Consider the following 47,969-nt stretch of genomic DNA (forward strand, 5'->3'; position numbering starts at 1 on the left):
ATGCGGAGCCCGGGCGTCGTTTTCCGGGTGTCGGTGATGCGCACGCCCATTCCTTCGACCTGCTGCACGGCGCGACTCGTCATCGTCGCCGTGCCGGAAAGGCGCTGCAGGAGGTTCAAGAGCACCCGCTCTCCCGCGAGAAGGTCGGCAGCCGTGCCGCTGATCCTGGCTGCGGCAGCACCTGCGTCCATGCCCGTTCCGTCGGCCAGCACGTGCTCCACAGTCCAGCCGAGCAGCAACGCGGTCTCTCTCACGATCGTTTCCCCGTAAAAGCAGCCCGCTTCTCCGGCAGTGATCACCGCCGCTGCTTTCTGCCCTTGCAGGGCGGCGGTTGAACGGTCGCCGCGCCCGATATCTTCATTCAAAAACTGGATCAACTGTTCCCGCAGTAAGAGTCGGTTCATCGGACTTCTCCTTCCAATGGGCGCCTAAAGACACCTCGTTTTGTCTTGCGGCTCGTGCAGCTTCCCGTGCGGTCGTGATCATGTTTGCGGCCGGGAGGGCGGTTGTCTGCTGCATGCCGTCCGGATACGCGTCGAGCTGTTCCAACAGCCGGTCCAGGCGGTCATTGGAGCGGACCACCCCAAGCCCTTCATGAATCTGCCTGCGCAGCAGGCCGAGGTCCGGCATCGCGTGCTCCGAAGGAAGGGGGAGAGGAACCACCCCGCTGCGGCCGGAGGCGCATGCCTTTTTCACCGTCGCCGCGCACTTGGTCCCTGTGACGAGGGCTTCGAGCAGCGAGTTGCTGGCGAGCCGATTGGCGCCGTGCACGCCGGTGCAGGCGGTTTCGCCGATGGCGTAGAGACCCGGGATGGAGGTGCGGCCGTCGAGCTCGGCGGCGATCCCGCCCATGTGAAAGTGGGCGCCGGCGGCAACGGGGATCCATGAATTGGACCGCCGCCGGGTCATCTCGGTGTGCAGGAACGGAAAGGACGAGGCGAGGGCCGGAACAGTGGAGACGTCGAGGAACACCGGGCGGCCGGCCTGGCTTTCCTGATCGACGGCTCTTGCGGTGATGTCGCGTCCGGCGAGGTCCCCGCCGGGCACGTCGGCCATGAGTGGGGTCCCGTCCCCGCGGCGGAGCACCCCGCCGGCGCCGCGGACGGCTTCGGAGACGAGCTGCACGGCGCCGTTCACGTTGTACCAGACGGTCGGGTGAAACTGGATGTACTCCATGTCCTGCAGTACTGCTCCGGCCCGCGCGGCCATAGCGGTCCCATCGCCGGTGGAACCGGATGCGTTGGAGGTGCACGGGAACAACGAGCCGATGCCGCCGGTGGCGAGCACGACGGCATCGGCATGGATCCGCCAGCGCCTCCCCTGCCAGCGGAACACGACGCCCTGACAGCGGCCGTCCTCTATGTAAAGGTCCTCTGCTTCAGCATGAGAAAAGAGACGGCCGTGGTGCAATAAAGAAGCAGAGGCGTGGCGCATCAGACGGCGGCCGGTCTGATCTCCGCCCGCATGGACGATCCGCGGCAGCCGGTGCGCGCCTTCCCGGCCGAGAGCCAGGCGTCCGTCCGCGTTACGGTCGAACAGCGCCTCCCGCTTTTCCACGAGGCGCACGCCTGCTTCCAGCAGCTGCCATACCCGTCCGCCATCGTTTTTCCACGCGCCGCAGGCCATCGTATCGTACCAGTGCTGATCGAGAGAGTCGTCCGGATGCAGCGGCGCCGCCACGCCGCCCTGGGCAAGCCAGGAATTGCCGTGCTCTTCGCCCCCCTTCCTCAGCACCGTACACGACACATCCGCTCCAAGTTCCTCTATGAATGTACAGGCAGCAAGTCCGCCGCCGACGACAACAATGTGCACAACCCTCACCTGTCTCTTCATGTGTCTTGACACATATCTTTACATAAATCTACACTGAACACAAGTCATGTGAAGGAGGAAGTGGATGATGTACTTAGACCATGCGGCCGGGGCCCCGATGCCCGCGTCCGTGATCGACACGTGGGTCCATGCCCAGCAGCACTTTGCCGCCAATCCATCAAGCCTGCACGAACCCGGGAATCAGGCCGCCCGTCTGCTCACCCTCGCTAGAAAAGAAATCGCCGCCGCCGTGGGTGGAACCCCGACTCATCTTTTTTTCACCGCCGGAGGGACCGAAGCAAACCATCTCGCCCTCGAAGCCCTGACCCGGAGCACCCCGCCCGTACACGCGGTGACGACGACAATCGAGCACCCGTCCGTCCGCTCCTTTTTTAAAAAATTGGAGGGAGCAGGGACCCGGGTGACCTGGCTTTCCCCAGCTTCCGATGGGGTAGTGACAGAGGAGCATCTGGCTGCAGTACTCGAGCCGGAGACGTCGCTCGTTTCGGTGCAGTTCGTCAACAGCGAGACCGGCATCATGCAGCCGGTCCGGGCTTTGAAGCGGACGGCGGGAGACATTCCGTTTCATACCGACGCGGTGCAGGCGCTCGGCAAAGTGCCGCTGGACTTGTTTCTCCTCGGAGTGGAAGCGCTGAGTGTGTCCGCGCATAAGATCGGCGGGCCCAAACACATGGGAGCAGTCTGCGTCAAAGACTGTTCGGTGTGGACGCCGGCCTGGCCGGAGACGTCACAGGAGCTGGGATTCCGTCCGGGAACGGTCGATGTGCCCGGTGCCGCCGCCTTTGCCGCCGCTGTGCAGGCGCTGCCGTCAATGGAGACGGCGCTGGAGGCTGCCTGGACGAAGCGGGAGCGGTTCATCCAGGCGCTTCCGCCGGAGACGAGGATCGATGAAGCAGCGGACCAGTCGCCCTATATCATCGGCCTTCGTATCGCCGGTATACAGGGCCAGTACCTGCTGGCGCTCCTGGACCGCCGGGGGATCTCGGTATCGACCGGCACCGCCTGTACGCAGGGAGTCGAAGACGTCTCCCCGGTCATGGAGGCGCTGCACCCGGGGTCTCCGACCGAGCAGGGACGCTTCCTCCGTGTGTCGTTCGGCCCCACAACCTCCTTAGAGGAGCTGGAGCGCGCAGCTGAGGCAATCTGTGCTATTGTAGAGTCAGTCAGGGGGGAGGAACATGGCAGAGAAAATGCAGGGCGAAGCGAGGCGGAAGGCGTTGATCCATGAACTGCAGCACGCGGAACGGGCCCGGAGCGGCCGTTCGCTCGGAGAGCAGTTCGGGGTGAGCCGGCAGGTGATCGTGCAGGACATGACGCTGTTAAAGGCGCAGCAGCATCCGATCACTGCAACAAGCCAGGGCTACGTCTGGAATGAAGCAACGAGTGGCAGGGCCGAGCGGATCCTCGCCTGTGTCCATCCACCGGAACGAACCGAAGAAGAGCTGCTGCTGCTCGTCGACCACGGCGTCACCGTCAAAGACGTGCGCGTCGAGCATCCCGTCTACGGCGACCTGCGCGCGAGCATCATGGTGAAAAACCGACGTCAGGTGCAGCAGTTTTTGGAGCAGGTCCGTCGCACCGAAGCAAGCTATCTGTCCGAACTAACCGATGGCATCCACCTTCACGCCGTCGAAGCAGACACCGAAGACGACCTGCAGGCCGCGGTCGATGCCCTCGCCGAAGCCGGGTTTTTGATTGAAGAGCGGACCGACTAACAGCAGACGAAGCCGAACCGGCGAAAAAATCGGTTCGGCTTTGTTGTCTTGGGAGGCCAGTGGGGAAGTGAGGCCAACTTTTCGGGAATTGTGACCAAGCGGCGGGAAAGTCCGGACAATTGGCGGCGATTGTGACAAAGTGCGGCAGATATTCGGCCAAAGCAGCAAATTCAAGGGAATCGGATACCTCTCCGCGCCTGCCGGCTTGGTTGTCGTCGAATCTGAGAGGCAGGTGGGAAGTGCGGCCAATTCCCGGCGATTGTGACCAAGCTGGAGCAAAGTCTGGACAATTGGCCACGATTGTGACCAAGCGCAGCCAAACTCTGGCCAAAGCAGCCCCATCACCGGAATCAGCTCATCTCCTGCGCCGGGTGGCTTGCTGCACTCTCCGGGAGGGGATTGACAGTATCGGTCTGCGGGCCGAACATCACGGCGAGCAGACCGAAGCTGCCGAACAACAGGAAGACCGCTGAATAGCCGAGCACCCCGATCAATCCGCCTGCCAGGACAGAGCCCGCGACTTGTCCGACGGCGAGCAGCAGAAACGGCGTGCCGATGCCGAGCGAGGCGTTGGCGATGAACACCCGGATGCCCCAGACGATCAGCACACCAGTAACGAACAAATACGCAGCCCCGAACAGCGCAGCAGCCGTGTACGCACCGAGTGGTTCTTCAGGAAAAGCCGCCAGCAGCAGCGAGGCGAGTCCGATCGCAGAAGCCGCGCCCATGTAGGAAGCCGGCAGGCCGATGCGCCGGATGACAGAGCCGGAAAAGCCCCCAAGTACGCCGAAAATACCGAGGACGATCCAGAACCCGGAGAGGCCCGCGCTGCTGAACTGGCCGGTACTATCAAGAAAGTCCACGGCAAACGTCCAGAAAACCGCCGTGGCCATCCCGAGGAGACCTGCGCTCAGGAGCAGACGGGGAGCACCCGGCACCCCTCGAATACCGAACGACCCTTGATCAAACTGGACGCGCGACACGCCCCGCTTCGGAAGCACCCGACGGTTCCAAAGCAGAATGAGGAGGGCCAGCGCCGCATACCCGGCGTAGGTCATCCGCCATTCACCCAGCAGAAAGACCGCGCCGGCTCCGGCAACGAGCAGGCCGAGACTCGTGCCGGTGTTGATCCACGTATTGGCCGTGCCCTGCTTCTCTTCCTGGATCCAGAGCGAAATCGCGGCGCCGTAGGGAGGGGAGACGAAGCCGGTGCTCGCGCCGGCGGCGAGCACGCCGAGGGCTAGCACCCACGCATTCGGGGCGATGCTCATCAGCAGCATGCCGAGTACCGCCGATATGCCTGCGGCGAGAATCATGCCGCGCGGGCCGTGCCGGCTCGTCCAGACGATCGAGAACACGATGGCCCCACAGTAGGACAAATACACGAGCGACGAAATCAAGCCGGCAACCGCGGGCGTCATGCCGAGGTCCTCGCTGATGCCCGGAAGCATGAGGCCGTAGCTGAAGCGGGCGAGGCCATAGGAAACGGCAATCATGGCGATGCCGGGAAGAACCAGCCTGGTGATGTTCATAAAAACTCCTCCCGAAAAGATAGAACGATTTATCTAAAATAATACTAAATTAGATAGAACGGTAATTCTATTTTTAGCATGAACCAGAAAGGAATGCAACAATCGCAGCGGAAATGATACGATAGGGGCAGAAGCACACTCGTGACGCACAAAGGAGCAGACCATGGCCAAATCGAAAAAGAAAGAAGCACTGCTGCACGCCTCGGAACGGCTTTTTTACGAGCACGGATTCCACGGCGTCGGCCTCAAACAGATCATCCACGAAGCCGACACGGCCCTGATGACGTTATACAACCATTTCTCCTCCAAAGAAGCCCTCGTCGAAGAAGTACTGCGGCGGCGCGAGGAGCGGTACTGGTCCTACCTCGATTCCCACGTGGAACAAGAAGGCGAGCACCCTTTTGTGACCGTCGTCAAGGCGCACGGCGACTGGCTCGCCACCGAATCCTATAAAGGAGACATGTTCCTGCGCGCCATCGAAGACTACGCCGGCACCGACAACGACATCGAACACATCGCCCGCTCCCATAAGGAAAAACTCCTTAGCTACCTCCGTCAGCTGGCGAAAAAGGTGGACGAGGAGAACCACGAGGATGCGGCACACTACTTGACCCTCCTTCTGGAAGGAACGACGTCGATGGCGACCTTGATCGGTGCGGAGCAGGCGACGGCGTACGCACGTGCTATCGTGGAAAAAATGAACACGGTACCGGACGAGCAGCGTGGATAACGGCCAGGTATCCGGGTTCCATCAGAGGGGGAAACCTGCTATACTGAGGACTGCTGAACCGACAACCGCGCGTGTTTCACGTGAAACATGCTGCAGATTATAGAGAAATTCGCGAGAGAAAGGAAGAACCAGATATGACGAACGAAAACTTCTGGGCGGAACTGCCAAAGCCGTTTTTCGTCTTGGCACCGATGGAAGAAGTAACGAATGTGGTTTTCCGTCACGTGGTCGCAGAAGCGGCCCGTCCGGACGTGTTTTTTACCGAGTTTACGAATACAGACAGCTGGTGCCACCCGGACGGCATCGAGAGTACGAAGGGACGGCTCCTGTTCACCGAGGATGAGCAGCCGATGGTCGCCCACATCTGGGGAGACAAGCCGGAGAATTTCCGGGAGATGAGCATCGGCATGAAAGAAGCCGGCTTCAAGGGCATCGACATCAACATGGGCTGCCCGGTAGCGAACGTTGCCGCGAAAGGGAAGGGGAGCGGCTTGATCCGCGAGCCGGAGAATGCCGCAGACATCATCCAGGCAGCGAAAGCCGGCGGCCTGCCCGTCAGCGTGAAGACGCGCCTCGGTTATACGTACGTAGATGAATGGAAAGAATGGCTCTCGCATCTGCTCCGCCAGGACATTGCGAACTTATCGATCCACCTGCGTACGAAAAAAGAAATGAGCAGTGTCGATGCACACTGGGAGCTCATTCCAGAGATCAAGGCGATGCGTGACGAGCTTGCGCCGGATACACTTTTGACCATTAACGGTGACATTGCGGACTATCAGACCGGCGTCGAGCTCGTCGACAAGTACGGCGTCGACGGCGTCATGATCGGGCGCGGCATCTTCACGAATCCGTATGCGTTTGAAACGGAGCCGCGGGAGCACACGACGAAGGAACTCTTCGACCTGCTGCGGCTCCACCTCGATCTGCACGACAAGTATTCCGAGGAGATGGGCCCGCTCTTGTTTAAACCGCTCCGCCGTTTCTTCAAAATTTACATCCGCGGCATCCGTGGCAGTGCCGAGCTGCGTCACCAGCTGATGCAGACCGAGACGACCGATCAGGTCCGCACGCTGCTCGACGACTTCGAGGCCGAGGCCGCCGAAAGAGAAAAAGAAAAGCAGCTCGTCGGAAAAGACTAGCTGCCGCTAAGGACCGGTTCTCCCACGTGGAAACCGGTCTTTTTTTCTTTGTTAAAAAGGATAGAAACCGACACGGCGGGGCTGATTGTTGATAGAAAGAACCTCCGGCATGTATTATATTTACAATGTAAGCGAATACTTGAAGGAGGGTGTTTCACGTGAAACTTGCTGGAAAAACAGCTGTCGTGACGGGAGCCGCATCAGGCATGGGACGCGCCATCGCCCTGCGTTTTGCCAAAGAAGGAGCCAAGGTACTGGTGACAGACATGAATCTGGCTGGCGCAGAGGAGACGGTCGCAGAAATAACCGGGAAGGGGCAGCAGGCTGAAGCGCTGCAGGTCAATGTAGCAGAAGCGGCGGACGTGGAGAAGATGATCGACACCGCGGTTGAGACCTTCGGCACGGTAGACATTCTCGTGAACAATGCCGGGATCATGGATGGATTTGAACCGGTAGGGGAGATCACGGACGAAAAATGGGACAAGATTTTCGCCGTGAATACGACGGGTGTGATGCGGGCGATGCGGAAAGTCATCCCGCTCTTCCAGGAAAAAGGCCGAGGCGTCATCGTCAACATCGCTTCGACCGGCGGGTTCAGCGGGGCTCATGCCGGTGTCGCCTACGGGGCGTCGAAACATGCGGTGGTCGGCATCACGAAAAACACCGGCTTTATGTATGCCAAAGAGGGGATCCGCTGCAATGCAATTGCCCCGGGCGCCATCGAGACGAACATCGGCGCCAGCATGTCCAACATCAGTGAATTCGGCATGGGGCGTGCCGGCATGACCCACGGGCTGTCTCCAAGAAACGGGCAGGCGGACGAGATTGCCGCGGCCGCCCTGTACCTGGCCTCTGACGACGCGTCTTTCGTCAACGGCACCGTGCTGACCGTGGACGGCGGGTGGACGGCAGCGTTTTAACCGGTGGATATGCATGAAGAACGAACAGGCTGTCCGTACACATACGGATGGCTTTTTTTTGATGAATAATAAAAGGACGCTGCTGTCTCCTTTTTCCACTATAGATGTAAGTGGTTTTTTTTTGTATGAAAGGGGTAATTATCCAGTGTGAATACCAAAAAATACAAAAAAGGATGATCTCCATGAAAAAACAGATGATCGCTGCAGGCGTTGCCATGGTCATGACGACCGCCTGCACCACGACGGAGGAAACAAATTCTCCGGACAATACGCCGGACAACGAAGCGGACGATCCGGAAGAACCGCAGAACGACGAGGAACAGGATTCGAACATGCTGGCATCGGAGACAGACGGGGACTTTCAATTGGATGTGTATCAAGCGGAAGAAGAGCCGGAAGTATTCCGTGCGGAGCTGCGTTACACAGGTTCGGAGGAAGAAATGGAGATTTTTCACTATCAGAACGTGATCAATTTTCACCTTGAGCAGGACGGAGAGGTAGTAGGAGGGGCACCGTTCGTCGATGACGGGAATGAGTATACGTCCACGACCCTGGAGGAAAACGAATCCATCGAGGACAGTGTCTCGAGAGACACCATTGATAATTACGAACCTGCCTCCGGAGAAGCCTATATGCTCGTAGCAGAACCTTTCTTCAATACAGAGGAAGATCTGGAAGAAGAGGAGGCCGTCACGACGCCTCGAGTCGAAGTGGAAGTAACCTTTTCCAACTAAGAGGCACGCCGGACGAAGGTTAAGGAGCAGAAGCGGATAAACAAAGCAGGGCCGTTCCGCAGGATGAGGGAACGGCCTTCAGCAGCTGGTTTTCTGCTTACGAAGAAAATCGGAACAAACGTACTCTATTGAACCACGTCTGTTGATTACCCATTTATTAGGAAAATGTGTATTGGGTGCAGCGGCTGCGGTTTTTCTATCTTCGCCTGCTGAGGAGAAAGAACACCTTGCACTGCGACAGGCTCTGATCACAAGGAAGAAAGGATGCAGCATCCTCCTTCCAACGAAAGGCTCGTTTTTCCTTAATGAGAAAAAGAGCGGCGCGCAGCCGGCGACTCCGGGAGGATCAGGACGATTCGAAGATCCGGCTGCCGGCGGCAGACTAGCTGAGAGAGTCCCCTCCGGAAAGCGTCCGGCGGAAGCAGAGCCTCCCTCCGTATTCCAACGAAGAAGCTCTTTCTGTTGTTTTGTAGAAAAAACAATAACTATGATTTGGAGGATATTGGTTAATCAACAGACGTGCTATTGAACATAAGAAAATGAAGGAGAATGTTGAACGAGAGAGCTGTTGAGATGATTCAACTCCTTCCACCATCCTATCCAGCAGAAACACACCGCTTACGGGATTATTTGATTGATGCTCTCGTGGCATCTGCTTCTACAGGAACCGTTCTTCAGGAAATTTCTGAACGAAAGCATAAAGAAGGAAGGCACGATGAATGACATCATATGAAGAACGGATTTCATTCCAAGCGTCGAAACGGACAATAAACGTATTGCTTCTTCAACGAACGAGGGGAAGCCTTGAATCAGGAGTGCCGTGCTTGAGTGAAGTCACAAGCATAGATTTGGAAAAAAAGGAAACTCTCCCTTTCCGATTACCGTCTTATAGTAAAAGAGGTGATTGAATGAGAAGACGAACATGCTGTTTTATCGTGGTAGTCCTATTATTATCGGCGTGTGACATTCAAACGAACAACGAGGTGGAAAGTGAAGAGGAACCCCCTGGAAATCCAACAGCCGAAGAGATACTATCAAGTTCTCCAGATGCTGATATTTTTAAGGCGGGAGGTATTATTTACTCCAATGCGGAGGACATCGATTGGGTAATGGAAGAAGAGTTAACTTTAGATGAGGAAGTATTGGAAATCACCGAGCAGTCTAATCATGGGGAGGATTTTGAAAACGGCACTGCGACAGAACTTCCCGTTGGAACAAAAATATACGACCATCATGAAGGGAGAGGTCCGATTTATACTGCAGTAGTAGATGACAAAGAAATTAGATATCTTGGATTGATAGAAGGTTAGTATATTCGGAAAAGGATGCTCCTATAACTGAGCATCCTTTTCCTGATAGTGAAAAAGAACATGCGGCTTTAACAGAGTTTTAGAGAGAGAAGCGTGGCTCGTATGATCAACAAGGTAGAAACAGCAGCGCTTCCGTTCCGAGGTTAAGGCTTTTTTTGATTTGGACGAGGGGAACCAGGCGTTTCACGTGAAACATGCTGCATGCGGCATCTCCTTAGTCTCGTACCTGATCTGATAAATCCTTCAGCTGTGTCGTCAGGCCTTTCAATTCCTGTGAGATGCCGCTCAGCTGCTCCATGCGGTCGTGCTGGGAGCTGGTGAAGGTGGAAGCCTGTTCCGAGGCCTGCTGCGTCCGGTTTATTCGGTCGGCTGTCGCCTGGATCTGATCCGTGATTTTCTCTGTTGCTTCCGCTGTCGTCGTCGCAAACCGGCGGATTTCTTCAGCAACGACTTGAAATCCTCTTCCGGCATCGCCGGCGCGGGCGGCTTCGATAGAGGCATTGAACCCGAGCACCGTGGTCTGTCGGGTAAGGCCCTGCAGCATAGACGTCATCGCCTTCATCTCCTCGAGCTGATTCACCGCTTCCCGGGCTGCCGCGGATGAGGCATCATTTGCCTCCGCGACGGACCGGGCATCTTTGTTCGCTTCCTCGGCATGGTTGGTCATCTGAGCAGCTGCTTCATCGAGGGTGCCCGCCATCTCGCGCATCTGTTCGAACCGGTCCGTCGAGACGCCCATCGTCAGGCAGCCGACAAGATGCCCCTCTTCAAACAGAGGAATGCCCACAGCAGCATACGGAATCCCGTATACTTGTTTATCGACTTCCATCACGAGCCGGCGCTGCTTTCGAATGACAGAGTCGTTCATCCCGCCTTCGCGGAAGGGCGTCCCGTTTTCAATATGAATATCGAGCGTCTTTCCGGGAAGATAGGAAACAAAGGTCGTTGTATCCGTGAGAGCCAGAAAACAGTCTTCCGTCTGCAGCGCCTGCATGTAAGGCAGGCTCTGCTTCAATGTATGTAAAATAGACATGATTGCTCCTCCTCTGAATATAAAAAGAGCCCGCAGCTTCAGAAAAGGCTGAAAAACTGCTGGCTCATGTAGGGACTCCGGCCGATGTATTAATTTAAGCTGATTATACCGGGAACAAAGACACATTGCAAGCGTTATCTTTTTCCGAGTGGAACCGCGGTTATCGTTCCACTTTCTCGATATCGTCTTTCTCGAGCGTGTCTTCCATGTCACCTTCCACGTCTGGAGTTTCCTCCTCGTCTTCCTCTGCTTCCCGCACTTCCGGCTTGTCAAAGATGCGCGTATCGTAGGTGCTGACCTGCTTCAGCTTATATACGAAGCCGTACTGGACATCTTCTTGAAAGGCGGAAGCGGAAATCACGTACTGCTGCTCTTCATGCAGCAGGCTGAATACGACGGGATCCTGCACCTGCACTTTGTAGACAGGGCCGTTTTCTCCGTCATCCACCGGACGGCACAGAAGCCAGCGGGCAGGGGAGTCTCCTTCCGTTTCTTCCTTTTTCTCCTCGATTACGACAGCGGTCGAATTCAGCCGTTTGAACGCATAAGACGGCGCTGGTTCGATCGAGCGGGCAAAGCGCAGCAGTTGACTGGAAGCGGCGTTCAATCCTTGAAGCACCAGTCCGACAGCAGCATATTTCATCAAAAAACCTCCTCGTCCAAGTTCCTACCACTATGTTTCCCTCTTTTTCTCTTTTTCATACCTGTATTCGTCTGTTTTCCTATAAGTTGAAACGAGGCGAAAAAAGTAGGGGTGGGGGTACGTGGGGTCCTCTCTTCTTAACGCAATCCACCGAAAGAAAAGAGAAAGACATCCTGTCGGCTGAACGGCAGCACAGAGCTTTTTCTCTCTTATATAACAAAAAGTTTATATAAGGGTGTTGACATACCCTATTGGGTATAATATGATATAGTCAAATACCCTAAGGGGTACAAAAACAAGGAGGCATTTATCATGAGTGACATGGTTCAAGAGCAAGTATCCTTTCACACAAACGTAAGAGAAAATAGGAGAGAGGAAGCCGTTTACGGTCGATCGGTTCCTGCTATTTTTGGCATCTTCACCGCAGTAGCAGCGATCGGCTGGGCCGTCAGTGTCTTCCTCACAGGCATCCACTTCTGGGTGCTGCCGCTGCCGGCCGGATTTGATGTCGCCGGCACGCCGTGGGCCGTCATGACGAGTGAGTGGGCCTACGTGATGGGCATTCCGCTTGCGATGATGGGCGCCTTCTATTACCTCACTGTTCTGTTGTTTTCCGGTCTCTGGTTTCACACGAGACACCCGCTCGTCCTGAAGGTGCTGACCCCGATCACCGTCATCGGTGTGCTGTCATCGGCCTTTTTCGTCTACTTGCAGCTGTTCGTGATCGGTGCGATCTGCCCGTTCTGCATGGTTTCCGCCGGTGCTACAACCATCCTGCTTCTGCTCGAGATCATTATGATCAAGAAGAGCAGCCTGCCGTCGATCAGCAGCATGCTCGGAGATATCCGCAGCATCTTTACCCGTCAGACGCTGACGTGGATGGTGCTGATGGGAGCCGCGTCGTCCGTTGTTATCCTCAGCTTCTGGCTTGCGACGGTCATCCCTGCACCAGGTACCTGATCTGCACAAAAGAAAAAAGGGAAGCCAGCTTTTACTGTGGCTTCCCTTTGTTGCGTTCGTTCTCCATGTTGATGCCTCTTGCCGCGAGCATCCGCTTCACCAGGGCGGCGAGTGCAGCGAACGCCACGAAGGCCGCCGCCACCCAGAATAGCACCTGCAGCGAATCGTTCGCGTGCGAGCCGAAGTACGTATACATCATCGTGCCCGGCGTCTGCCCGATCATAGTACCAACCATATAGGAAAGGAACGGGATCGACGTCAGTCCGGCAGCGTAGCTCGCCACGCCATACGACGTGATCGGCACGACCCGGCTCAAAATGACGGCATAAAACCCGTACCGGTCAAAGAAACGGTCCATCATCTGCAATGCATCGGCCGGCACGATTTTTCGAATGACGGGGTGCCCGAGCGCCTGAGCCAGGTAATAGTTGAGGGCCGCTCCAATCAGGCAGCTGGTCCAGGATAAAAGTGTTCCGAGCCAGAAGCCGTACAGCATGCCGTTCGCCATCGTGACAAGAAACGTCGGGATCGGCGCAATGACGACGGCAATCGTCATCAGCAGCGTGGAAATCACCGGCGTGGCCCAGCCGAAGCCGAGCAGATACGCCCGCACGGCTTCGGTGTCCCCACTCGAGAGCGCATGGAAAGCTTCCATCATCAAACTTCGCACCGCTGGAATCAAAAAAAGCAGCAGCACGAACAGCAGAAGGAGGAGGAGCCAGCCATAATAGCGTTTCTTCATCAACATTCTCCCCCCTCCAGCAGCAATTGCTGCTACCTTCATTGTCTCACACATAAGCAGGAAAACACGGCAGAAAGATTGCCCTCCCCCTCCTGAAGCACTTCCGTGTACATAGAGGGTGAAAGGAGGTGGGGTAATGAACAACATCCTGACAACCCGCCTGGTGCTGACATTCTCAGCTGGCACCGATGAAGATGGAGGCATGATCACCCGTACGCGCTCGTTCAGCAACGTAGACATGGAGTCGCAGGAAGCGCAGCTCAATGTCGTAGCAGAAGGACTGGTGTCCCTGCAGTCGCTGCCGCTTCACGCAGCGGAAGTCAACCGGACGTATGCTTTGAATTCAGAATGGGAGGTAGTGTAATATGGCGAAACGACTGGAACTGATGTTTGAGACAGAAGACGGCGGCTCCGCGACGATTGGACTCGATAATCCGATCGAGCCGGCAGACCCGGAGCAGATCACGCAGGTGATGCTGGATATCATTGAAGCCGATGTCTTTCTTGCCCGTGGCAGCGGTTATACTGGCATCCGCGGAGCGCGGTTGGTGGAACGGAACGTCGAAGAGATCGAACTCAACGAAGCATAAACAGCGAGAAAAGCAGAGGGCCGGGTCGGCTCTCTGCTTTTCGCTTCAGTCATTCTAAGGACGTTGTCCGGAAAAGAGGCCGTAATGGACATGTGGATGCAGGTACTCAGTGAATTCGGGTTTCCCGCCGCGATCACGTTCTACCTGCTGTACAGGATCGAGAAAAAGCTGGACGTGTTAAACGCCAGCCTGCTCCACCTGCACAGCGGCAGAACTGCCGCGCACCCGGCCGCTGCACCCCCGCGAATGCAGAAACAAACCGATATCATGTAAGCTAGAAGCCCGGGTCGGCGAAGACCCGGGCTGTTTCCTATGGAGGCAGAGGTGGCGCAATACCGTGGCCGAAGCGTCTCCTTTCGAAAAGAAAGAGGCGCAAAAGATATGCAGACCGGCTCAAAAAGTGCAAAGTGTCTCAAAAATCAGCCGAAGCGACGCGCCCGCACCGCCAGCCCGCCCGCTTCGCAGGACGAAGCGTCGAGAAAATCAGCCGGACAGACCTGCTTTTCCCCGCAGCGCCTCTACTGCCTCTTCCGCCCCCCTCAACCGATCACCACGCCGATAAAATCCAGGCTTCCACGACGATATCCGCCACGCCGAGCACGACAAACAGCGAGGAAAGAATAAAAAAGAACACGGTAGTACCTTTCGTCAAGTGCCCGCTGCTCCGGCGCTTTTTCAATAGAAAACACCCGTAAATGCCGATGACGAGCAGCGCGACACCGCTGACGAAAGGAATATGAAACGCCGGCAGCATGTTCAACAGCGTTAAGGCTGCCAGGATCATGATTACGATCAGCAGGCTTCGTTCTATTTGGCTCATGGGTATCGCTCCTTTCTGTTAAGGCAGGGAGCTTTCTCACGAAAATACGATGCGGAGCCCCTGGCTGGGTACGTTCAGTGTATCAGAGAGCGGGGCGGGTGTGGATGATTTTCAAGGTGTCGGCTGGCGTCTCGGTCCCTGGAAACGAGGTGGCGCAATACGTGAGCCGAAGCTGCCTCATTTGAAAGGAAAGAGGCGCAAAAGGAGAGAAGAGTGGCTCAAAAAGCACAAGGTGGCTCAAAAATAAGACGAAGCAACGCACCTGCACCGCCAGCCCGCCCGCTTCGCGGGACGAAGCGTCGAGAAAATCAGCCGAAGCGACCCGCTTTTCCCCTGGACCCGAACCCATCCACCTCCCAAGCCTATGCCGCACCTGCTATTCACGAAACATTCCGACTAATCCGGATACTATTGCAATCCAGAGCGCTTCTTGGCACGATAGACGCATATGAGAGAAACATTTGTCCATGACAAAAAGACGCAGCAGGGGAGAGAGTTCACATGAAGCTGATTATCAAACTACTGATTGGGATTGCGGCCGGGATTATCGCCGGCTTGTCGGGAGTGGACTGGCTGATCCGCTCGCTTCTGACGTTCACGGATATTTTTGGAGAGTGGATCAACTTTGTGATTCCACTGATCATTCTTTTCTTTATCGGATCGGGGATTGCAAGCATCGGACGGGGTTCGTCCAAGCTTGTCGGTGCGACGGTGGGAACAGCCTACTTATCCACGATCACGGCCGGCATCATGGCCTTTTTTATTGCCATCACGATCATGCCGATGGTGACAAGCGAGCAGCAGCCGCCGGAGGAAGGAGCGGCTCCGGAAGCCTACTTCGGTTTTGAGCTGGCGCCGCTCATGGATATTTTGACAGCGCTCGTCCTCGCGTTTATCTTCGGTATCACGATTGCCGCACTTAAACTGGACGGGCTGAAGCGCATCTTTGACGAAGGGAAAACAGTGATTGAAAAAGTGATTTACATCGCCGTCATTCCCGTGCTTCCGTTCTACATTGCCGGTATCTTCGCCGACATGGCGGCGGAAGGGACCGTGCTCGAGACGATGCAGGTGTTCGGCATCGTGCTCGCCGTTGCGATTGCCACGCACTGGGTGTGGATTACGATCCAGTATACAGCGGCAGGGCTGGCCACAGGACAGAATCCGTTTGCGTTGATAAAAACAATGCTGCCGGCGTATGTCACGGCGCTCGGGACGATGAGTTCCGCAGCGACCATTCCCGTGACGCTTCGTCAGACGAAGCAGAACCGCGTGCGCGAGTCTGTCGCGAACTTCAGCATCCCGCTCAGCGCGACGATTCATTTATCCGGAAGTGTCATCACGATCGTCAGCTGTGCGGTCGCGGTCATGGCCGTGCTGGATGGCTACACCGTACCCGGCTTCTTCACGATGCTGCCGGTCATTCTCGCCCTCGGGGTGATCATGGTCGCCGCTCCCGGCGTGCCGGGCGGCGCGATTTTCGCCGCACTCGGTGTGCTCACGACGATGCTCGGCTTCTCCGAGGCAGCGATGGGCATGATGATCGCCCTTTACTTCGCGCAGGACAGCTTCGGCACCGGCGCGAACGTCACCGGGGACGGCGCGATCGCCGTTCTTATGGACAAATTCGCCGACCGCGGCCTGCCGGATGACGCCGAAGCGGCGCTTGAAACCGACGAGAAACAGGCACAATAAAGAAACAGCCCTCCTGTCGACTATTTCGGCAGGGGGCTTCTTGTATGGTGAGAATCGGCGCTCTTTACCGAGTAGTAGAAGTGTCTTCTAGCGATTCTCCGACTCATCCGAACACGCAAGTATGCTAAAATGTGTCAATAACCGCAGTGCAGGAACAGGAGGGCGTAGGATGGAATCGATTATCGGGCAAATGAAGCATTCGTTAGAAAAAGGATTCATTGATCGGCACCATACGGAATCGAGCCGATTCAAGCCAGAACTGTTGATCAATGACAAACGAGCGAATCAGCACGTCTTGACGAGCCTAGTGGACGAACTCGTGGCTTCACGCTCGTTCTTGTTTTCCGTGGCGTTCATTACAGAAAGTGGACTGGCCACATTAAAGTCTCAGCTGCTTGACCTGCATCATCAAGGGGTTCACGGCAACATTTTGACCTCGACCTACCAGCAGTTCAACCAGCCGAAAGTGTTCCGTGAGCTGCAAAAGCTTAAAAACGTCGAGGTCCGCATTTCCGATATCGAGGCCTTCCACTCGAAAGGATACATCTTCGAACACGACGAATATCATTCGATGATCATTGGCAGCTCCAACTTGACGGCGAGCGCACTGAAAGTGAACTATGAGTGGAACGTGAAACTGAACTCGCACGAAAACGGAGAAATCGTCTACCACTTTCGGGAGCAGTTTCACGACATGTGGGAGAAAGCTACGCCGCTGACGGACGCATGGATTGCTGCCTACTCGGCGAATTACAAGCCGTTTTGGCAGGACCGTGTTGCGGAAATGCCGGCCCCCTATGATACGAATCCGCCAGAGAAAGCGGTGCAGATCGAGCCGAACAACATGCAGCTAGCCGCGCTTCAAGGCATTACCGGCGTGCGAGATCGGATGGAAGACCGTGCGCTCGTCATCTCTGCCACGGGCACAGGGAAGACGTACTTGGCTGCTTTTGACGTTCGTCGTTTTCGTCCCCGAAAAATGTTGTTCACGGCGCACCGCGAGCAGATTTTACATAAGGCGAAGGAGGCGTTCCAAGACGTGCTCGGCGGCGCGGACGACGACTTCGGTATCGTTGCCGGCTCGAGGCGGGAAACGGACGCTCGGTACGTCTTTGCGACGGTCCAAACGTTAACGCAGCCCGATACGCTGCAGCAGTTTCAGCCTGAGACGTTCGACTACATCTTGATTGATGAAAGCCACAGAGCGGGAGCGGCAACCTATCAGCGTCTGCTTGACCACTTTGATCCGCAGTTTTTGCTCGGCATGACCGCCACCCCGGAGAGAACGGATGGCTACGATTTGTTTCAATTGTTTCACTACAACTTGGCCTACGAGATTCGCTTGCAAGAAGCCTTGGAAGAAGACATGCTCGCCCCGTTTCATTATTTCGGCGTCACCGATTTGGAAGTGGAAGGGGAAAACAAGCGCCCGACGTTCTCCCGACTCATTTCCGACGAACGGGTCGATCGCATCGTCGACAAAATGACGTATTATGGCCATGCCGGGGAACGGCTTTGCGGCCTTATGTTTTGCAGCTCCAAAAAGGAAGCCGAGGCACTGTCAGAAGCGTTGAATGCACGTGGCTTTCGCACAAAGGCATTGACGGGCGAGGACCCACAGGACGTTCGAAAGCGGGAAGTAGAGCGGCTCGAGCAAGGCGAGCTGGACTATCTAGTAACGGTCGATATTTTCAACGAAGGCATCGACATTCCTGCATTGAATCAGATTGTGATGCTGCGCGCGACAGCCTCGAGCATCGTCTTCGTGCAGCAGCTTGGGCGGGGCCTGCGAAAGCATCGCGAGAAGCCGTTCGTGACGGTGATTGACTTCGTCGCTAACTACAGCACCAACTATGTCATTCCGATTGCGCTCTCGGGCGATCGTTCGCAAAACAAAGAAGAAGTCCGGCGCAAGATGATTGATCAAAGCTACTTGCAAGGCACGTCGACGATCAACTTCGAAGCGGTCGCGAAAGAACGGATTTATCGCTCGATCAATTCGGCGAAGATGAACGATCTGCCAGCCCTCAAAGAAGCGTATCGGTACGTGAAAAATCGCATCGGCCGTCCGCCGCTTTTGTATGATTTTATCGATCATCACTCGCTCGATCCGGTCGTGATTGCCTCCAAAAAAGCGCACTACGGCCTCTTTTTAGAAGCGATGCGCGAAGAGGCGCCAGCGCTTGATGGACAGGATGCATACGTCTTACGACTATTGACGCAAGAACTTCTTTCCGGCAAGCGTCTGCAGGAGATCGTTCTGCTGGAGATGCTGCTAGCCAACGGGGAAGTCACCGAAGCCGCTTTCATCGAGCAGCTTCAAGAAGAAGGACTCCCGCATCACGATGCCGTACGACGATCCGTACGGCGGGTGCTGACGCTGGCGTTTTTCGTCGAGAAGGAGCGAGAGAAGTATGGCGACACTCCGCTACTGACGTTTCACCAAGGTCGCTATGAGCTTACCGACATGATGAAAGAACGACGGAAGCACCCTGATTTTATGAAGCTTGCGGAGGACGTTCTTCGGACGGCACGGCGCCGCGGGGAGCGCTACGATCAGCAAGTCCCGTTTACCCGCTTCGAGAAGTACACGCGCAAAGATGCGTGCCGCCTGCTGAACTGGGACAACAATGAACAAGCGACGATTTATGGCTACAAAACGAAGCACGGCAGCTGCCCGATTTTCACGACGTACGAGAAGCATGAAGTCGCAGAGAGCGTCGATTATGACGATCGATTTTTGAACCCAGAAGTCTTCCACTGGTATACCCGAAGTCGACGAACGACGGCCTCAGCCGAAGTGAAAGAGATCATCGAGGCGCCGGAACGGGATATCGACTTGCATCTATTTGTAAAAAAGAACGATGATGAAGGGCGCGACTTCTACTATATGGGGGCACTGCTCCCAGACAAGCAATCCGTCGTGGATACGACGATGCCGGGAGAAGAGACGATCCCCGTTGTCACGATGAACTTTTTATTAGAGCAAAAGCTCGACCAGCAAATGTACGATTATTTGCACGAGTGAGAAGAAGAGAGGAGCGTCGCCATGGACCATCATTTCAGCATCGAAGCGAATAAGCGTAATTTAAAAGCCGCGATGATCCTCATCGGCAGCTGGATGGTGATCCAGTTCTTCGGCGCCCTCTGGACGGGCAGTCTCGCGCTCCTTGCCGATGCGTTTCACATGGTGAACGACTTCGCCAACCTGCTCCTCAGCCTCGTCGCGATCGTCCTGGCCGGCCGGGCGGCCACTTGGACACGCACGTTCGGCAGCCAGCGCTACGAGATTCTCGCCGCGCTCGTGAACAGCGCGGCCCTGCTGGTCATTGCCGTGCTCGTGATGCGCGAAGCCCTGCTTCGCCTCGCATCCCCGGAAGAGGTCATGGGCGGCACCATGATGATCTTCGCGTTCATCGGCCTGCTGATCAACCTCGGCGCCATGTACGTCCTCATGCGCGGCGACGTCAAGCACAGCCTCAACATGCGGGGCGCCTACCTGCACGTCTTAAGCGACACCCTCGGCTCCGTCGCCGCGGTGACCGGAGGCCTCATCATCTACCTCACCGGCTGGTACACCGCCGACCCGCTGTTAAGCGTCCTAATCGCCCTGCTCATCGGCTGGACCGGCTTTCGACTGCTTCAAGAGAGCGTGCACGTGCTCCTGGAGGGAACGCCTCCCCACATCGACCTTCAGGAAGTGGAGCAGCAGCTTCTTGCCATAGAAGGCGTCATCAATGTGCATGCCATCCACGCCTGGACGATTAACTCCGGATCCGACAGCTTCACCGCCCACCTCGTCCTGGAAGCAGCTCACCGGCGCAGCCGCGACGAGGTTCGAATGGAAGCCGAGCACTACCTCCGCGAGACGATGCGGTTCACCCACTGCACGATCCAGCTGGAAGAAGAAGGAGCCACCTGCGCGGCTTCGCCGATATAACAGGACCGCCTCCTCGATGAGGGAAGGCGGTCCTGTCTGCGGAATAGGGCTGCTAAGAAGGCGTCCTGCCCTGCTGCAGCACGTCCTGGAAGTGGGCGGAAATTTCCTGTATGGCATCGGCAGCCTGCGGATAATAGCCGAGCTTGCGGACAAAGGCGTGATCCATGCCTTTGTAGTTGAAGTGCTGGACCGAAACGCCTGCGGCTGCAGCCTGCTCGGAAAAATCCTCTGCTTGGATGCGGAGGAAGTCAAACTCGCTCGTGGCTATGGAAATGGGAGGCAGCTTCGTTTTGTCCTTCCGCAGCAGCGGCGAAACGAGAGGGAGGAGCACATCTTCTAAATTGGTCAGATACAGCGTCTGAATGAAGATCAGCGATTCCTGCATGGTCGTAAGCTCCTGGCGAATCAGGGCATCGTCTTTGGTGAGGTTGTATTTGTCGATACTCCAGGAATCCCGTGCTACATCCGACAAATCGACCAACGGGCACAGCAGGCCGATATACTTGATATCCCACGGCTGTGCCAGACTGAGATGATGCACGCCGAGTGCCAGATTCGCCCCGACACTGTCTCCGACGAGCCCCATGGCATTCGGGTCGATCTTCAACGCATCGGCATGTTCGTAAATGTGCTGCACCGCATCCAGGCAGTCATCCAGGCCATGACGGTACGGATACTCCGGTGCAAGCCGGTACTCTACGGCAATCACGACGGCCTCTGCCTCCTGCGCTAAATACTTACATACATTCTCCATGACGTCCATATCCCGTTCGAAGAAACCACCGCCGTGAATATACATCAGTACCGGCTTGGCTTCCTCCGTCTGGTTATAGATATGCAGCGTCAATGCATCCTCTTTCACGGTGATCGTTCGTTTCTGCGAACGGATGCCCGAGCTGATATCGTAATTGTGGACTTCCACCCGGTCCCGGATCGCATCCAGATCACCGATATCGAGCGGTCGCCTTTCCACCGGGTTGACCTCTGTGGAGAGAAAATGCCTCACCCTCGGATCGAGCCCGCCCGCATCTTCCTGAAACGGGATGTTTTTATTGATGATCGGCAGCCCGCCTTTTTTTTCGTACGAGACATATTCCTTTAACCTTGCTATGAGTTCCGCATGAGAGTAATTCATGACCTCACCTCCTTACGAGCACGTTCCTTCATGATGTCTGCGCATGCGCAGGTGTATTCATTCACATGGTCCGCAACGCCTTCCTCCACAGGAACACGTTCCAGTCCCAGCCTCCGCTCGGAGCGAGACCCGGCGCCATGATTCGCGATTATTGACGCTTATTCCTCTTCCCTATAGAAATTAAACGACTGCACAAAAAATTAGTGAATTGTCCTTACGGCGGTCGCAGGAATCAGCCGGCACTACCCCGCTGCATAAAAAACGAGCCGCAGCTCTCTTATCCAGGATCTACGGCTCGTTCTGCTTATTCGGCTGGACATACTTACGCTCTCATCAAGGGAGGGGACGGCTCTGTACGCTGCCCGGGAACAAATCCCTATAAACCTGCGGCGACACGGCACACGGTCCGACCAAAAGACGGCTCTCTAAGAAATGATTCCTGTTCTCTAAGGCAGCAAGACGTTCTTATATTTCTTTGCTCTCCTGATGCTGCTTTTCCTACCATGAACAAATCAACCCGACGATGATGCCGGGAACGACGCCGTGCCCAGCTCCTGCCCCGGCTTTTCATGAAAAGCGTAGAGCCCCCTCTTGATTTCGAGCCTGTGGAATACCCCATTCAGAGAGCGGCCGGGTCCTTCGAAGCGAGCCGGCTGAAAAGCGGCAGCAGCAGAAGCAGGCCCGGCACGGCCACAGCGTAGTACAGCAGGAACGCCGTCCAGGTCAGATCGGTGAGAAGCGCGAGTGTTAACGGGAGGACTGAGCCGAAAAGGAAAATAAGGACGTAGCCGATCCAGCTTGTCACGAGATGCTGGTTTTCCCCGCAGTGCGGGCAGGCTGTTTCGGAATGGATGGCTCTCATGACGTTTAGCGACTGCTTCCAAGACAGCGTGTTCTGGCAGGCGTCACAAGTCGGGAGGGTGGGCTGTTTCATGCAAACACTCCTTTGGCTCTATGTATTCCTTATATTGTAAACGATCGTGCTGTGCTAGGATACAGGTAGATCGATGATGCGGAAACAGCAGAGAGGATGATGGCAGTGAACGCACTGATTTTTGACGTGGACGGAACGTTATTTCAGACAGACCGGATTCTTGCCCCGGCATTGGAGCACACGTTTACGACCCTTCGCGAGCGCAGGGACTGGACCGGGCCGGCGCCGGTGGATACGTACCAGCAGATGATGGGGAAGCCGCTGCCGGAAGTTTGGCAGACGCTTCTGCCCGATCATCCGGACGACGTGCACGAGGAGATGGACGGCTTGTTTCAGAAAGCGCTCGTACAGCGGATCCAGGCCGGGGACGGCGCGCTGTACCCGCACGTGCGGGACGTGCTCCGTGCGTTAAAGCAGGAAGGCTTCACGCTGTTTGCGGCGAGCAACGGACGGACCGATTACCTGCAGGCAGTTGCCGCACAGGAGCGGCTCGACGGTTTGTTCGAGGGAATCTACAGCATCGATCACTTGGTATCAGGCGACAAAACCGATCTCGTCTGCCACGTGATCGACACCCATGGCATCACGTCCGGCGCGATGGTCGGCGACCGCCTCTCGGACATTCAGGCCGGTCAGCAGAACGGGCTGAAGGCCGTCGGCTGCCGCTTCACCTACGCGCAGGAAGTGGAGATGGCGCAGGCCGACGTTACCGTCGATGATTTCCGGGAGCTGCTGCCGCTGTTCAGAGGATAGCATTCTGGGCGAGGAGAGCCTGGCGTCATTTTTCTAGAAAGCGTCACAATCCGAAAGCAGAGCGGCCCAATCGTGCGGCGAAGTGGCTCAAAAATGCCGGCGTGGCGCAAAAAATCGGCAAAGCGACCCGGCCGCCCCCTCAGGCCGCCCGCCTGAAAGGGGGAAGCGTCGCAAAAAAGCAGCGAAGCGACTCGTTTTTGCCGGTCCAGCGGGAGGTCGCGGGAACTCCCGCTGGACCGGCATCCCTCACGCAGGACAGATGACGGCATACGCCGCCGGAAGAGCTGAGTCGAAAGGACGAAAGAAAACGTGGCGGTTTCGTGAACAATCATGCTCAGTTGTTCACAAAAGAGAACTCCTCCTTTATACTAAAACTATAGAACTACCTTTCCATTCTTATCCCATGGATGTCTCTACCTTTTGTCTAGGCAAACATCCTGACTTTCGTTGTGTGGGTATTTAGGATGCTTTTATTCAATAAAAGCATCGTGTATCATAAAACTATATACTCACTAGAATGGAACTATACTCTGAGGGAGGGTTTCACATGAGTCGAGAGAATCAGAAAGCAGCTGACGCAGAAGCACGCCGGTCATCCATACGTACAAAATTGTTAGGAACAATGGCCCTGCTGGTATTGATACCGGCGGTCGTCATCGGAGGTATTTCCTACGCCAGTTCGCAGCAGGGGCTGGAGGAGCAGATGGTCGAAGATGCAGGGGAGAGCGCCGGGATTGCAGCTGCCTATGTGACGGAGCTGTTGAACGGAAAAGCAGCTGATGTCGATTTTCTCTCGACGCTCCTTTCAGAGGATCTTTATGAAGGCTGGGAATCAGATGAGATCCGGGACAGACTGGCAGACTACCAGGGAAATCATACCGAACTGGACTATGCATACCTCGGGGTGGAAGAAGATGGCGAAATGCTTAGGGAACCGAACCCAGGACCGGAAGACGATGATTTTGATCCGCGCACTCGCCCTTGGTACGAAGGTGCCATGGAAAATCCAGACGACGTGTTTATAACCGAACCGTATATCTCCAATGCTACACAGAGCATGGTCGTGACATTCGCCAAAGCCGTCGAGGATGGACTCGGAGTCGTCGGCCTGCAGACGAATTTGACCGAGCTGCAGGACATGATGGGAGCGCTCTCGATTGGGGAGGAAGGCTACATCTATGTGCTCGATGAGAACGCAGTGCCAGTCGTGCATCCGCAGTATGAAGCGGGGGAACCGATCGACAGCGGATGGACCGGCGAGTTCACCGGAGAAACCGGTCAGTTCAGCTATGAAGATGCGGCAGGGGAGCCGGTGCAGACGGTGTATCATACTGAAGAAGGTTCCGGCTGGACAGTTGGGGCCGTCGTGAGTGAGAACGAGATCCGTGCAGCCGGCCAGGACATTCTGCTCGTGACCGGGATCGTCGTGGTGGCCTCGGTTGTACTGGGGCTGTTAGTCGGAGCGTTCATCGTCCGCCGCATCACCCGTCCGCTGCTCGCGTTTGAAGCGGCAGCGCTGCAGGTTCAGCAGGGAGATCTCACGGTCCGGGCGCCGGTGACGTCGAACGATGAGATCGGCATGGTCAGCCGCGTGTTCAACGACATGGTCAATCAGTTCGGGAAAGTCATTACCTCCGTGCGGCAGTCCTCTGAACAGCTCGGCAGCTCATCGGAAGAGCTGACCGCCAGCGCAGAAGAGACGTCCCGCGGCACGGAGCACACGACTGAAGCAATTCAGGAGATCGCCGAAGGAGCTGACAAGCAGGTGCAGCAGGTACAGCAGTTCCGTCAGACGCTTCAGGACATGGCCGAGCAGATTCAGACGATTTCCAACAGCGCGGGAGCGTCAGCCGAGCAGGCGCAGGATGCCGCCGGCAAGTCGAATGAAGGGGCTGCCTCGATTCAGCAGACCGTCGAGCAGATGTCGCGCGTGAACGAGTCCGTGGAAACGCTCAGCACCTCGATGGAGGAGCTGGACCGTCATTCCGGAGAAATTGGCAAGATTGTGGGGGTCATCACGGACATTGCCGATCAGACGAACCTGCTTGCGCTCAACGCAGCCATTGAAGCGGCACGTGCCGGCGAACACGGACGCGGTTTCGCCGTCGTAGCTGAAGAAGTACGCCGGCTGGCAGAGCAGTCGTCGAAGAACGCCGAGCAGATCACCTCGATCATCGAGACGATTCAGACGAAAGCGAAAGAAGCCTCCGCCTCCAATGCAGAAGTGGACCGCACCGTCAAAGCGGGCATCGAAGCCGTCCACACCTCCGGAGAGCTGTTCAGCTCCATCCAGCATTCCGTCTCAGACACAGTGTCGGAGATCGACCAGGTGTCTTCGCTTTCCGACCGGATTGCTGCCAGCTCGAGGGAGGTCGCAGAAGCTATTGAAGAAGTGGAGTCGATTTCCCGGCGGAGCGCCGAGAGTACCGAAAGCGTCTCGGCGGCGTCGGAAGAACAGCTCGCGTCGATGGAGGAAGTCACCTCCGCGACCCAGGAGCTTGCGCAGCTGGCAGAAGCCCTGCAGGAGATGGTGGCCCACTACCAGGTGGATGCAGCTCCTCCAGAAGATGAGCCGGAAGCATACGACCCACCCGCCCGGGACGACAACAGCTGGGGCCGGGCAGCAGGCATGTAGCGCCGCAAAGGGGTGCCGATTCAAGTATATAGGTGAGCAGAGGGTACCTCCACTGCCGCTTTCCATTTGGTGGAGAAGCAGATAAAACAGACGGTCAGCGTCGACAAAGAGATCGCCCCGTCCGCCGCGCGCTTACCTGGGTCCCTGCAGGCGACGTGCTTTCCGCCGCAGCCGGAGCCTCTGCGCTCAAAGAAAAGAAGCCGCACCTGTTTTCCGGAGCGGCTTCTTTTTTGATTTCATAAGAAAAGATAAGGCGTCACAGGTAGACGGCGGCAGATCCGTTCACGACGATCTTCACGCCACCCAGAGCAGCTGTTCGTCGACGATAATCCACGAGCCGCCGTCTTCTTCAATGGTGTATGCGATGCCGACAGCGCCGTCCCGGGATCGGTGTTTGACCGTATCGATGAGCCAGGTGTTGTCCCCTTCATAGGTAATGTCGGTCACTGCGAGCGAGACGCCGGTTAAGTCGCCTTCCCTTTCAGCTTCCGCTTCGGCGTTCTCCTGCAGCTCGTCCAGCGAGGAGAAGAACGTGTCGGTCTCCCAGTTCTCTTCCAACGAGGCAGAGAGGAGTTCCGTTTCCTGCAGGTTCGTGCCGCTCACGTCGACGGCGATGTATTCCATGCTCTCATTCAAAGCGGCATCCGTTTCCATCAGCTCCTGCAGGACGTAATCGAGCGCGGAGACCGGGAGGCCGGGGTCTTCTGCTGTGCATCCGGCAGCGCCGAGGAAGAGCAGGAGCAGGAGAACGAGTCGTTTCATCAGCGGGCCCCTTCCTGCATCTAGCTATTTTTTCCATTATAACACACCTTAAACAGATAAAGATATCCTCCCTCTCTCCTGTATCTGCGTTCACGTGGTACAATAGGGCCAACGTTAACCGCAGGGAGGAAGTAACCATGGCAGTGACTGTTCCAGAAAGCATCCGGCGCACCGCGACCAAGGGAGAACGGCTGTTGTTTGAGACGCTGAAGCACTACCTCGATGACGATTACATCGTCTACTTCGAACCTTCCATTCACGGGAGGCGGCCGGATTTTCTGATCATCGGCCCGATGCTCGGGATCGTCGTGCTTGAAGTCAAAGACTACACCCTGCAGACGCTGCATCAGCTGAACCGGGATGAGTGGATCATTCAGCCGGGCGGCAGCGGCCTTAAAACCGTGCCTTCTCCTTTAAAGCAGGCGCGCGGCTACATGTTTCACCTGCAGGACCTGCTGAAAAAAGAGCACCTGCTCGTACACCAGACGGGGGACTACGCCGGCCGGCTCACTTTTCCATGCGGCTACGGAACGGTCTTCACCCGGCTGTCGCAGGAACAGTGTGTGGAACACGACATTTACAATGTGATCGAGCCGTCCTTTCTGCTGACGAGAGAGGAGATTGATCCGGAGAAAGATGCGTTTGATGCGGGCATCCTCATCGAAAAACTGCTGCAGATGTTTACGGTGCAGTTCCGCCTGCGCGACCCGTTGAGCGTCGACCAGATCAACGCGATCCGTTACCATCTATTTCCAGAATTCCGTATCAGCGGCGAATTCAGACAGCCGGCCCCGTACCAGGATCAGCTGCTGCTGTCGATGCACGACCTGAAGGCGATGGACCTGCATCAGGAAAAGCTCGCAAAGCAGCTCGGCGGCAGCAACCGGCTGATCCGGGGGACAGCCGGCAGCGGAAAAACGCTCATTCTTGCCAGCCGGGCACGCCTGATCCGGCAGGAACATCCGGAATGGAAGGTGCTGGTGCTCTGCTACAACATTTCGCTCTCCCGGTCGTTAAAAGAGATGATCCGCGCCAAGATGGAAGAGCCGCTCGATCTGCTGGATACGGCCACGACCGCAGAGGAGCGGATGCAGGGCATGACGATCCGTAATTTCCATGAGTGGTTGAAGCAGGACCTGCATCTTTCAGAGCACGCGCTTCCCCAGGTGCTTGAGAAGCTGGAACAGGGCGAGGCGCTGCTGCCACAGTACGACGCCGTGCTGATTGACGAAGGGCAGGACTTCAAGCCGGAATGGCTGACGCTCATCCGGCACTTGCTCCGGGGAGAGGAGCCGTCGATGCTTCTCGTCGAGGACCGCGCCCAGAGCATTTACCGCAGAGGCGGCAGCTACTTGAAGCAGACGGGCCTCGACTTCCGCGGGCGTTCCAAAGTACTGCAGATCAATTACCGGAACACCGAACACATTGTCCGCTTTGCGTGGGATTTTTTCCAGCGGCATGCCGGCGGCGGCAAAGTCGTGCAGGGGGAACTGGACGGGCAGGAGATCATTCCGCCGCAGAGCACGAAGCGGCGCGGCCCGGAGCCGGTGCTGCACCGGGCGTCCGGCCTGCGGGAAGAAGTCCAGCTCACCGCAAAAACGATCCGCAAGCTGCACGAGGAAAAGCAGGTGCCGTACGAAGAGATGCTGATTCTGTACCGGGTGAAGCGGACGCATCGGGCGGATATCGTCCAGAGGATGCGCCGTGCGCTGGAACAGGAGGAGATTCCGTTCACGTGGATAACGGAAACGCCGGCCGCGAAACGGGACTATGTGAAGCATAATGGGACGGTGAAGCTGTCGACGATCGACAGCAGCAAAGGCCTCGATTTTCAGGCTGTATTCATTATCAGCGCCGAGCACCTGCCGTTTGCCCTCGAAGAAGACGAAGCGCGGGAAGCCGCGCTCTTCTACATCGGCATGACGCGCGCGATCGACTATTTGATGATCACCTACAGCGGCGACTCGGCTTATACGGCCTACTTTGACGACATCTGCCGAGCGCGGGACGAAGACGCGGCGCGGAAAGAAAGGGACGGGCCGTCCTGAATTTGGCGGAGGCGCTCGGAGCGCAACGAAGCACCGGTTCTTCCCTTAAACCAATTTTCAGCGACGTTGCCTGTCGTTCTGATCAATAGGGCAGGAAAGAGAGGGATACCATGAAGAAAGAAACAGCTCTGATGTACATCCATATGCCTATAGGAATGCTCGGCTTGCTCAGCATCGCCTGGGGGCTGCTGACATTCTCGAGAAATCCAGACCCCGACGCAGGTGCCACGGCCCTTGTTGGCCGTTGGTTTTGCGATGCTGATTCACTACCTGTATTACTTAGAAGAAAGAGCCGGACTGAGTAAAACGCTGATCTGGCTTCGTGCGATTTTTCTTATCGCGATGTTTGCCGGACTGTATGCGTTTTTTTGAGAGAAGGCAGGATCCTTTAGGGCGGAACAGCATGCCGAGGGGAAACGAGGTGGCGCCATTTCCGGCGCAAGTGTCACGATGGCCGGTGGAAGCAGCGCAAATGGGCGGCGAAGTGGCTCAAAAAAGCCGGCGTGGCCCAAATTTCCAGGCAGGCGACCTGCCTGCACCGTCAGGCCGCCCGCCTGACGGGTCGAAGTGGCGCAAATGGTCAGCGAAGCGACTCGTTTCTGCCCTGCTTTTGAAAAAGGAACGATCCTCTCCTCCTGCATGAATCCGACACGAAGCGAAAAGGCTGCCCCCATCTCATGGAGGCAGCCTTTGTTCTCGTATAGGAAACGTTTCATACAGGGAGCCGGCTGCTCGGGAAGCAGGGAAAATCCATGCTTCCCTTAAAGAACCTGCGGCGCACGCCGTTCCGACGAAAAGATACTTTTGCTCTCTTGCTACTGCATCCGCAGCGGTGCTTTTGCGGCGACCTGCAGGCCGTTCGTGATCAGTTTCTCCAGCTCGGGACGGGTCTCCTGCAGCTGCACGAGCTCTGCCTGCACCTTCGCCAGGAGCCCTCCCGGCTGATCTAATTCTTCGAGGATTTCTACGATCTCGAGACGCAGGAGCCAGTCCGCAGGATGCTCCTGCAGCGCCTGATGAACGGCCTGCAGCTGATCCACGGCGTCTGCCGGACCATGTTCCCGGATGCTGCGGACCTCGCCATAGAGTGCGTCGAGCTCGGTTTCCTCCTGTTCATGATTCAGGCTCGAGCCGGCCGGAGCGTCGCTTCCGAAGAACGCTTCGCTGTCTGCAGCGCCGGCAGACACCGACGTGACCCCAGTGCCGACGGCCATGTCGTACATGCCCCACGACGGTTCAAAGAGGCGCGCTTCTCCGTCTGTGACGGTCGCTTTGCTCCAGCGGACGAGGACCGGTAGCCCGTCCTCGTAGTGCACCTGCTCAACTCGTCCGTCTACTTTCACGCCGGACACGAACGTCAGCGTCGTTTCCTGGCCTTCTGTCACGCCAAGGTTTGCGAGCTCGTCCTGCTTCAGCGTCTCCAGGGCGCGTCCGTCTTCGAGCAGCCCGATCGGCGTCCCGTACCCATCGGCATGCACGTCGCGTCCGTGATCCGGCAGCTGCACATCGCCAAAGGCGAGCGCCGTCGGCGAGGATGCCTGCAAGTAATACAGCAGACCGTCGTCATTCCGCCGGCCGGCATCCCACGTGCTCGTCAGCTGCAGCCCGGAAGACAATTCGATCGTCGCTGTGCTTCCCGAAGCGACGGCTTTATCGACACTTTCCGTCCCGCCGCGGCGGAAGGCCATCGTTTCCGCAAAGGCTTCGAGTCCATCCATCAGTTCCTCAAATGACTGGCAGACGAACAGCTGCGGCTGCGGCTTCGTAATATCAAACGTCGTGCGCACGGCCTGTTCCATGTCATACGGCACTTTTTTCACGTCCGGACTCAAAATATTGCCGCCTTCTTCGACGGAGGAAAGCAGGCCGGCACCGTAGATTTTCGGGTTGTCGACCGTACCGATCAACCCGTATTCAACCGTCCACCAGTAGAGTCGTCCGATCAGCTCCGCTTCGGACTCTCCGGTGACGAGCGCTTCCTTTTCCGCGATCTGCTGCTTCGCGGTTTCCAGCTGTTCTTCCGTCGCTCCGCCTTTTTCCAGAAGGTTGGAGTACGTGCGGACCGCTTCAAACACGTCGTGCTCTTCCTTCGTCGCGATGGCCTTTTTCCCGATCTCGCCGAAGCGGCGCACGTAGGCTGCGTACGTTTCATCAGCAAGGATCGGCGCATGGCCGGCAGCTTCGTGGATCATATCCGGCGCCGGCGTATACTGGATGTTTTCCAGTTTGCGGATCTCTGCGACGACCGGGAGAATGCCGTGGGACTGAAAATCGAAAAAGGCCACGCCCGGGATGAACCCGTCGATGGTAGCTGCCCCGAGACCGAAACGGCCGAGCTTTTCGTTCATTTCGGCGACATCCGGAATCTGTTCAATCGAAATGCCGGATGCCTTCAGGCCGTCGGTATAGGCTTCGTGGGCCAAGTCTTTCATCGTTTCATGATTCTGCCTCATGACATAGCGCCAGACGGCATGGTTGATGGGAGTGTAGCTCGCGTAATTCTGCTGGACGGTATACTGGCGCAGGTGCGCTGGGATATGTTTTGTCAAAATAGAAACCTCCTATAGTGGGAACGCATTCATTCTTTGAAACAGGGAAAAAGAGGACGAGGCTCGACGGCATCAGGCTCAAGGTCATGCTGCTTTTACGGTAACGCTTCACCATAGTGAAGCGCAGATACTTGTATTTTCGCACAGGATCTCCTATTTCACAACTAATGAGGGTGTCGAAAGAAATAGTAGACAGAAACAACCACCCAGCCGCCGCTTTGCTGCTGCATGGGAATCGCTGGGAACGGGTACAGGGAAACAGAGGCAGACAAGCAACGTTTCACGTGAAACATACGAAAGGAGGCTGCTGCGGTGAAAGTATTCGATGCCCATCTGCACATCATTGATGACGAATTTCCGCTTGATACCGAAGTCGATTACACACCGCCCACGTACAAGGCTGCGGATTACCGGCAGGATGTCCTCGGTCTGCAGGTCTGCGGCGGAGCGGTGGTCAGCGGATCGTTTCAGGGATTTGACCAGACGTATTTTGACAAAGCATTGGACAGTCTCGGTCCCGGCTTCTGCGGCGTCACGCAGCTGCCGGTGGACACCAAGGACGCAGAGGTGCTGCGGCTGCATGATCGCCGCATCCGGGCCATCCGTGTGAATCTGCGCCGCCGAGTCGACCACCGGCTCGAAGACTACGTAGAGCTCGGGCAGCGCGTGTATGACCTGACAGGCTGGCCCATGGAAATTTACATGAATGCAGCCGACATACCGGAAGTAGAGGGGCTGCTGCGATCCCTGCCGGCTGTCTCCATCGATCACCTCGGTCTCACCGAAGAAGGGCTGCCGCATCTGCTGCGGCTCGTCGACCGTGGCCTGCGTGTGAAAGCATCCGGTTTCGGCCGGGTCGAGATGGATCCGGCCGAGGCAGTGCGTGCCATTTACGACGTGAATCCCGAGGCCTTGATGTTCGGCACCGACCTGCCGGCTACCCGTGCGCAGCGGGCGTTCCGGATGGAGGATGCCCGACTGATCCAGGAGTGTCTCCAAGAGCCCGAAGCCGAACGCGTCTTCTTTGATAATGCGGAAGCATGGTACTATGGCAAAGCGGAACAAACGAAAAGGGAGTGGTAGCATGAAGAACGACATCGAGGCATTCTGGCAGCGTTTCTGCCGAGAACGCGGGAAAGACCCTGGTTACCGGGAAGCGTTCATGTTCGGGGTAGAGGCCGACTGGCTGGCTGATCTCGTGGTAACAGGAAAAAAAACAGCCACGTGTTCCGGACTGGCCTTCTACGAAATGGAGAACGAAGCACTTCCGCAGGCAGGAGAATACGATATCGTCCTCGACAGCAGGGAAGCCCCTGCCGCTGTCATCCAGGTCACCTCCGTGGACATCGTGCCGATGAACGAAGTGAGTGAGGCGTTCGCGCTGGCCGAAGGAGAAGGGGATTATGACGAGTGGTGGCGGGCCCACGAAGCCTTTTTCCGCGAAGAACTCCCGGCAATCGGCCGCTCGTTCTCCCCGGACATGCGGCTCGTCTGCGAACGTTTCACGTGTGTGTATCAGGAAGACAGCACAAAAGAAACCTCTTCTTTTGTACTTTAATGGCACTTCTGTTGATTAACCAACATCCAATAGTAATTGTTTTTTCTATAAAACAACAGAAAGAGCTTCTTCGTTGGAATACGGAGAGACGCTCTGCTTCCGCCGGGCGCTTTCCGGAGGGGACTCTCTCAGCTAGTCTGCCTCCGGCAGCCGGATCTTCGAATCGTCCTGATCCTCCCGGAGTCGCCGGCTGCGCGCCGCTTTTTTTTCATTTAGCGCTGTTAAAGCTTGATGTTGTTATTTGATGAAAGCAGCGATAGGTGTCGGCGCTCAAGGGATCAGCGAGGTTTTTTGCGACGAGTAACCGCGGGAGCACAGTCCGCACATCCTCCTTCGCTTCGCGGAGGATAGTGGAGGGCAAGCCCCTGAACAAGCGCCCGTCGAAAGCGGATGAAATCAACAACGAACGATAACATAGCCTTTCATTTAGGAAAAACGAGCCTTTCGTTGGAAGGAGGATGCTGCATCCTTCCTTGTGATCGTAGCCTGTCGCAGTGCAAGGTATTCTTTCGAGACGCCTGTGGAAAAACAAAGCTGAAAGCTTTCTCCCCAGCAGGCGAAGAAAAAACCGCAGCCGCTGCACCCAATACCCATGTCCCTAATAAATGGGTCATCAACAGACGTGCTTTAATAGGAGTGTATAAGTTTTCATACAAGGAAACAGCCGCACCGATTCATGAACCGGTGCGGCTGTTCTCTATTCGCTCTTCACATTGCACGTCCCACTGCCGTCGCTGGATGGTGGAATGGTTGAGGCAGCGGGCGAAAGCCGCCGCTTCGCTTTCTGTCGCAAACAGTTTCGGCCGCCACGTACCCGAATGCCGCAGGATTTCTTCGTCTAAACCTATGTAGCGATGCAAGTAATACAACATACAGCCTCCTCGAATCAACTATCTCTCTGTTCCCTTATCGGGAGAAAAGAAAACCCCGCCGGTCGAAGCCGTCGTCCCCCTGCAGGAGAACGTATTTTTTTATCATGGAAAAAAACGCCGCACCGGGGCCTGTCTCAGTGCGGCGTCCGTTTCTCTTACAGATCCAGCGTCTGCGGCGTATCGCCCTTGCTGTTCATGAGACGGATCGAATCCGGCTTGATCTCGAGGAAAACGAGCACCGGATCATCCTTGCCGTCAAACCACTTGTCGAGCTCCTCATTCCACAGCTCATCAATGATCTCCCGGTCCTCCCGGATACGCGCATAGCCCGTCACCTCGACATACTCATCGCCGATGCCCTGCCCCTGATACCCGAGCAGCACGTGCACATGGCCGTTCTTATCAATCTCCTCTTTCTTGTGCGTCTCCCGGCTCGTGGGCGTATACAGCGTCATGTCCTTATTGAAAAACGTCATGTAGCGCCCGTACGGCTTGTTGTTCTCCACCGTCGACAGAATGCCCACGTGGTTGTCCGCGATAATCTCTTCAATACGCGACTTCAGTTCCTGTTGATTCATCTTCATCAGCTCCTCGTAGTGAATTTACCAGCTGAGGGCCTTATTCCTTTTCCTGGCTTCTTTCAAACGTAGCCGCCGGCGGACGGACCGGCGCCATGGTGCCCGCTGTGGATCCGGAACCTCCTAGGGTATAAAAGCAGCTGGGCGTGTCCAATAATTGGGTAATGTCTGTGAAGGAAAAAGAAAACTAGCTTTGAAAAGATGGCTTTTATCTAAATGGAAGGAAAGCAGGATGAAAGTTTTGATTATGGATGAACAAATCGTATATAATTAAATCAGATTTATGCTGAACGTGGAACATCCACGTCCCGCTGAAGTTGGAGGAGGAAAAGCCGGCAGACGGTGGGGGAGGAAATCATCAGAGGACATAATGCTGTTATTTTTTGTCAACGGACAAGTAAAATGAGCTGAAAGTCATCAAGAATAGTGACAAAGTAGCAAAAATGTTCTTTCGTGTAACAAAAAAGGGCTCGTCAGCGTTATATATGTCAAAGGGACCAAGAACATCCTCGTTCTGGTGCCGGCACATAACAGGAGGCTGAAGTAGTGAAGAAAGCATATATTGTTCTGGACAACAGTGTACATGCCGAGGTGTTTGACCTGGAGGGTGTGCAGGTGACGTCGGGAACACTGGATGGATATTTGTCGGAGTGGAAGTCGTTTGATGTGGTGTTTTTGTTTGTGGATGGTCCGGGTGATGGTGCCGCGCGGCTGCGCAGCATGGATCCGGCACAGCTGTCCTCTCTGATCGTCCTCGTGCCGGAAGCGTCGTTTGAATCGTGCCTCCCGCTGCTGCAGTTCCATGTGCTTGGATTATACCGGAAGGCGTATTTTCTGGATCATACGCAAAGCATTCTGGAGCAGGCTGCTGCTTACCCGGCAGGAGCCTGCGAACGCGGCGCCTACAAGCTGGCGGAGATGATCGACCGATTTCAGGGACCGGGGGAAGGCATCCGGCATTTCCGTCTGCGGGAATCCGCCCTGCCCTCCACGTTGAAACCGACGTCCCGTCAGCTGCTCGAGTATCTCCTGGACGGAGAAACGAGCCAGACAATCAAAGAGAAGTACGGCTACACCCAGGGCAAGCTGCAGTATGCCCGCGAACGGCTGATGCTGGACACCGGCACGGAGAACCTGACTGAAGCCGTCGTCCATGCAGTCAGAGAAGGCTGGACAGAACCCGTCCGCAGCCTGATCGCAGTCGAGAAATCGTAGAAAAGGAGAGTGTCCGCCGGTGAATAGAGAAGATATGGCCTCGCTGATCCAGAGCGGAGGCGCTCACGTAGAGATATCCACTGTAGAAGAAGGAGGGCGGACCCTCTATTACATATACTTTTACCCAAACGGCCACGGGGCCCGCAGCTACCTGCAGATCACCGAAAACGATGACATTTACAACTTCGTCCAAGGTGAACTCGAAGCAAGAGCCGCACGCAGCGAGCCGGACCGCGGCCTCCCAGAAGCCTGAGCGGCCCAGCACCGTCCCCCCCTATCCAAACATCTGCATGCGTATCACCGGAAAACGCCTTCCATCCAGGAAGGCGTTTTCCGTTCGTAAGAAAGCAGAATAGATCGTGGGAAGAAGACGGCGGCATTCCACCTAACGAGCGCCCATGGCTGCTGCCACGGCAGGAATACCAGCTCTGGCGGAGGCAGGAACGGCGTCTGCGTGCATACACGCATGCATCGTCCAGCCCGGACGCGTTCGCCCTGCTCGGCAGGCACAGCACCGGACCTCCATACACATTCGTTGACGCTGCCGCGCCCTTCAGGAATCCACGCTTCTTTTTCCTGAAAACAGGGTATAGAACGAAAGAGATACAAAACAATATGGGGGGCGGCGTCTATGGCAGAAGAAGTGCTGCGACAGCTTCGGGAACCTGCACGCTGGGAAGCGCTGCGACGGCACAGAGAAATTCTTGCCGCCGCGGCAGGTGGAATGTTTTTGTTCATCGGTTTTCTGCTCGAACGGCAGGAACTCCCTGCCGCCGCCGTCGCCTGTTTTCTGCTCGCCTATTCGGTAGGCGGCTACTATAAAGCGAAGGAAGGCTTTTTGGATCTCGTCGAAGACCACCGCCTCAACGCCGAGATTCTCATGGTGCTTGCGGCCGTCGGAGCGGCCTCCATCGGCTACTGGGAAGAGGGCGCGATCCTGATTTTCATTTTTGCTGTCAGCGGCGCCCTGGAAACCTACACCATGCAGAAAAGCGAGAAAGACCTGTCCGCCCTGATCTCGATGGCTCCCGATACCGCCGTCCTTCTCGGAGACGACGGAACCCAGCGCGCGGTTCCCATCGACACCGTCCGGCCCGGTGACCGGGTGCTCGTTAAGCCGAATGAACGCATTCCCGTCGACAGCCGCGTCCTCGAAGGTGCTTCCAGCGTCGATGAATCCGCGCTCACAGGGGAAGCGGTCCCCGTCGAAAAACACGCCGGCAGCAGCCTGTTCAACGGGAGCATGAACGGAAGCGGCGCCCTCACCGTCGAAGTCGTGAAGCGCAACGAAGATTCTATGTTCCAGAAAATGATCAGCCTCGTCCAGCAGGCCAAAAGCGAGCGGCCGGAAACACAGCGCTGGATCGAGCGCATCGAAGGACCGTACGTCATCACCGTCCTGATCGGCGTCACGCTCATGTTCGTGATCCCATATGGGCTGCTCGGCTGGAACTTCACGGACACGTTTTACCGCGCGATGGTGCTGCTTGTCGTCGCATCCCCGTGCGCGATCGTCGCCTCCGTCATGCCCGCCATGCTCTCCGCCGTCTCCACGGGCGCCCGGAGCGGCGTGCTCTTAAAAGGCGGCATCTTCATGGAGCAGCTTTCCAAAGCCGACGTCATCGCCTTCGACAAAACCGGCACCATCACGAAAGGCACACCAGCCGTCACCGATACGTACAGCAGCGGCACCAGCCCCGACTGGCTCGCCGCAGCAGGCGCCATCGAACAGCAGTCCAACCATCCACTCGCCCAGGCCATCACCACCTACTGCGACAGCCAGCACCTCGCAGCCTACCCGCTCGACCAGATTGAAGACATGACCGGATTCGGGGTCAAAGGGTATGCAGGAAGCACCACCTGGGCTGTCGGAAGCCTGTCCTTCATGCGGCACCTCGGCATCCCTCCGTTGGGTGAGGGATGGGAGGAGGTCAAGACCGGCTGGCAGCAGGCCGGGAAGACAGTCGTCTGTGTCGCCGAGAACGAGCAGTTTGCCGGGGCATTCGCCATCAAAGATGAACTGCGGCCCGGCATCCGGGAGATGATCGAAGAGTTGAACAACAGTGGGATCGAGACCGTGATGATCACCGGCGACCAGGAAGCTACCGCCCAGGCCGTGGCCGAAGAGGCCGGCGTGACCACCTGGTCGGCAGAGAGCCTTCCGGAACAGAAGGTGGAAGAAGTGCGGAAGCTGAAGGAGCGGTACCGCTCGGTCGTCATGGTCGGCGACGGCGTCAACGATGCACCGGCGCTCGCCAAGGCGGATATCGGCATTGCCATGGGTTCCGGCACGGACGTCGCCGTGGAGACAGCCGACATGGTCCTGATGAAAAACGACCTGCAGAAGATCAGCCTGGCCGTGACGCTGTCGAGGCGCATGAACCGGATTATTGTCCAAAACCTGATTTTCTCCGTCAGCGTCATCGCGCTGTTGATCACGGCCAACTTTTTTCAACAGCTCACGCTGCCGCTCGGCGTCATCGGGCACGAAGTCAGTACGATCCTGGTAATTTTGAACGGCCTGCGCCTCTTACGGGCGCAGGGATAGTGGAAGAGGAGGTTTTTGTTTGAAGAAGCTGATCGCCGGCCTCGCCCTGATGCTGGCCGCCTGTACCAATCAGGAAGAGGAGCCGCCGGATATCGAAGGATTCGTGATGGACGAAGACGAGGACCAGGTGCTGGTCGTCGAAGAGAGCGGAGAGGACGACCCCGCCAGTCACGGCGCCGTGTGGGCCTCCGGTGATACGAGCGGTGCAGCAACCGGAGACCACGTCCAGCTCTGGTACGATGACGGCGCCGCAGAATCCTATCCGCTGCAGGCGGAGATTGGACGAATCGATGTCGTCGACAGCATGGACGTCGACGGTGCCGAGCTGGACCGGAGCGGTGCCCTGCACGAGGCACTGGAAGACCGCGATGTGCGGCGCTACGTACAAGACACGATTGCCTCCCCGGCGCGCATCGCCTACCGGGAAGCGGAGCGTTCCTGGGAAATCCTGTTCGTCTCCGGTGTCGACGACGACAGCCTGGAAGTCATCATTGCCGACGCACCGTCGTAAATACGTAAAAAAGGAAGCCTCCTAAGGGGGCTTCCTTTTATATAGGATAGGATGTCTTCTACAGCCGCCGTGGCGCAGCAGGGAGGGGAGAGCGTCTCCAACCGACATCGAAACGGCCCAAAACCGCTTCATACCGGCTCAAAAGAAGCAGTGTGGCTCAAAAAAACGGGAGGCGACCCGCCCGAGTATCCAGGCCGACCTGCTTTTCAGCCGAAGCGGAAATACAGCAGCGGGACGCGCCGCTGGTCGTTCTCCTTTTCAGGAGCGGGCAGCGCCGCCGCTCAGCATCGTCACGGCCGGGACATCGGCCGGTGCCCAGACGAGGGATTGCAGTTGGGCCCGCGGCATCCACAGCAGTTTCGAATGCTCTGACGGGGATGGGACTCCCTCGATGATGTCGGCCTGCAGGCAGTGCAGGGTGACGACGGCGCTGCCATAATCATGCGTATGGACGTGCAGCTCGCCCCCGGCCCGGATGCGGCAGCCGAGCTCTTCCTCGATTTCCCGCTCCAGCGCCGCTGCGTGCGCCTCCGCTGCTTTCACTTTTCCCCCCGGAAACTCCCACACATTTGGCAGCGTCATCGACGGACCACGCAGCGCGCACAGCAACTCCCCTTCCGGATTCTCCATTACGGCAGCCACCACGTGAATTTCTTTCGCCATTCGCTCAACTCCTTTCCGCCATCACTATAGCATAAAGTGCGGCAGCTTTGATAAAAGAAGAGAGGAGGTGGCGGTGATACTGCTGCTCCTGTCCGTCGTTCGGCTTCAAAGCAGACGTTCAGGGCGAGCGGGCGGTCGCTGCGCGTCAAAGAGCAGTCGCACCGAATCCGCCGGCGGTCACTCAGAAGTAAGCAGCGGACGTTCGGCAGCTAGGCGGTCACTCAGGAAACCGCAGCGGTCACTCCCCGGCCGCGGGCGGACGCAGCGTCTCCGAAAACGGCGCTTCGGCTCGCGTCACCTCCCAGCGAAGCCAACCCACCCAAAGCGTCATCTACCCAACCCCTTCCGGTCCCGGCTGCCGGGCAGCCGCGAGAAAAAGGAAAATATCGGGCAGAAGGTTTCATTCTCTGTCCTTTGTCTGGTTCCGGCTCGGACGTTCAGAGCGAGCGGGCGGTCGCTACGCGTCAAGGAGCAGTCGCACCGAATCCGTCGGCGGTCACTCAGAAGTAAGCAGCGGACGTTCGGCAGCTGGGCGGTCACTCAGGAAACCGCAGCGGTCACTCCCCGGCCGCGGGCGGACGCAGCGTCTCCGAAAACGGCGCTTCGGATCGCGTCACCTCCCAGCGAAGCCAACCCACCCAAAGCGTCATCCACCTAAGCCCTTCCGGTCCCAGCCGCCGGCAGCTGTCAGACAGCACCCTGTTTTTTCGGGAAAAGGTCTGGGAGAAGACCTGCATGATCTGTGACATTCTTCTTGATTTAAACGGATGGAGGGGAAAGTGGCAGCATGCTGGGTCCAACGCCTCTCCTCAGAGGCAGGGAAACGCTCCGGATGAATAGAGAAACCGCGTGGATTCAAGGGGGATCATCCTGTATGTGGAAGATAATCGCTTCAAAGTTTCTCCGGGACAGCTGCAATCATTTGTTCACGCGATTTGAAAGCGCTGTCATGTACAGCTGTGGAAAAGGCATCACGCGCCAATATGCACCGTTCAATCAGATGTGAACGTTTGTTCAAGGTGCCTTCGTGCCCGGTATGCCAGCTTATCTGACAAAGCTTCAAACCGGGACTTCCGCCGTGTGCAAAAATGTCGGAGTTGTCTGACAACTGCTTTGCACTGGAAACATTCCGTGCTATGCTGTGGCAGTATTACTACAGATTCCAAGGGGGAATGTCATGTGTCTGCAAAACGTTTACATTTTCGTCGGAGCACAGCCGGGCTTTTATCCGCAGCATTGATTGCGTCAGCCGCGGTCCCTGCTCAAGCACAGGGAGGACCACCGAGTGACAGAGGCGGTGGACCGCCGGATCACGCGAACGGGCCGGACCGAACAGTGGAAAGTCTGTCGTGGGAAGATGCTTCCAGTTTCTACATTGAGTTTGACAAAACGTTTCCGGCGGGACTGTCGCTGGATAACGTTGCTGATGTGACGTGGGAAATAGAAGGAGACGAGCCAGCCATTGCGGAAACGACTGTGCAGCAGGGAGAGCGTAACGTGCTGCGTGTCGATTTGGAAGAGGAACTGGATACGGATGGTCTGCTGCGGATCAATGACGTAGAAGCACCATTTACCTTTGCAGAAGAAGAGGAAGAAGACCTTTTTGAAGGAGCGACGATCGCAGAAGTACGCGGAGCCATGGGCACGACGCAGACATTCACTGGCATTGTGACAGCTGCGTTTGAAGCAGGCGGACAGACGAATATGTACGTGCAGGATGATACAGGGGCGGTGATCGTCCGTGGCGAAGGACTCGGGGATACGTATGAAGAGGGAGACCTCGTCACGTTCACTGGAGAAGTGGATGATTATTTCGGCATGACACAGGTGCTGGAGTCGTCCAACGAACTCGTCCGGGCTGGATATGAGGTACTGGAGCCAGAAGTTGTCGACTCCTCGTTCTTTGATGGAGAAGCGGATGATATTCAGGCACAGCTCGTCACGCTCGAAGACGTGGACGTGGCAGATAATTATGATTTTGATGATTTTGCCGCTTCTGATAGCGTTGGAGACTTTATCATGCTAGATGAGATCGGCGAAATCCAGGAGGATACCTCTTATGATACGGTCACCGGGGTGGTGAATCTGGATTTCGATGAGAACAAGCTGATGCCGAGAAGCTCCTCTGATCTCGTCGAAGACGCGTCGCAGACCCGGCCGGTAGAAGCGTCGCCGTCCTCCGGGGAAGTAGCTGCCGGCACAGAAGTCGAGCTGCAGAGCGCGACCGAAGGAGCACAGATCTACTATACACTCGACGGCAGTGAGCCGACAGAAGACAGCACGTTGTATGAGGAACCGATAGTCATCGACGAGGAAACCCAGATCCGTGCGATCGCCGTCTCGGACGATCTCTCCACCAGTTCGGAAACGGTGCTCGATTATACGATCCTTCAGGAAGCGGGAGACGTCACCATCGCTGACATCCAAGGGGAAGCGCATGTTTCGCCGCTGGAAGGTCAGTCCGTACAGGCGGTGGAGGGCATCGTGACACATACGGAAAACAATGCCTTTTATATGCAGATGGAGGAGTCTGACGGTAACGTCAACACGTCGGAAGGAATCTACGTGTTCCGAAGTGACCATGGTGTGAGCGAGGGCGATGAGGTGCGTGTCAATGGGACCGTTACAGAGTGGGAAGAAGACGGATTCGATGACAATGATGACCTGACAACGACGCAGATTACTGGGTCTACCATCGAGGTGGTCTCCAGCGGCAATGCCTTGCCGGATCCTATCGTGATCGGGGAAGACCGCGACATTCCATCTGAGCTGCTGACGAATGAAGAGGAATACGACATTGATACGGGGGAAGGCTTCGACGCAGAAAACAATGCGCTCGACTTCTATGAAAGCCTCGAAGGCATGCGCGTGGAAATTCCAGGTCAGGTTACAGTGACCGGACCACAGTCCTTCCAGGAGCTCACAGTCGTTTCAGAAGAGTGGGGGCTGGAAAATCGGACGCCGAGCGGCGGTGTGTATCTGGAAGAAAACCCTGAACCGGGACCGGAATTAGTGACCGAGCTCATGTTCGTCAACGTGCCGTTTGGTACCGTGGCAAAAACAGGGGACTACTTTGAAGAAGGCATTACCGGCGTCCTCACCTATGATTTCGGCAACTTTAAGCTGGAGCCGACAGAAGACCTGCCGGAGCTGAACGACGGCGGCAACGAACGCCGCGATGAAACGACCATCGACTTTGACGAAGATCAGTTGACGGTGGCGACATACAACGTGGAAAACTTTGATTTTACACAGACAGAAAAAGCAGGCAGGCTTGCGGAATCGATGGCGAACGAACTAAACGCACCGGACATCATCACGCTCGTAGAAGTGCTGGATAACAGCGGCACCACCGATGACGGCGTGACCGCTGCCGACCAGAACTATGAAGCACTGGCTGAAGAGATCAGTGACAGAGGCGGACCTGCCTACGAATACACGGAATCCGAGCCGATTGACATGAATGACGGTGGAGTCCCGGGCGGGAACATTCGCGTCGGTCATATGTACCGCACCGACCGGGTCGAGCTTCCGGATGACAGCGTCGCACCGAGAGAGGAAGGGCTCACGATTGAAGATGATGGCAGCCTGAGCCACGGGACGGGTGTCATTGATCCGACGAACGAGGCGTTTGAAAGTACTCGGAAACCAATCGTATCCGAGTTTTATTTCAAAGGTGAACCGGTGTATGTGATCGGAAACCATTGGAACTCGAAGCGCGGTGATTTGGCGCCATACGGCATGGAACAGCCAGCCCTGCAGGGAAGCCGGGAGCAGCGTCAGGACATTGCGGATGTTGTTGGCAGCTTCATTGCGGAGCTGAATGAGAAAAACGAACAGCCGAACGTCGTGACACTCGGGGACTTTAATGATTTCCCATGGTCTGACCCAGTAGAAACACTGGTCGAGCAGGGAGATCTGTACAACGCGATCTTTGAACTGCCGCGCAACGAGCAGTACACGTACAACTTTAATGGCGCTTCCCAGTCGCTTGATTCGATTCTTGTTTCCGAGCACCTGCAAGAAGGTATGGATGTTGACTTCATGAACATCAACTCGGAGTTTATGGAAGAGGATGGACGAGCGAGTGACCACGATCCGGCGATGGTGCAGCTGGAAATTCCAGACATCGATCCGGACTATGACATGGGAGACGTCACACCTCCGGAGCTGAGCTTCGTGGATGACGCGCTGCAGGAAGACCCGGTCGTGACGATCGAGCAGGGCAGCGACTTCACCCTGCCGGAAGTCACCGCAGTGGATGACGTGGACGGTGATATCACGGATCGCATCACCGTAACGGGAGATGAGGTGGATCCGGACAGCGCCGGCACGTATACGGTCCGTTACGAAGCGGAAGATGACGCCGGCAATACAGGGACGTTGACGCTGGAAGTGGTCGTGACATCGACCGCACCGGCACTGGAAGAATTGGAAAATGGCGATTTTGAAGCCTGGACCGATGACAGACCGGACGGCTGGTGGGGCGAGACGACGAACTTTGCCAATTCCCGGGTAGCGCAGTCCGAAGATGCCTTCACCGGCGCATTCTCGGTGGAGCTGGAGAATAACCTTGAAAGCGGGGTCCATAACCGCTTTACGACCGAGACGTACCAGCTGGAAGAAGGCGGCGTCTATGAAGTCACCTTCCAGGTGAAAGGCACTGGCGACATCCGTAATGCGATGTACGATGCGACCAATGGGAATTACGGTTCGTACAGCAGCTACACGACGCTGGACGACAGTGACTGGACCGAGCTGACATGGACGTACGAAGCAAACGACAGTGTGGAAGCCGAGCTGATCTTCTCGGCACGGGAAACTGGAGACGATGTAATCCTGCTGGATGACGTTTCCGTCGAACGAATCGACTAACGGACACAACGATCCCCCTCCGCCGGCATAGCGGAGGGGGATTTGTACGTGGAAAAAGAGACGAGGGTATCTTTCCGTCCATGATCTGTACCCGGAGCGGACGTTTAGAGCGTGGATTCGGTCGCACCGCGTCGAGGAGCAGTCGCACCGCGCCCGCCGGCGGTCACTCCGAGGGAACCAGCGGTCATTCGGCAGCTGGACGGTCATTCAGGAAGCCACAGCGGTCACTCACGAACCACGGGCGGACGGACCGCACCCGAAAACGGCGCTACAGGCCAAAGCCCATCTCAACCCTCATGCACCCAAGCCCTTTTGGTCCCGGCTGCCGGGCAGCCGCGAAAAAGAAGGCCACATCGGGTTGGACGCTCGTCCGCAAGTCTGTCGTTTACTCCCGGAGAAGCCGCGCTTTCTGCAGACAGCGCGGCTTCTCTCCTCCTCCTATAAAGCAGTCCCGCACCCGAACATCCGGAAAACTGTCAAAAGAGTAAAAATATTATTTAATTCCCTCTTCTTCTCTGTTAAAATGAAGAAGCGTTAAAGCGCTTACAATTACATAGAAGGAGGTTATTTCATGTCTGCGATTCTCGTAGCGATCGCCGGATTGATTGTATTCGCCCTCGGCTATCGTTTTTACTCCAAATTCATTGCGGAAAAGATTTACCGGCTCGACCCGGACTATGTGACTCCGGCGCACCAGTATAAGGACGGCGTCGACTTCGTACCGACGAACAAGTACGTTCTCTGGGGGCACCACTTCACGTCAGTCGCCGGCGCAGCCCCGATACTCGGACCGGCGATTGCCGTCTACTGGGGGTGGCTGCCGGCGGTACTCTGGGTTGTACTCGGGACCGTGTTTGCGGCCGGGGTCCACGATTTCGGCACGCTCGTCTTGTCTGTCCGCAACAAAGGGCAGTCCATCGGCACACTCGCCAACAAGCTGATCGGCCAGCGGGCGAAGATGTTGTTCTTATTTATCATTCTCATTCTCGTGCTCATGGTCAACGCTGTGTTCGCCTGGGTCATCGCCAACCTGTTCATTACATACCCGGCGAGCGTCATTCCCGTCTTCATTCAAATTCCGCTCGCAATCTGGATCGGCTACGCTGTGTACAAGCGCAACGTCAAAATGCTGCTCCCGTCGCTGCTCGCGCTCGGGATCATGTACACGATGGCAATTCTCTCGAGTGGCAACACGTGGATGCAGATCGACCTCGTCCGCTACATGGGCGGAGAAGAAGCAGCCGGGCTGTTCGGCCTCGGTTCTGTCGCCACCGCCTTCTTCATCTGGATCATTATTTTACTGGCCTACGTCTACATTGCGTCGACCCTGCCGGTATGGAAGCTCCTGCAGCCGCGGGATTTCATCAACTCGCACCAGCTCGTCGTCGGGCTCGGCATCCTGTATCTCGGGCTCTTCCTGACGAATCCGGAAATCACCGCACCGGCCACGAACCCAGGAGCGGACACGTCCTGGCTGCCGCTGCTTTTCATTACGATTGCCTGCGGCGCCATCTCCGGCTTCCACGGACTCGTGTCGTCCGGGACGTCGTCGAAACAGCTGAACAAAGAAACCGATGCCCGCTTCGTCGGCTACTTCGGCGCCGTCGGGGAAGGTATCCTCGCGCTTGTCTCGATCCTGGCCGTAGTCACGCTCTTCTCTAACGCCGATGAATTCCTCGGCGCCTATACCAGCTTTGAAGCAGCCGGAGAAATCGGTCTCGGCAACTTCGTCGAAGGCGCAGCCGGTCTGGCCCAGGGGCTTATGATTCCGCAGGCTGTCGCGACGACCATCGTCTCGATCATCGTCGTCAGCTTTGCCGCAACCACCCTCGACACGTCCGTGCGGCTCATGCGCTACATCATCACCGAGCTCGGGTCCGAATACAAGATCAAGCCGCTGACCAAAACACACGTCGCTACGACCGTGGCTGTCGGCTCTACTGCCGCACTCGTGCTGATTCCAGAAGGACCGCAGGGCTTCGGCTCCGGAGGCTACCTCCTTTGGCCGCTGTTCGGAACCTCGAACCAGCTGCTTGCCGGCATCAGCCTGCTGCTCGTCTCGCTCTGGCTCAAACGACTCGGCCGCAACTATATCTACACGTTGATTCCGATGATCTTCCTCCTGTTCATGACGATGTACGCCCTGTTCCAGCAGGTCGTCTTCCAGTGGGCCTGGTGGGCAGAAGGCACCAACATGCTCCTGTTCATCTTCGGAGCCATCAACTTCGTCTTCGCGCTGTGGATCGCGCTGACCGCGTTCGCTGCCCTGGCAAAAGGGGACGGGGACGAATTACCGAAATAAGCCTCTTCCCCTCTTCCTTCGGATGTTAGGATAAGGGGAAAGCATCAGAAGCGGCGCCGCGGAGAACTTCCGCGGCGTGCGTCATCCGCACCACATTTTCTGCGAAAGGAGCCGGGCCTATGCTGGAGAACATGAAGAAGCTGATCCGCTATTATGAGGACGTGATCAGCTTGAATCATAAGCAGGAGATTGCGCGGGAGCTGCGGGATGAGGACGATTTGTTCCTGCTGCTGCTGTATTCGGAGATGCTCGGCATTCCGAATCCGGTGTATTATTACACGCTGGAGCTGTATCCGCATATGATCGAGGAGTTTCATGACTGGCATCTGCGGATGGGCATGGACAAGTCACCGCTGAACGGGATTCGATGCTGCTGAAGGAGGGCGTGGATATGAGTTGGAACAAGGAGATTGTGTTCGTCGGCGGCAAGGGTGGTGTCGGCAAGTCGACGTCGGCGGCGGCGCTGGCGGTCCAGGCGGCTGCAGCGGGGCGCCGGACGCTGCTCGTGTCGACGGATCCGGCGCACAACACTGGCGACATTTTCGGGCGCGAGATCGGCGGGAAGCCGGTACAGGTCGAAGATCATTTGTGGGCGCTCGAAATCGACAGTGAGGTGGAAACGTCGCGCTACATTGCGCAGGTGAAGGAGAATATCCGCGAAACGGTGCACAGCGGGATGATGGAAGAGGTGCACCGGCAGCTGGATACGGCGAAAGCCTCTCCCGGCGCGGATGAAGCGGCGCTGTTTGATAAGCTCATTTCCATCATCCTTGAAGAACGCAGCCGCTTCGATCAGATTATTTTTGATACGGCACCGACCGGCCACACGATCCGACTGCTGTCCCTGCCGGAGCTGATGGGGGTCTGGATCGAGGGACTGCTGAAGAAGCGGAAGAAGACGAACGAGAACTACAGCCGCCTGCTGAACGACGGCGAGCCGGTCGAGGATCCGATTTACGACGTGCTGAAGGAGCGGCAGGAGCGCTTCGCCAAGGCGAGGGAGGTGCTGCTGGATCCGTCGCTGACGTCGTTTGTCTTCGTACTCAATCCCGAGCGGCTGCCAATTCTCGAGACGAAGAAAGCATGTGACCTGCTCGAAACGTACGACATGCGTGTGGACACCATCCTTATCAACAAAGTGCTGCCGGACTCGGCGGACGGCGAATTTCTCGCCGAGCGGCGCCGGCATGAGCTGCAGTACCTGCAGGATATTGACGACACGTTCCCGCAGCAGCGCCGCATCCGTATTCCGATGCAGCCGCACGACATTACGTCCAAAGCCGACCTCGAAGCCTTCAGTCGTCACCTTGGCAGCTGATACGAAAAGCCCGCCTCCCGCTTGCCGGGGAGGCGGGTTTTTGCCGTTTGACGGATAGAGTGAAAGGGGGGAGTCCTGCTGAGTGCGGACAAAGCCAATTTTTCCTCCTCCGCGCCTACGGCTTGGTTGTCGTCCGGCAGCCGCCGGACCTGAAAGCAAGCGCAGCTGGTGGATGACGATCGGAAGGCTGTTGGCGCAAATTCCGGGTGAAGTGTCAACATTCCGGGAAGAACCTGAAGTTAGCATAATAAGTGCAAGACAAAGTGAGCCATGATTTAATGAGAGTTAAATCAAACGAGCAGGAGGAACATCATGGCGAAAAATCAAAGTAAGCATCACTCTCGAGAATTTCGGGATTACGTGGCCAAGCACGT

42 protein-coding genes (1 of these 42 only partly in view) are annotated in these 47,969 nt (G+C 56.7%); 27 read left to right on the forward strand and 15 right to left on the reverse strand.

Translation table 11 applies throughout. From position 1 onward, the window contains the following. Window positions 1-404, reverse strand: the 5' portion of a protein-coding gene (nadC, locus tag G477_RS0106215; RefSeq protein WP_026697208.1) for a carboxylating nicotinate-nucleotide diphosphorylase. It extends 433 nt beyond the left edge of the window; the window shows 404 of its 837 coding nt (coding positions 1-404); it begins with the start codon at window positions 402-404; the stop codon falls past the left edge of the window. Further along, window positions 358-1,833 (reverse strand): FAD-binding protein, encoded by a 1,476-nt coding sequence (locus tag G477_RS18875; RefSeq protein ID WP_084406151.1) that lies wholly within the window; start codon window positions 1,831-1,833, stop codon window positions 358-360. Before G477_RS18875 ends, nadC begins: the two co-directional genes overlap by 47 nt. Window positions 1,834-1,897: 64 nt before the next feature. On the opposite strand from G477_RS18875, the gene G477_RS18880 reads away from it, so the two are divergent. Together G477_RS18880 and G477_RS0106230 are read left to right on the forward strand one after the other, a co-directional pair. Then, window positions 1,898-3,061 carry a cysteine desulfurase family protein gene (locus tag G477_RS18880; protein ID WP_051287737.1) on the forward strand — a complete coding sequence of 388 codons (1,164 nt, stop codon included), beginning with the start codon at window positions 1,898-1,900 and terminating at the stop codon, window positions 3,059-3,061. Continuing rightward, window positions 3,012-3,548: a transcription repressor NadR gene (locus G477_RS0106230; RefSeq protein ID WP_026697209.1), complete on the forward strand. Its 537-nt coding sequence runs from the start codon at window positions 3,012-3,014 to the stop codon at window positions 3,546-3,548. Before G477_RS18880 ends, G477_RS0106230 begins: the two co-directional genes overlap by 50 nt. Window positions 3,549-3,898: 350 nt before the next feature. On the opposite strand, the gene G477_RS18885 is transcribed toward G477_RS0106230, so the two are convergent. After that, on the reverse strand, window positions 3,899-5,080 hold the full coding sequence (locus tag G477_RS18885; RefSeq protein ID WP_051287738.1) for an MFS transporter: 1,182 nt from the start codon (window positions 5,078-5,080) through the stop codon (window positions 3,899-3,901). A 163-nt stretch (window positions 5,081-5,243) separates the two neighbouring features. Between G477_RS18885 and G477_RS0106240 the strand changes: the two genes are divergently transcribed. The 5 genes from G477_RS0106240 (at window position 5,244) to G477_RS0106270 (ending at window position 9,916) form a co-directional block, all read left to right on the forward strand. Next, window positions 5,244-5,810 (forward strand): TetR/AcrR family transcriptional regulator, encoded by a 567-nt coding sequence (locus G477_RS0106240; protein WP_026697210.1) that lies wholly within the window; start codon window positions 5,244-5,246, stop codon window positions 5,808-5,810. A 134-nt stretch (window positions 5,811-5,944) separates the two neighbouring features. Then, window positions 5,945-6,952 (forward strand): tRNA dihydrouridine synthase, encoded by a 1,008-nt coding sequence (locus G477_RS0106245; protein ID WP_026697211.1) that lies wholly within the window; start codon window positions 5,945-5,947, stop codon window positions 6,950-6,952. A gap of 158 nt (window positions 6,953-7,110) precedes the next feature. Further along, window positions 7,111-7,872, forward strand: a complete 762-nt coding sequence (locus G477_RS0106250) for an SDR family oxidoreductase (protein ID WP_026697212.1) — start codon at window positions 7,111-7,113, stop codon at window positions 7,870-7,872. A gap of 182 nt (window positions 7,873-8,054) precedes the next feature. Continuing rightward, a complete protein-coding gene (locus G477_RS0106255) occupies window positions 8,055-8,606 on the forward strand; it encodes a hypothetical protein (RefSeq protein WP_026697213.1) in 552 nt (183 codons plus the stop codon). 908 nt (window positions 8,607-9,514) lie between these two features. Further along, the gene (locus G477_RS0106270) at window positions 9,515-9,916 is read left to right on the forward strand and encodes a hypothetical protein (RefSeq protein WP_026697215.1); all 402 of its coding nucleotides are present in this window, start codon (window positions 9,515-9,517) and stop codon (window positions 9,914-9,916) included. Window positions 9,917-10,130: 214 nt separating this feature from the next. On the opposite strand, the gene G477_RS0106275 is transcribed toward G477_RS0106270, so the two are convergent. Beyond that, complete coding sequence (locus G477_RS0106275) at window positions 10,131-10,949, reverse strand: methyl-accepting chemotaxis protein (protein WP_026697216.1); 819 nt, start codon at window positions 10,947-10,949, stop codon at window positions 10,131-10,133. Between the two features lie 160 nt (window positions 10,950-11,109). Beyond that, entirely contained in the window at window positions 11,110-11,592 is a 483-nt protein-coding gene (locus G477_RS0106280) for a hypothetical protein (protein ID WP_026697217.1), read from the reverse strand. A 312-nt stretch (window positions 11,593-11,904) separates the two neighbouring features. Here G477_RS0106280 and G477_RS0106285 point away from each other — a divergent pair, with 312 nt between their 5' ends. Continuing rightward, window positions 11,905-12,552: a vitamin K epoxide reductase family protein gene (locus G477_RS0106285; protein WP_026697218.1), complete on the forward strand. Its 648-nt coding sequence runs from the start codon at window positions 11,905-11,907 to the stop codon at window positions 12,550-12,552. Window positions 12,553-12,583: 31 nt separating this feature from the next. Here G477_RS0106285 and G477_RS0106290 read toward each other — a convergent pair whose 3' ends face one another. After that, the gene (locus tag G477_RS0106290; protein ID WP_170203846.1) at window positions 12,584-13,294 is read right to left on the reverse strand and encodes a TVP38/TMEM64 family protein; all 711 of its coding nucleotides are present in this window, start codon (window positions 13,292-13,294) and stop codon (window positions 12,584-12,586) included. A gap of 136 nt (window positions 13,295-13,430) precedes the next feature. Between G477_RS0106290 and G477_RS18890 the strand changes: the two genes are divergently transcribed. The 3 genes from G477_RS18890 (at window position 13,431) to G477_RS18895 (ending at window position 14,157) form a co-directional block, all read left to right on the forward strand. After that, window positions 13,431-13,658 (forward strand): DUF1659 domain-containing protein, encoded by a 228-nt coding sequence (locus G477_RS18890; protein WP_035211385.1) that lies wholly within the window; start codon window positions 13,431-13,433, stop codon window positions 13,656-13,658. Between the two features lies 1 nt (window position 13,659). Then, complete coding sequence (locus tag G477_RS0106300; protein WP_026697220.1) at window positions 13,660-13,884, forward strand: DUF2922 domain-containing protein; 225 nt, start codon at window positions 13,660-13,662, stop codon at window positions 13,882-13,884. Window positions 13,885-13,968: 84 nt separating this feature from the next. Further along, window positions 13,969-14,157 (forward strand): YvrJ family protein, encoded by a 189-nt coding sequence (locus G477_RS18895; RefSeq protein WP_035211388.1) that lies wholly within the window; start codon window positions 13,969-13,971, stop codon window positions 14,155-14,157. A 274-nt stretch (window positions 14,158-14,431) separates the two neighbouring features. Here G477_RS18895 and G477_RS0106310 read toward each other — a convergent pair whose 3' ends face one another. Further along, window positions 14,432-14,704, reverse strand: coding sequence for a hypothetical protein (locus G477_RS0106310; RefSeq protein ID WP_026697221.1), 273 nt, complete (start codon window positions 14,702-14,704; stop codon window positions 14,432-14,434). 501 nt (window positions 14,705-15,205) lie between these two features. On the opposite strand from G477_RS0106310, the gene G477_RS0106320 reads away from it, so the two are divergent. The 3 genes from G477_RS0106320 to G477_RS18900 all read left to right on the forward strand — a co-directional run bounded on the left by G477_RS0106320 (window position 15,206) and on the right by G477_RS18900 (window position 20,339). Further along, complete coding sequence (locus tag G477_RS0106320; RefSeq protein ID WP_026697223.1) at window positions 15,206-16,399, forward strand: dicarboxylate/amino acid:cation symporter; 1,194 nt, start codon at window positions 15,206-15,208, stop codon at window positions 16,397-16,399. A 169-nt stretch (window positions 16,400-16,568) separates the two neighbouring features. Continuing rightward, window positions 16,569-19,427 carry a DEAD/DEAH box helicase gene (locus G477_RS0106325; RefSeq protein ID WP_026697224.1) on the forward strand — a complete coding sequence of 953 codons (2,859 nt, stop codon included), beginning with the start codon at window positions 16,569-16,571 and terminating at the stop codon, window positions 19,425-19,427. A gap of 21 nt (window positions 19,428-19,448) precedes the next feature. Continuing rightward, window positions 19,449-20,339 (forward strand): cation diffusion facilitator family transporter, encoded by an 891-nt coding sequence (locus tag G477_RS18900; RefSeq protein WP_035211391.1) that lies wholly within the window; start codon window positions 19,449-19,451, stop codon window positions 20,337-20,339. 52 nt (window positions 20,340-20,391) lie between these two features. Here G477_RS18900 and G477_RS18905 read toward each other — a convergent pair whose 3' ends face one another. Both G477_RS18905 and G477_RS18910 read right to left on the reverse strand, forming a co-directional pair. Further along, on the reverse strand, window positions 20,392-21,474 hold the full coding sequence (locus tag G477_RS18905) for an alpha/beta hydrolase (protein WP_051287740.1): 1,083 nt from the start codon (window positions 21,472-21,474) through the stop codon (window positions 20,392-20,394). Between the two features lie 619 nt (window positions 21,475-22,093). Beyond that, a complete protein-coding gene (locus G477_RS18910) occupies window positions 22,094-22,408 on the reverse strand; it encodes a TIGR04104 family putative zinc finger protein (protein WP_035211393.1) in 315 nt (104 codons plus the stop codon). Window positions 22,409-22,513: 105 nt separating this feature from the next. Here G477_RS18910 and G477_RS0106345 point away from each other — a divergent pair, with 105 nt between their 5' ends. Both G477_RS0106345 and G477_RS0106350 read left to right on the forward strand, forming a co-directional pair. After that, window positions 22,514-23,161: an HAD family hydrolase gene (locus tag G477_RS0106345; RefSeq protein ID WP_245575412.1), complete on the forward strand. Its 648-nt coding sequence runs from the start codon at window positions 22,514-22,516 to the stop codon at window positions 23,159-23,161. A 547-nt stretch (window positions 23,162-23,708) separates the two neighbouring features. Further along, window positions 23,709-25,796, forward strand: a complete 2,088-nt coding sequence (locus G477_RS0106350) for a methyl-accepting chemotaxis protein (RefSeq protein ID WP_026697226.1) — start codon at window positions 23,709-23,711, stop codon at window positions 25,794-25,796. A 294-nt stretch (window positions 25,797-26,090) separates the two neighbouring features. Here the strand turns inward: G477_RS0106350 and G477_RS0106355 are convergent, their stop codons facing one another. Further along, on the reverse strand, window positions 26,091-26,558 hold the full coding sequence (locus G477_RS0106355; RefSeq protein ID WP_026697227.1) for a hypothetical protein: 468 nt from the start codon (window positions 26,556-26,558) through the stop codon (window positions 26,091-26,093). Window positions 26,559-26,695: 137 nt separating this feature from the next. On the opposite strand from G477_RS0106355, the gene G477_RS0106360 reads away from it, so the two are divergent. Further along, a complete protein-coding gene (locus G477_RS0106360; protein WP_026697228.1) occupies window positions 26,696-28,606 on the forward strand; it encodes a 3'-5' exonuclease in 1,911 nt (636 codons plus the stop codon). Between the two features lie 275 nt (window positions 28,607-28,881). Here the strand turns inward: G477_RS0106360 and G477_RS21160 are convergent, their stop codons facing one another. Further along, window positions 28,882-29,322 (reverse strand): hypothetical protein, encoded by a 441-nt coding sequence (locus G477_RS21160; protein WP_156897300.1) that lies wholly within the window; start codon window positions 29,320-29,322, stop codon window positions 28,882-28,884. Window positions 29,323-29,421: 99 nt separating this feature from the next. Further along, on the reverse strand, window positions 29,422-31,158 hold the full coding sequence (locus G477_RS0106370) for an aromatic amino acid hydroxylase (protein WP_156897301.1): 1,737 nt from the start codon (window positions 31,156-31,158) through the stop codon (window positions 29,422-29,424). Window positions 31,159-31,467: 309 nt separating this feature from the next. Between G477_RS0106370 and G477_RS0106375 the strand changes: the two genes are divergently transcribed. Both G477_RS0106375 and G477_RS18915 read left to right on the forward strand, forming a co-directional pair. After that, complete coding sequence (locus G477_RS0106375) at window positions 31,468-32,238, forward strand: amidohydrolase family protein (RefSeq protein ID WP_026697230.1); 771 nt, start codon at window positions 31,468-31,470, stop codon at window positions 32,236-32,238. Between the two features lies 1 nt (window position 32,239). Continuing rightward, window positions 32,240-32,713 (forward strand): ASCH domain-containing protein, encoded by a 474-nt coding sequence (locus G477_RS18915; RefSeq protein ID WP_051287742.1) that lies wholly within the window; start codon window positions 32,240-32,242, stop codon window positions 32,711-32,713. 674 nt (window positions 32,714-33,387) lie between these two features. Here the strand turns inward: G477_RS18915 and G477_RS0106385 are convergent. Both G477_RS0106385 and G477_RS0106390 read right to left on the reverse strand, forming a co-directional pair. Then, window positions 33,388-33,582: a hypothetical protein gene (locus tag G477_RS0106385; protein WP_026697231.1), complete on the reverse strand. Its 195-nt coding sequence runs from the start codon at window positions 33,580-33,582 to the stop codon at window positions 33,388-33,390. A gap of 158 nt (window positions 33,583-33,740) precedes the next feature. Continuing rightward, window positions 33,741-34,163 (reverse strand): pyridoxamine 5'-phosphate oxidase family protein, encoded by a 423-nt coding sequence (locus tag G477_RS0106390; RefSeq protein ID WP_026697232.1) that lies wholly within the window; start codon window positions 34,161-34,163, stop codon window positions 33,741-33,743. 546 nt (window positions 34,164-34,709) lie between these two features. On the opposite strand from G477_RS0106390, the gene G477_RS0106395 reads away from it, so the two are divergent. The 4 genes from G477_RS0106395 (at window position 34,710) to G477_RS0106415 (ending at window position 38,437) form a co-directional block, all read left to right on the forward strand. Next, window positions 34,710-35,378, forward strand: coding sequence for a hypothetical protein (locus G477_RS0106395; protein ID WP_026697233.1), 669 nt, complete (start codon window positions 34,710-34,712; stop codon window positions 35,376-35,378). Between the two features lie 19 nt (window positions 35,379-35,397). Beyond that, complete coding sequence (locus G477_RS0106400; protein WP_026697234.1) at window positions 35,398-35,631, forward strand: hypothetical protein; 234 nt, start codon at window positions 35,398-35,400, stop codon at window positions 35,629-35,631. A 378-nt stretch (window positions 35,632-36,009) separates the two neighbouring features. After that, the gene (locus G477_RS0106410; RefSeq protein ID WP_026697236.1) at window positions 36,010-37,926 is read left to right on the forward strand and encodes a heavy metal translocating P-type ATPase; all 1,917 of its coding nucleotides are present in this window, start codon (window positions 36,010-36,012) and stop codon (window positions 37,924-37,926) included. Window positions 37,927-37,945: 19 nt separating this feature from the next. Further along, window positions 37,946-38,437 (forward strand): DUF3221 domain-containing protein, encoded by a 492-nt coding sequence (locus tag G477_RS0106415; protein WP_026697237.1) that lies wholly within the window; start codon window positions 37,946-37,948, stop codon window positions 38,435-38,437. A 258-nt stretch (window positions 38,438-38,695) separates the two neighbouring features. On the opposite strand, the gene G477_RS0106420 is transcribed toward G477_RS0106415, so the two are convergent. Next, on the reverse strand, window positions 38,696-39,100 hold the full coding sequence (locus tag G477_RS0106420; protein WP_026697238.1) for a (deoxy)nucleoside triphosphate pyrophosphohydrolase: 405 nt from the start codon (window positions 39,098-39,100) through the stop codon (window positions 38,696-38,698). Between the two features lie 1,179 nt (window positions 39,101-40,279). Between G477_RS0106420 and G477_RS18920 the strand changes: the two genes are divergently transcribed. The 4 genes from G477_RS18920 to G477_RS0106445 all read left to right on the forward strand — a co-directional run bounded on the left by G477_RS18920 (window position 40,280) and on the right by G477_RS0106445 (window position 47,595). Then, complete coding sequence (locus G477_RS18920) at window positions 40,280-43,975, forward strand: chitobiase/beta-hexosaminidase C-terminal domain-containing protein (RefSeq protein WP_051287744.1); 3,696 nt, start codon at window positions 40,280-40,282, stop codon at window positions 43,973-43,975. Window positions 43,976-44,546: 571 nt separating this feature from the next. Then, window positions 44,547-46,277, forward strand: a complete 1,731-nt coding sequence (locus G477_RS0106435) for a carbon starvation CstA family protein (protein ID WP_026697239.1) — start codon at window positions 44,547-44,549, stop codon at window positions 46,275-46,277. Between the two features lie 119 nt (window positions 46,278-46,396). Then, on the forward strand, window positions 46,397-46,654 hold the full coding sequence (locus G477_RS0106440; RefSeq protein WP_026697240.1) for a cory-CC-star protein: 258 nt from the start codon (window positions 46,397-46,399) through the stop codon (window positions 46,652-46,654). Between the two features lie 14 nt (window positions 46,655-46,668). Further along, window positions 46,669-47,595, forward strand: coding sequence for an ArsA family ATPase (locus G477_RS0106445; protein ID WP_026697241.1), 927 nt, complete (start codon window positions 46,669-46,671; stop codon window positions 47,593-47,595). Window positions 47,596-47,969 lie beyond the last annotated feature (374 nt).

The sequence above is a fragment of the Alkalicoccus chagannorensis DSM 18086 genome, assembly GCF_000429725.1.
Taxonomy (GTDB): Bacteria; Bacillota; Bacilli; order Bacillales; family Salisediminibacteriaceae; genus Alkalicoccus; species Alkalicoccus chagannorensis.

Coding starts and splice junctions, on each gene's coding strand:
- G477_RS18875 (WP_084406151.1), bottom strand. CDS start 1,833: ATGAAGAGACAGGTGAGGGTTGTGCACATTGTTGTCGTCGGCGGCGGA.
- G477_RS18880 (WP_051287737.1), top strand. CDS start 1,898: ATGATGTACTTAGACCATGCGGCCGGGGCCCCGATGCCCGCGTCCGTG.
- G477_RS0106230 (WP_026697209.1), top strand. CDS start 3,012: ATGGCAGAGAAAATGCAGGGCGAAGCGAGGCGGAAGGCGTTGATCCAT.
- G477_RS18885 (WP_051287738.1), bottom strand. CDS start 5,080: ATGAACATCACCAGGCTGGTTCTTCCCGGCATCGCCATGATTGCCGTT.
- G477_RS0106240 (WP_026697210.1), top strand. CDS start 5,244: ATGGCCAAATCGAAAAAGAAAGAAGCACTGCTGCACGCCTCGGAACGG.
- G477_RS0106245 (WP_026697211.1), top strand. CDS start 5,945: ATGACGAACGAAAACTTCTGGGCGGAACTGCCAAAGCCGTTTTTCGTC.
- G477_RS0106255 (WP_026697213.1), top strand. CDS start 8,055: ATGAAAAAACAGATGATCGCTGCAGGCGTTGCCATGGTCATGACGACC.
- G477_RS0106270 (WP_026697215.1), top strand. CDS start 9,515: ATGAGAAGACGAACATGCTGTTTTATCGTGGTAGTCCTATTATTATCG.
- G477_RS0106275 (WP_026697216.1), bottom strand. CDS start 10,949: ATGTCTATTTTACATACATTGAAGCAGAGCCTGCCTTACATGCAGGCG.
- G477_RS0106280 (WP_026697217.1), bottom strand. CDS start 11,592: ATGAAATATGCTGCTGTCGGACTGGTGCTTCAAGGATTGAACGCCGCT.
- G477_RS0106285 (WP_026697218.1), top strand. CDS start 11,905: ATGAGTGACATGGTTCAAGAGCAAGTATCCTTTCACACAAACGTAAGA.
- G477_RS0106290 (WP_170203846.1), bottom strand. CDS start 13,294: ATGAAGAAACGCTATTATGGCTGGCTCCTCCTCCTTCTGCTGTTCGTG.
- G477_RS18890 (WP_035211385.1), top strand. CDS start 13,431: ATGAACAACATCCTGACAACCCGCCTGGTGCTGACATTCTCAGCTGGC.
- G477_RS0106300 (WP_026697220.1), top strand. CDS start 13,660: ATGGCGAAACGACTGGAACTGATGTTTGAGACAGAAGACGGCGGCTCC.
- G477_RS18895 (WP_035211388.1), top strand. CDS start 13,969: ATGGACATGTGGATGCAGGTACTCAGTGAATTCGGGTTTCCCGCCGCG.
- G477_RS0106310 (WP_026697221.1), bottom strand. CDS start 14,704: ATGAGCCAAATAGAACGAAGCCTGCTGATCGTAATCATGATCCTGGCA.
- G477_RS0106320 (WP_026697223.1), top strand. CDS start 15,206: ATGAAGCTGATTATCAAACTACTGATTGGGATTGCGGCCGGGATTATC.
- G477_RS0106325 (WP_026697224.1), top strand. CDS start 16,569: ATGGAATCGATTATCGGGCAAATGAAGCATTCGTTAGAAAAAGGATTC.
- G477_RS18900 (WP_035211391.1), top strand. CDS start 19,449: ATGGACCATCATTTCAGCATCGAAGCGAATAAGCGTAATTTAAAAGCC.
- G477_RS18905 (WP_051287740.1), bottom strand. CDS start 21,474: ATGAATTACTCTCATGCGGAACTCATAGCAAGGTTAAAGGAATATGTC.
- G477_RS18910 (WP_035211393.1), bottom strand. CDS start 22,408: ATGAAACAGCCCACCCTCCCGACTTGTGACGCCTGCCAGAACACGCTG.
- G477_RS0106350 (WP_026697226.1), top strand. CDS start 23,709: ATGAGTCGAGAGAATCAGAAAGCAGCTGACGCAGAAGCACGCCGGTCA.
- G477_RS0106355 (WP_026697227.1), bottom strand. CDS start 26,558: ATGAAACGACTCGTTCTCCTGCTCCTGCTCTTCCTCGGCGCTGCCGGA.
- G477_RS0106360 (WP_026697228.1), top strand. CDS start 26,696: ATGGCAGTGACTGTTCCAGAAAGCATCCGGCGCACCGCGACCAAGGGA.
- G477_RS21160 (WP_156897300.1), bottom strand. CDS start 29,322: ATGAAACGTTTCCTATACGAGAACAAAGGCTGCCTCCATGAGATGGGG.
- G477_RS18915 (WP_051287742.1), top strand. CDS start 32,240: ATGAAGAACGACATCGAGGCATTCTGGCAGCGTTTCTGCCGAGAACGC.
- G477_RS0106390 (WP_026697232.1), bottom strand. CDS start 34,163: ATGAATCAACAGGAACTGAAGTCGCGTATTGAAGAGATTATCGCGGAC.
- G477_RS0106410 (WP_026697236.1), top strand. CDS start 36,010: ATGGCAGAAGAAGTGCTGCGACAGCTTCGGGAACCTGCACGCTGGGAA.
- G477_RS0106420 (WP_026697238.1), bottom strand. CDS start 39,100: ATGGCGAAAGAAATTCACGTGGTGGCTGCCGTAATGGAGAATCCGGAA.
- G477_RS0106435 (WP_026697239.1), top strand. CDS start 44,547: ATGTCTGCGATTCTCGTAGCGATCGCCGGATTGATTGTATTCGCCCTC.
- G477_RS0106440 (WP_026697240.1), top strand. CDS start 46,397: ATGCTGGAGAACATGAAGAAGCTGATCCGCTATTATGAGGACGTGATC.
- G477_RS0106445 (WP_026697241.1), top strand. CDS start 46,669: ATGAGTTGGAACAAGGAGATTGTGTTCGTCGGCGGCAAGGGTGGTGTC.